The organism is Microlunatus spumicola (genome assembly GCF_039536445.1).
GTDB classification, from domain to species: domain Bacteria; phylum Actinomycetota; class Actinomycetes; order Propionibacteriales; family Propionibacteriaceae; genus Microlunatus; species Microlunatus spumicola.
Window position 1 is genome coordinate 1 of sequence record NZ_BAAAYR010000008.1, and the last position, 56,364, is coordinate 56,364.

The window sequence follows — 56,364 nt, forward strand, 5'->3', positions numbered from 1 at the left end:
ACGGACCAGCGGCCACCTCACCGCGTTCCTGCTCCCCGAACGCCACACCGCAGACGCCACCCTCGCCGGACTCCTGACCGCGGTCACCCAGACCGGCTGGCCGATGCGGACCCTGACCTGGGACCGCGGCCACGAGATGGCGCGGCACGCCCAGTTCACCATCGCCACCGGGATCCAGGTCTACTTCGCCGACCCCCACGCACCCTGGCAACGCGGCAGCAACGAGAACACCAACGGCCTGCTCCGCGAATACTTCCCTCGAGGACGGGACCTCGCCACCGCCACCGCCGGCGAGCTTCAAGCCGCCGTCGACCAGCTCAACAACCGACCCCGCCAACGACACGGCTTCCTCAACCCCAACGAGGTCCTCACCGCGATACTCGACCAGGACCAACAAACCGCAGGCGTTGCAACCACAGACTGAATCTGGGCACGTTTACGTGAAAGTCCTGGGACTCGAGGCGCGGAGGGGCGAAGGGGCGGACCCCGAGAGGGTCAGCGGGCGGCGAGGTACGTGCGGACGTAGTGCAGGTAGTTCTGCCCGACGGTCCGGAGGAAGGTGGGCTCGTCGCCGTCCTCGAGGTACTGCTCGAGGGGTTCCTTCCAGATCGAGCGGCCGATGGCGAAGCCGACGAACCCATCGACGCCGGCCGCGACCTGCAGCCAGTGGTCGAGCGTGGCCTGCGGGGCGTCGCGTCCGAGCACGATGCAGTCCGCGTCACGACCGCCGGCGTGGGCGGCGGCGACGATCTGCTGCGCGGCCTCCGTGGTCTCGAGGCCCTCGATCTTCCACAGCGTGGGCTCGACGCCGGCGGCCTGGACGGCCTCGATCACCTGCACGACCAGGCCGGGGCGGACGTCCCGGTCGTACGCGGTGCTGTCCCCGCCGACCGAGGCGAGCTGCGCGTCCGAGGCCGGGACGAGGAGCTCGAAGAGGAACGGCAAAGACTGCTCGTGCAGCAGCGCCGAGAGGGCCTTCAGCCTGTCGAGCTGGTCCTGCGTGCCGGCGGGGTCGTCCTCCGGGTTCATCCGGACGAGCACCTTGACGTAGTCGGGGCCCCACCGCGCGACGTGCTCCGGGGTCTGGTCGCCGTACTCGAGGTCGAAGAGCTTCTGCCCGCTCTTCTCCACCGGGTACGCGAGCACCCGCCCGTCCGCCTTCGCCTGGGTGAGCACGTCCGGGCCGTACTCCTCGTCGGTCAGCACCCCGATCTGGGCACCCTCGACCTGGTCGGCCACCGCCGCCACCCCGCGGTAGACCAGCGACTTGGCCGTCCGCATCTGCTGGACCTGCGCGGTCGTGGCGTCGGCCTCCTCGGTCCCGAAGAGCTTCGCGAACGAGTCCCGCTGGTCCATCGCGAGGATCAGCAGCGGGTTGGCCGAGGTGGGGCGCTCCATGCGCCCCATCGTGCTCCTCGGACCGGCGTGCCCGGCGGGCGGTGCCGCGCCCGCCGGGTCGGCGTCAGCGCACCTGCTCCAAGTAGGCGTCGTGCTCGGCGTGGGCCTGCTCGAGGAGGCGCATCAGCTTGTCCTCCTCGCGGATCCGGGCGCGGTACTTCTCGGGCAGGCCGCGCATCGTCTCCTCCTCGCCGACGAGCTTGTCCCAGATCTTCGAGCGCAGCTGCGGGTCGGCCTCGAAGTTCGTGTCGATGTACTGCGAGGCGTGCCGGCGGGCGTTCGAGACGGCGTTCTGGGCGCGGCCCTTCGGGCTGACCAGCGACGCGACGACGGTGATCGCGAGGACGCCGAGGATGACCGAGAGCGAGAGCCCGGTGCTGATCTCGAAGACGTTCACGTGCTCGCCGTCGTTGATGAACGGCACGGTGTTCTCGTGCAGCGCGTGCAGGATCAGCTTCACGCCGATGAACGCCAGGATCGCGGCGAGGCCGAACGTGAGGTAGATCAGGCGGTCGAGCAGGCCGTCGATGAGGAAGTAGAGCTGGCGCAGGCCCAGCAGCGAGAAGGCCGTCGCGGTGAAGACGATGAAGACGTTCTGCGTGAGGCCGAAGATCGCCGGGATCGAGTCGAGCGCGAAGAGGATGTCCGTCCCGCCGATGGCGGTCATCACGAGCAGCATCGGCGTCATCACGCGCTTGCCGCCCTCCACCGTGAACAGCTTGTCGCCGTCGTAGTGCTCGGACGTGCTGAACAGCCGGCGGGCGATCCTGATCATGATGTTGTCGGCGCCGTGGCTGTCCTCGCCCTCGGGCTTGAGCAGGTTGCCGGCGGTGACCAGCAGGATCAGGCCGAAGAGGTAGAAGACCCAGGCGAAGCTGTTGATCAGCGCCGCGCCCAGGAAGATGAAGCCGGTCCGGGCGATCAGCGAGAACACGATGCCGAAGAGCAGCACCTTCTGCTGGTCGGCGCGGGGCACCTTGAAGCTCGTCATGATGATCAGGAAGACGAACAGGTTGTCGACCGACAACGCCTTCTCGGTGATGTAGCCCGCGAAGTACTCGCCGCCGGCCTCCGCGCCGCCGAGGACGAGCACGCCGACCCCGAAGAGCAGGGCGATGCCGACGTACACCGCCGACCAGCGGGCGGCCTCGGAGAGGGAGGGGGTGTGCGCCTTGCGCACGTGGAACACGAAGTCGAAGACCAGGAGGCCGACCACGAAGACGATGGTCAGGATCCAGGCGAGGGGTGTGACGTCCATTCGGGGCGCTTTCGTCGTCGGGAACGGGCGAGAACCTCCAGTTTAGGTGGCCCTGCTCCTGCCCTGCCCGTCGTCACGGGCGCCCCGACCGCGTATCGTCCGCTGCACATCCCAACCCAGACACAGCATCCCCATCCAGACGACGACGTCGAGGAGAGCACGCGTGGGCCTGAGCCGCCGGAGATTCCTGGCGGGGGCGTTGAGCACGACGGCCCTCGCGGCGACCGGCTGCGCCGGTACGGTCGCCAAGCCCGGCGACCTCTCGCGGCTGCGGGTGATGGCGCCCGCCAGCCCGGGCGGCGGCTGGGACACCACCGCCCGGCTGCTGCAGCGGGTCATCCGGTCCACGGCCATCGCGCGCAACGTGCAGGTGTTCAACGTCGAGGGCGCCGGCGGGACGATCGGGCTCGGCCAGCTGTCCCGCGAGACCGACGACGCGCTGCTGATGATGATGGGCCTCGTCATGGTCGGGGCCATCGAGACCAACAAGTCCTCGGTCGGGCTGACCGACGTCACGCCCGTCGCCCGGCTGCTCGGCGAGCCGGAGATCATCGTCGCGCCGGCCGCCTCCCCGTACGACTCGCTCGGCGACTTCGTACGGGCGTGGAAGGACGACCCCCGGGGGCTGCCGATCGCCGGAGGTTCCGCGGGGGGCACCGACCAGGTCCTCGCCGGGCTGCTCGGCACGGCCGGCGGGGTCGACCCCAAGCAGATCAACTACATCGCCTACTCCGGCGGCGGGCAGTCGCTCGCCGCGCTGCTCGGCAACCAGGTCGCCGCCGGCATCTCGGGCATCGGCGAGTACGGGCCCCAGGTGCTCTCGGGCGACCTCAAGGGCTGGGCGGTGTCCAGCGAGGAGCGGTCGGCCCAGGTGCCCGACGTCCCGACCATCAAGGAGGCCGGGTTCGACGTCGTCGTGTCGAACTGGCGCGGCCTGATGACGCACCCGGGCATCGGCGAGCAGCCGCTGGCCGACCTCATCGAGCTGGTCCAGCGGGCGCACGACACCCCCGAGTGGCGCGACGTGCTCGCGAAGCAGGGCTGGGACGACGAGTTCCTGGCCGGGGCCGACTACGGCCGGTTCCTGGCCGACGAGGAGCAGCGCGTGTCCACGATCCTGCGACAGATCGGTCTCGTGTGAGCACCGCCGAACCCGCGCCGGCGGCACCCCGGACCCGGACGCCCGAGCCCTGGGAGGTCGAGGAGGCCGGCGTCCCGCGCCGCCCCCGGAACTGGGGCGAGCTCGCGCTCAGCACGCTGCTCCTGCTGCTCGGCGTCTACCTGGTGATCGGCGCGGGCGGCATCGCGGTCCCGGGCTCGTCGAACACCGTCGGCCCGCGCTTCTTCCCCTACCTCGTCGGCGGCGCGACCATCGTCGTCGGCGGCGTGCTCGCGCTCCGCGTGCTCCGCGGCGACCAGGGTCCGGAGGAGGCCGGCGAGGACGTCGACCCCGACGCGAAGACCTCCTGGCGCGCGGTCGGCATCATCGCGCTGGCCTTCGTCGCGCACGCGCTGCTGATCAACGTGATCGGGTGGCCGCTGTCGGTGACGCTGATGTTCGGCGTCGTGGCCTGGGCGCTCGGCTCGCGCGGGATCATCCGTCCGCTGCTGGCCGGCGGCATCGTCTCGGTCGTGGTCTGGCTGGTCTTCGTCAAGGCGCTCGGGGTGCTGCTCCCCGGCGGGATCCTGCTCGAGCTCGCCACCGGGTGGATCTGATGGACGCCTTCGTCCAGCTGGCGCAGGGCTTCGCCGACGCGGTGACGCCGATCAACCTGCTGTTCGCGCTGATCGGCACGCTGCTGGGGACCGCCGTCGGCGTGCTGCCCGGCATCGGCCCGGCCATGACCGTCGCGCTCCTGCTGCCCATCACCTACGTCCTCGAGCCGACCGGGGCGTTCATCATGTTCGCCGGCATCTACTACGGCGGCATGTACGGCGGCTCGACCACGTCGATCCTGCTCAACACCCCGGGTGAGTCCAGCTCGATCATGACCGCGCTCGAGGGCAACCTCATGGCCAAGGCCGGCCGGGGTGCTGCCGCTCTCGGCACGGCGGCGATCGGCTCGTTCGTCGCCGGCACCATCGGGACGCTGCTGCTGGCGCTCGTCGCGCCGGCCGTCGTCACGCTCGCCGTCGCCATCGGCCCCGCCGACTACTTCGCGCTCGCGCTGCTGGCCTTCGTCGCCGTCTCGACCGTGCTGGGCGCGTCCCCGCTGCGCGGCCTGGCGTCGCTCTGCATCGGGCTGTTCCTCGGGCTGGTCGGGACCGACCTGCTGACCGGGCAGCAGCGCTTCACCTTCGCGATCCCGCAGCTGGCCGACGGCATCGACGTGGTCGTCGTGGCCGTCGCGCTGTTCGCGGTCGGCGAGGCCCTGCACGTCGCCTCGCGGCTGCGGCACGGGCCCGTCGAGGTGATGAGCAGCAGCGGCAGCTTCATGACCCGCGAGGACCTCAAGCGTTCGTGGAAGCCGTGGCTGCGCGGCACCGCGTTCGGCTTCCCCTTCGGCGCGCTGCCCGCCGGCGGGGCGGAGATACCGACCTTTCTCTCGTACGCGACCGAGCGCCGCCTGTCCAAGCACGACGAGTTCGGCAGGGGCGCGATCGAGGGCGTCGCCGGTCCGGAGGCGGCGAACAACGCGGCCGCCGCCGGCGTGCTGGTGCCGCTGCTGACCCTCGGGCTGCCGACCTCGGCGACCGCGGCGATCCTGCTCGCGGCCTTCCAGGGCTACGGCATCCAGCCCGGGCCGACGCTGCTCACCACCGAGTCGTCGCTGGTGTGGACGCTCATCGCGTCGCTGTTCATCGGCAACACGATGCTGCTCGTGCTGAACCTGCCGCTCGTCGGCGTGTGGGTGAAGCTGCTGAAGATCCCGCGGCCCTACCTCTACGCCGGCATCCTCATGTTCGCCTCGCTCGGCTCGTACGCGGTCAACGCCGACCCGCTGGACCTCGTGCTGCTGCTCGTCATCGGGCTGCTCGGCTTCGCCATGCGGCGCTTCGGCTGGCCCGTCGCCCCGGCGGTCATCGGGCTCATCCTCGGACCGGTCGCGGAGACGAATCTGCGCCGCGCCCTCGCCATCAGCGACGGGGACGTGTCGGTGCTCGTCTCCTCGCCCTTCAGCGTCGTGGTGCTGGTCGTCGCGCTCCTCGCGGTGATCGGTCCGCCCCTGCTGCGCCGGTTCCGTCGTCGAGAGGCAGTGCCCGCATGAGCGCGGTGGTGGTCGGATACGTCCCGAGCCCGGAGGGCCGGGCGGCCCTCACGACGGGCATCGCCGAGGCGCGGCTGCGCGGCGCCCGGCTGGTCGTGGTGAACACGACCCGCGGCGACGCCCTGGTCGACGACCGCTACCTCGCCGGGAGCGGCCTCGCCGAGCTGCGGGCCGAGCTCGACGCCCTCGACGTCGAGGCCGAGCTGCGGCAGCCCGAGACCTACGACGACGTCGCCGACGACCTCGACGCGATCGCCGACGAGGTCGGGGCGGACCTGATCGTCATCGGCCTGCGCCGGCGGTCCCCGGTCGGCAAGCTCATCCTCGGCAGCGCCGCCAGCCGGATCCTGCTGACCGCCCACCACGCCGTCCTCGCCGTCAAGGCCTGACCGGGCAGGCCCGTGGACGACGAGGGCCGGAGCGGCGGGGGAGCGGCCGACGAGGTCGGCGCCTTCCTCGACCTGGCCTGCCTGACCTACGCCGACGACGGTCCCGAGCGCTGGGCGGAGGCGGCCGCCCTCCTGGTCGCGCACCCCGACCTGCCGACCCGGGACGTGCACGTCGCGGCGGCCGTCGGGGACCTCACCAGCCTGAGGGCGCTGCTGAGGGCCGACCCGGGCCTCGCGGACGCGCGTCGGCCGGACGGGCGTACGCCGCTGATGTGCCTGGCCTATGCCCGCGTCCCGCAGGACGACCCGTACGGCTCCGCACGGCTGCTGCTCGACGCGGGCGCCGACCCGGACGCGGGTGTCCTGCTCGGTGGCCAGGCGCCGCCCTTCACCGTCCTCACCGGGTGCTTCGGCGAGGGCGAGCAGGGCCCGGGGAGGCAGCCGCGGCACCCGCAGGGCGAGGCGCTCGCCGCGCTCCTCCTCGAGCGTGGGGCGGAGCCCGCCGACGGCCAGACGCTCTACGACCGGATGTTCTCCCGCGACGACAGCCACCTCCGGCTGCTGCTGGCGCACGGGCTCGGCCGCGGTGACGGCGGGGTGTGGCGCCGTCGACTCGGCGAGCGGCAGGACACCCCCGCCCGGATGGTCGCGCTCCAGGTCGACTGGGCCCGCGACCACGGCCTGACCGACCGGGCGGCGCTGCTGGCCGCGCACGGCTTCACCGAGGGCGCCCCGGACGAGCGGCCGTCGCCCTGGCGGCTGCGCGGCGACGTGCCGGCGGTCGCGCGGGTGGGCACGCCGGTCGGCGTCCGCGCCTTCGCGGCCGCGGGTGGCGACCTCGACGCGAAGGTGCACGGCCGGACCCTGCTGCACCACGCGGCCTGGCTCGGCGACGTCGAGCTCGTCGCCGCGCTGCTCGAGGTCGGCGCCGACCCGCAGGTCCTGGACGACGACCACGCCGCGACGCCCCTCGGGTGGGCGGAGTGGGGCTGCGCACCCGTGACCGCCGACCTGCTGCGGCCGATCACGCCCTGACCTCCACGGGTGGGTGCCGCGTTGCTGCTCGGGCTGGTGCCGGTCCTCGCGGCCGCGCTCTCCGGTGCCGTCGCCTTCATGTACCTCGCGAGGGAGGAGCTGCTCGTCGAGGCCCACGCGAAGGGCGGGACGAGCATCGGCAGCGTCGGCTTCTTCGTCGGCTTCCTGATCTACCCCGTGCTCTCCGAGCTCATCACCTGAGCCGGGTCCCGACCGAATCCGGACGCGGTCGGAGGGCCTGACGGGGCGAGACCTCGACACGCGCGAAGGGCCCCGATGTGGTAGACCACTGCCCCTGGTGGTCTAGGTTTTCTGGACCAGAACAACCGAACGAAGGAGCAGTCATGAACAGAGGTCTCATCGGCACGATCATCGGCATCCTCGTGATCATCATCCTGGTGATCGTGATCCTGCAGCTGACCTAGGCCGCTTCCTCCCCGTCCTCGGCGGGCTGCCCGACGACGTGCAGCCACCGGAGGCCGACGCGCGGCACCGCACCTGCGGTGCCGGGCGCCTGCGTCGCCCGTCGACGCGAGGACCCGTCCGTCCCGGGCCGGGGACGGGGAGGCGAGCCGCTCAGCGGCCCTGCTGGTCCAGCACGATCTGGACGACCCGGGTGAGCTCCGGCGTGAGGTCCTGCTCCGGGACCGTCAGCTCCCACGACCGGCACGCGACCGTGTAGGTGAAGCGGTCCGGCTGCGGGTCCGAAGGGGCCAGGCCGGAGACGCTGATCTGGTTGAGCAGACGGCGCAGCTCCCCGCCGGAGGGGTCGTTGCCGAGGTTGAGCTCCGCCGATCGGGTGACCCCGGTGAAACCGCCCGTACGCCGCACCGCGACGATCTCGTCGCCGTCCTCGTCCGGTGCTCCCGCCCCTCCCGCCGCGCCACCCGCACCGCTGCGCGCGGTGCCGGACGCGACGGCTGCGTCGGCGGAAGCCGCCGCCCCGGTCCCCGTCAGGAGGCCGACCTGCTGCCACGCCCCGGTCACGTGCGTCGCGACCGACGGGTCGTCCGGGAAGAGCCGGGTCGCCGCGTCCACGGTGGCCTGCGCGAACCCGGCGAAGTCGGTCGACGCCGTCACCGAACCGTCGGTCAGCGCCGCGTACCAGACCTGCCCGGGCCGCTCCCAGCTGTTGCCGCCGATCGCGCGGGCCGCGAGCGCGAACGCCCGGTTCGGGATCCCCGAGTTGATGTGCACGCCGCCGCTGTCCTCGTCGGTCTCCACGTACGCGTCCATGCTGCCGACCTGCGGGTCCTTGCCGAGGCGCGGGTCGTCGTAGGCCGTGCCGGGCTCGAGCATCGACCGCAGGGCGGTCGCCTTCACGTCGGGCAGGAAGAGCCCGACACCGATCAGCCAGTCGGCCGCAGCGGCGTCCTGGCCGAGCGTGCGCTGCTTGGCGATCGAGGCGAAGACGTCGCTCACGCTCTCGTTCAGCGCGCCGGACTGGCCCTGGTAGGTCAGCCCCGCCGTGAACTGCGTGACCCCGTGGGTGAACTCGTGCGCCATCACGTCGAGCGGCTTGGTGAAGCGGTCGAAGACCTCGCCGTCGCCGTCGCCGAAGACCAGCTGGGTGCCGTCCCAGAAGGCGTTGTCGTAGTCCCGCCCGTAGTGCACCGTGACGGTGAGCGGCGTGCCGGCCCCGTCGACGGACCGGCGGTCGTAGACCTCCGCGAAGAGGTCCCACGCGACCCCGGAGTACTCGTGCGCCTCGTCGACGGCCACGTCGCCGGTGGCGGGGTCGTCCGCGTCCCGGGCCCGCGTGCCGGGGAGATCCTCGGAGCCGCCCGCGTCGTAGACGACCCGGTTGCCGCCCGTGTCGGCCGCCAGCGGCGGGGTGGTGGCGGTGGCCGTCTCCCGGCGGGCCCGCATCCGCTCGTCGACGGCGAGCGTGTCCCGGCCGTCGGCCAGGAGCCGCCGCCCCTTCGCGGTCTCGGTGACCCGCTGCAGGAGGTAGGGCGGGACGAAACTGCAGCGCTGCAGGTCGTGGACCTCGGACGTCTCGGTGGTGGTGCGCGTCATGTCTCTACGATGGCACCTGCCGCTGACAGTGCCGGAGGACGGCGCCCGACGGTCCGGAGGCGGACCGGGGGCGGGTCCGGGCGGGACAGCGACGAACGCCGTGCGGGTCGTGCCGCCGTGGTGCGCTTGACCTCGGAGATCAACGGGTGAAGTGTGTCACACGACAACGGGGGACGTGTCAGGACGTCCCTCTGGTGCCGCACGGCTGCGCCATCGTCGAGCTCGCCCGAGCCCAGGGCACCCGGTTCGGCAGAGTTGTCCAGCGGGAGAAGAGGGGCCGCACCCAGGATCGTCGCGTCGTACGCGCAGCATCCGCTGCACACGCGTTGAGGTGTCTAGCGCACCTAACGCGATTTTGTCGTGTCCGGGACCGGAAATGTCCTGAACCTGACATCGCCTCAGCGTGACGCGCCTGCTGCACTCGCTTAATGTTCCGAACGACCCCCCAACGCGGCTCTCGGTGCAAAAACTTCTCGTACCGAGGGTCGAAATCGAAAGGAACATTCATGTTCTCCTCGCTCAACCTCCGCAAGGTCGTCCGCGTCTCCGCCACCTCCGTCGTCGCCGGCGGCACCCTGGCCCTCGTCTTCCTCGGCGGGCCCGCCGACGCCGCCACCGTGGCCGGCTACGTCGTCAAGGCGGGTCGCGGCTACTGAGCCACGTAGGGCCGCGACGCGGCCGACCCCCGCAGCACCAGCTCGCGTGAAGGGTGCCTCCTCCCGGAGGCACCCTTCTTCGCGTTCCCGGGTCCTTCCTGGGGCCGGGGCGGTGAGGTCCTCGCCGGTGGTGCCCGGGTGGTGGTCCCTGGCGACGACCCGGCTCAGCCGCCCGACTTCATGGAGTCGGCCCGCACCAGCGCCGCCCCGAGCTGCAGGCGGGTGGTGACGCCCAGCTCGTCCATCAGCTCCGCGATCCAGCGCCGGACCGAGCGAACGTTGATCCCCAGCTGGTTGGCGATGGCGTCGTCGGTGGAGCCGCTCATCATCAGCGAGATCAGCATCTGCCGGCGCGGGTCACCGTTGAGGTAGGTGCCGGCGGTGATCGGGATGGCCGTGTCCCAGACCGCGTTGAACAGCCACACCAGGGACTCGACGATCAGCGGGTGCCGCACGAAGCTCGCGCGGCGCTCGTGGCCCGGCATGTAGGACGGCATCGACGGGATCCAGGCGATCTTGGCGTCGAAGAGCACCAGCTTCATGGGCACCGGTGCCGTCCGCGACTTCTCGCCCATGTCGGCGAAGAGGGCCATCTCCTCGAGCCGTTCGGGGTCGAAGCCGGGGTGGTAGACGCTGCGCTGCGAGACCCCGCGCTCCAGGGCACGCCACTCGCCGGACGCCTCGCGCAGCTCGTCGGGGGAGAGCATCGCCGGGCCGCCCACGTACGGAGGCTTGTCGAAGAGGCAGATCTCGGTCGTCGTCTCGTCGCAGAGGCGCTCGTACTCGGCCCAGGACGTCTGGCCGACGAAGACCTGGACGTCGTCCTCGGAGCTGTGGGACGCGGCGAGGAGCTGGTTCTGGAGGGTGTCCGCGGCGATCGCGGCCGCCTCGATCTCGGCCATCCGTCGCGCCTTGAGGCCCTTGACCACGTCCGCGAGCGGCAGCGCGCGCCACTCGCCCTCGCCCATGGCGACCGCCAGGCCGAGGTCGGCAAGGGTGTCCAGGTGCGGGCCGACCTGCGTCGACGGTGTCCGTGCGCGCTGCGCCAGCTCGTCGACGGTCGCGCCGTCCAGCGACGCGAGGACGACGTAGAGCGCCTCGGCGTCAGCCGGTATGCCCAGCGGCTCCAGCAACCCTCTGCCCTCCGGTGTCGTTGATCAGACCCCCGGGGGAGGAGCCTGGCCGACCAACCCGAACCGATACGCTCGCCGAGGCGCCAGCGACGTACCCGCTCCCGCCCGATGATGTCATAAAGAGGACAAGGAGCAGGGCATGAGCCAGCAAGCGGAGATCGGTGTCACGGGGCTGGCCGTCATGGGACGGAACCTGGCCCGCAACTTCGCCCGGCACGGCCACGTCGTGGCCATCCACAACCGCACCTTCGCCAAGACCCAGGCGCTGATCGACGAGGCGGGCTCGGAGGGCACGTTCGTCGCCTCGGAGAGCCTCGAGGACTTCGTCGCGTCGCTGGCCCGCCCGCGCAAGATCATCATCATGGTCAAGGCCGGGCCGGGCACCGACGCCGTGATCGACGAGCTCGTGCCGCTGCTCGAGGAGGGCGACATCGTCGTCGACGCGGGCAACGCGCACTTCCCCGACACCATCCGCCGCGAGCAGCAGCTGGCCGAGCACGGGCTGCACTTCGTGGGCAGCGGCGTCTCCGGCGGCGAGGAGGGCGCGCTCAACGGGCCGTCGATCATGCCGGGCGGTTCACGGAAGTCGTACGAGTCCCTCGGCCCGCTGCTCGAGGACATCTCGGCCAAGGTCGACGGCACCCCGTGCTGCACCTACATCGGCCCCGACGGCGCCGGCCACTTCGTCAAGATGGTGCACAACGGCATCGAGTACGCCGACATGCAGCTGATCGCCGAGGCGTACGACCTCATCCGCCGCGGCACCGGCAAGAGCCCGGCCGAGATCGCCGACATCTTCACCGAGTGGAACTCCGGCGAGCTCGAGTCGTTCCTCATCGAGATCACCGCCGAGGTCCTGCGTCAGGTCGACGCGGAGAGCGGCGAGGCCCTCGTCGACGTCATCCTCGACCAGGCCGAGCAGAAGGGCACCGGCCGCTGGACGGTGCAGAACGCGCTCGACCTCGGCGTGCCCATCACCGGGATCGCCGAGGCGACGTTCGCCCGCGCGCTGTCCGGCTCCGTGCCGCAGCGCGAGGCCGCCCGCGACATCCTGCCGGCCGGGACGGTCGAGTGGCACGTCGAGGACCCCGACGCCTTCGTCGAGGACGTCCGGCGCGCGCTCTACGCCTCGAAGGTCGTCGCCTACTCGCAGGGCTTCGACCAGATCGCCGCGGCCAGCGACGAGTACGGCTGGGACATCGACCGCGGCGCGATGGCCCGGATCTGGCGCGGCGGCTGCATCATCCGCGCCCGCTTCCTGAACCGCATCACCGAGGCCTACGAGCGCGACGAGAAGCTGCCGCTGCTCATCGCCGACGACTTCTTCGCCGGTGTGATCACCGAGTGCCTCGAGGCGTGGCGCCGCGTGGTCGCGGGGGCCGCCCAGAACGGCATCCCGACGCCCGCGTTCTCGTCCTCGCTGGCCTACTACGACGGCGTCCGCGCCGACCGGCTGCCGGCCGCCCTGATCCAGGGGCTGCGCGACCTCTTCGGCGCGCACACCTACCGCCGGGTCGACAAGGACGGCACGTTCCACACCGAGTGGGGCGGCGACCGCTCCGAGACCGCGGTGGGCGGGGGCTTCAAGGAGGACAAGAGCGCCCACACCGACGAGAAGAAGGTCGACCAGCCGATCTCGTGAGGCTCCCGAACCTGCCCGTGCCCGGCGTCGGTGGCCTGCGGCGCGCGGCCGGCCTCGGCGCCGAGGCCGTTCGCCGTGCCCGCAACGTCGCCGACGCGGGCCGGTTCGCGGAGCGGGCCGAGCGGAACGGGCTCGTCCCGAACGCCGCCGTCGCGGTCTTCTTCTGCACCGGCCCCGAGAACCTGTTCCAGCTCGAGCAGTGGCGCCGTCCTCTGGAGCACCTCGCCGCGACCCGGCCGGTCTTCGTCGTCGTCGACCAGCCCGACACCGGCCAGGCCGTGCTCGACGCCGGCACGCTCCCGGTCGCCTTCGCCCCGGGCAGCGGGGCCCTGGAGCGCCTCGTCGCGGAGCGGGACGTGCGGGTGGTGCTCTACGTCAACCAGGTCGAGCGGAACTTCCGCATGCTGCGGTTCGCGGGACCGGTGCACGTCCAGCTGGGGCACGGCGAGAGCGACAAGGCCTACAGCGTCTCCAACCAGCACAAGGCGTACGACCTGACCTTCGTGGGCGGACCGGCCGGGCGGGACCGGCTGGGCGCGGCGCTGCGGGGCTTCGACGCCGACGTGCGGACCGTGCAGGTGGGGCGTCCCCAGCTCGACCACGCCTACCCGGGTGCGCCGGACTGGTCCCGCGCGAGCGGGCTCCGCGTCCTCTACGCGCCGACCTGGGAGGGTGACCGGCCGAGCGTCGCCTACGGGTCGCTGGTCAGCCACGGGGTCGCGGTCGTCGAGGCGCTGGTCGCGGAGCCGGAGGTCCGCGTGATCTACCGGCCGCACCCGCGTACGGGGCTCAGCTCGGCCCGGCACGCGGAGGCTGACCGGGCGGTGCGCGCGGTGCTGGCCCGTGACGGGGACCGGCACCTGGTCGACACCGGGCCCTACGGGTGGCAGTGGGCCTTCGCGGACGCCTGCGTCACCGACCTGTCGTCGGTCGCCTACGACTGGCTGGCCACGGGCAAGCCGCTCGTCGTCACCGAACCGGTGGCGGCGGAGGCCTACCGGCCCGCGTCACGGCTGCTCGACGAGCTGCCGCTGCTCCCGGCCCCGGCGGCCGGGTCGGCGCTGGAGGTGCTGCGGGCCCGCGGCCTGGGCGGCGCCGGCGTGGAGACGGACCCGTTGCTGGCCGACCTGTCGCGCCACTACTTCGGCGAGACGGCCGACGGCGCGAGCACCCGTCGCTTCGAGGCCGCCGTGGAGGCGGCCTGGACGCTCGCCTCGGCGGGCTGAACCGGGCTCAGAGCCCGCGCAGGAAGTCCACGTCGTCGTCGGGGGCCTTGGGCCGGCCGGCGGTGCGGCCGGGCTCCCCGCGGGACTCGGCCGTCGGGCGGCCGAAGAACAGCCAGCCCAGCGAGCCGGCGAGCGGGAGGCAGATCACGGCGACCGCCCAGAGCCAGCGCGGAGCGCGGCGGACGGCGTACGGCCGGGCCTGGGCGACCTCCACCACGCAGTAGATCGTGAGCAGAGCCACGATCACCAGCGGGAGGAAGCGCCCCATGCACCCAGAGTATGCGGGCGCCCGAGAGGCCGGGCAAGAGTCGTCGGACTCCTCCTCGCTCCACCTGCGCGAGGTGTCCCGCACCCCGACGGCCTCGCCTGCCCGGGCCCGCCCCGAGGTCGGCCTAGGCTGACCCGATGCTCACCGAGCGCCCCGCGCACCCGACGATCGCGCAGCTGCGCGAGGTGACGCAGCCGCCGAGCGTGCGCACCCGTGCCGGCGCGGAGCACTGGGTGGCGCACCTCTACCTGCGCGACCTGTCGCCCTACCTCACCCGCGTGCTGCTCCGGCTCGGCTTCTCCGCCGACGCCGTGACGTGGCTGATGATCCTGTGCGCGGCGCTGGCCGCGGTGTCGACCGGCTGGCCGACGCTGGCGGGAGCGATCGGCGTGGCCGTGCTGGCCCAGCTGCAGCAGCTCGTCGACTGCTGCGACGGCGAGGTCGCGCGCTGGCGGCAGACCTCCTCGCCGCGCGGGGTCTACCTCGACCGGATCGGGCACTACACCGCCGAGTGCGGCATCGCGGTCGCCCTCGGGTTCCGGGCCAACGGCGGGCTCGGCGTCAGCAGCGTGTGGATCAGCGCGGGGCTGGCCCTGGGCCTGCTCGTCTGCCTGAACAAGGTGGAGAACGACCTCGTCCACGTCGCGCGCCACTACGCAGGCATGAGCCAGATGACCGACTCCGAGGGCGTCCGGGTGCCGAAGGCCGGCATGCTGCGCGCCGCCCGCCGGGCCGCCCGGCTGGTGCCGTTCCACCGGGTCTTCCACTCGATCGAGATGTCGCTGCTGATCCTGCTCGCGGCCGTCGTGGACCTCTTCGTGCACGGCACCGCGACCAAGGTGCTGCTGCTGGCCATGCTCGCCTCGGCCGTCGTCACGGTCGTCGGCCACCTGGCCGCCGTCCTCGGCTCCTCGCGGCTCCGGTGAGCGCCGTGGAGCCGGTCCGCCCGGACACCGTCGCGCCGGGCGGCCCGACCCCGTTCGCGGTCGTCGTGCTGACCATGGGCAACCGGCCGGCCGACCTGCGGATCGCGCTCGACTCGCTCCTGGCCCAGCGTGACGTCGTCCTCGACGTGGTCGTCGTGGGCAACGGCTGGCAGCCGACGGGGCTGCCCGAGGGCGTACGCGCGCTGGGGCTGCCGGTGAACCGCGGGATCCCCGCCGGTCGGAACGCCGGCGTGAGCGAGGTCGAGGGCGACCTGCTGTTCTTCCTCGACGACGACGCCCTGCTCCCGAGCGACGACGTGCTGTCCCGGATGGCCGCGCAGTTCGCCGCCGACCCGACGCTCGGGCTGATCCAGCCGAGGGTGGTCGACCCCGAGGGGCGCGAGGCGCCGCGCCGCTGGACGCCGCGCGTCCGGGTCGGCGACCCCGGCCGCAGCAGCGCCGCGATGAACGTCTGGGAGGGTGCGGTCGCCATGCGCCGCACGGCCTTCGACTACGCCGGCGGCTGGCCGGAACCCTTCTGGTACGCCCACGAGGGGGTCGAGCTGGCCTGGCGGGTCTGGGACGCGGGCTTCCACGTCCGCTACGACGGCGGGATCGTCGTCCACCACCCGGCGATCCAGCCCACGAGGCACGCGGAGTTCTACCGCTACCAGGCCCGCAACCGGGTCTGGCTCGCGCGCCGGAACCTGCCGCTCCCGGTGGGGGCCGCGTACGTCGCCGCGTGGGCCGCGGTCGGCGGGATCCGGCTCCGCACCGGCGAGGCGGTACGCGAGACGCTCCGCGGCTACCGCATCGGGCTGCTCGAGGACGGCGGCGAGCGTCGCCCCATGAGCTGGCGGACCGTGTGGCGGATGGCCAGGGCCGGCCACCCGCCGCTGCTCTAGCCCGCGGCTCCCGCTACGGGCCGCCGCGCCAGTGGTCGATGCGTCGGTGGTCGGGGGTGAAGCCGTTCTCGACGCCCCACAGCACGGCCTTCGTCCGGCTCTCCACGTCGATCTTGCGGTAGACGGAGCGCACGTACGACTTGACCGTGTTGATGCTCAGGTAGCAGAGCGCGGCGATCTCGGCGTTGCTCTTGCCCTGGGTGATCAGGGCGAGGACCTCCGACTCGCGGTCGCTCAGCCCCTTGCCGCGCCCGGGCCAGTCCGACCCGCTGGCCGGGCGGGCGCGCGGCGGCGGCTCGCTCACCACGACCTCGCCCGCGTGCACCGCCTCGAGGGCGGCGACCAGGTCGGAGCCGGGCAGCGACTTGGAGATGTAGCCGTGGACGCCCTGCTTGCGGGCCTCCTCGACCAGGTCGGGGTGGAAGTTCCAGGTGTAGACGACCACGCGCCGCGCGCGCGGGTTCTCCACCAGCACCTTGATCTCGTCGTGGTCGGACTCCGGCTGCGCGAAGGAGTCGTAGAGCACGACGTCGACCTCGTCGGACAGCGGCTGGTTGGTGTCGATCTCGGCGATGACGACGCGCTCCGGGTACTGCCCGAGGATGTTCGCCACCCCGATCACGACCACGTCGTAGTCGTCGACGAGAGCGACGGTGATGGGGCGGGACTCCGGCGTGGCCACGGCCTCACCCTAGCCGCCCGGAGGCCGGTTCGTACATCCTTTCGGATGTACCAGGGCCTGCTCGTGGGTGATGGAATGAATCTCGAAGGGTCCGGAAGTTCTCCGGCCCTGGCCGCTCAGAAACGGCAAGTCTCACGTTCGTAGGAGGAAGTCGTGGAGATCATCGGCGTCATCGTGGCCGGCATCATCATCGGTCTGCTGGGGAAGTTCGTCGCCCCGTCCAACCGGGACAACATCCCGCTGTGGCTCACGATCCTGTGCGGGATCGGTGGGGTCGTCATCGGCTGGTACGTCTACACCGCCTTCGGCGGCAACGGCAGCCCCGGCATCGACTGGGTCCGCTGGATCGTCGCGATCGTGGTCGCCGCCGTCCTGGTCGTGATCGCCTCCGCGGTCACCAGCCGGTCGCGCACCCGCACCGCTCTCTGACCCGTCCGCCCGTCCCACCAGCAGGAAGAAGAAGCACATGAACCGTGGCCTGATCGGAACCATCATCGGCATCCTGGTGATCATCGTCCTGGTGATCGTCATCCTCCAGCTCACCTGACCGTAGGGGACCAGGACAGGTGAGCCGCGGGAGGCGGCCTTCGTACCCGGGGGGGTGCGGGGGTCGCCTCTTCGTCTGTCCGGACCCGGGCCGCGGCGCCCAGGCGGGCGGGCGCGGTCGTCGGGGACGGCGGGTCACGAGAGACTGGGCCCCGTGACGATCGTGGCGGCCGCAGACGGCTCGGCTCTCGGCAACCCCGGTCCGGCCGGGTGGGCCTGGTACGTCGACGAGGGCTGCTGGGCCAGCGGCGGGTGGCCCCGCGGCACCAACAACATGGGCGAGCTGATGGCCGTCCTCGACCTGCTGCGCCAGACCGCGCACGTCGACGACGACCTGCTCGTCTACTGCGACAGCACGTACGTGATCAACGTCGTGACGAAGTGGATGGCGGGCTGGAAGCGCAAGGGCTGGCGCAAGGGGGACGGCAAGCCGGTCATGAACGTCGACATCATCCAGGCCATCGACGTCGCCATCAAGGGCCGCCGGGTGCAGTTCGAGTGGGTCAAGGGCCACGCCGGCCACCCGCTCAACGAGGAGGCCGACAAGCGTGCGGTCGCCGCGTCGACCGCGTTCCAGGCCCGCCGGCCGCACGACCCCGGGCCCGGCTACCCCGGCGCTGCCCCGACCGTGCCCGTGGAGCCGGTCGAGCCGGACGAGGACCTGCTGTCCTTCACCGACCCCGCGCCCGCCGTCAGCGCGGCCCCTGTCAGCGCAGCCGCCGGCACTGCTCCTGCGGCCGCCGTCGCCGCGCCCCGGTCCGCCGGCGAGGGGGTGCTCCACGAGGTCGTCGACCTCGAACGCGCGCTCCTCAGCGACGCCGTGCGCGCGGACCCGGAGCTGGTGGGGGCCCTGCTCGACCCGGCGTGGACCGAGTTCGGCGCCTCCGGCCGGCGCTGGAGCCGGGCGGAGATGCTGGCCGTGATCGCGCCCGTCGGCGACCCGGACCTCGAGGTGCTGTCGGTCGAGGAGCTCGCCCCGGACGTGGTGCTGCTGCTGTGGCGCAGCCTGACCGACGCCGGCTCGTCGCTGCGCAGCTCGGTCTGGGTCCGCTCCGGCGGGCGCTGGCGCCAGCGCTTCCACCAGGGGACCCCGGAGGCGGCCCGCCGTGCGCGGTGAGCAGGGGCGGGCCCACGACCGCTCCTGGCTGGAGTGGGCGCTCGGGCAGGTGGAGGCCGACGCCAACCGGAGCGCCGACACCCACCTGCACGTCTTCCCGCTGCCGCCGGAGTGGGGCGTCTCGCTCTACGTCAAGGACGAGTCGGTCCACCCGACCGGCAGCCTCAAGCACCGGCTGGCGCGCTCGCTCGTGCTCTACGGGCTGTGCAGCGGCTGGATCGAGAAGGGCACCACGCTCGTGGAGGCCTCGTCCGGCTCGACCGCGGTCAGCGAGGCCTACTTCGCCCGTCTCCTCGGGCTGCCGTTCGTCGCGGTGATGCCGGCGACGACCGTGCGCGAGAAGTGCGAGCTGATCGAGTTCTACGGGGGCCGCTGCCACCTCGTGGACTCGCCCGGGGCGATCTACGCCGAGGCCGAGCGGCTGGCCGCGGAGTGCGACGGGCACTACCTCGACCAGTTCACGTACGCCGAGCGCGCGACCGACTGGCGCGGGAACAACAACATCGCGGAGTCGATGTTCGCCCAGCTGGGGCGCGAGCCGCACCCGGTGCCCGACTGGGTCGTGGTCGGCGCCGGCACCGGCGGCACGAGCGCCACGATCGGGCGCTACCTGCGCTACAACCAGCTGCCGACCTCGCTGTGCGTGGTCGACCCGGAGGGCTCGGCCTTCGCCCGGTCCTGGACCAGCGGCGACGCGGGGGTGACCGCGGCGGGTTCGCGGATCGAGGGGATCGGCCGGCCGCGGGTCGAGCCGAGCTTCGTGCCCGAGGTCGTGGACCGGATGATCGAGGTGCCCGACGCGGCCTCGGTCGCCGCGATGCGCTGGGGCAGCGCCCGGATGGGGCGCGTGGCCGGCGGTTCGACGGGCACGAACCTCTGGGGCGCCTGCCAGCTCGTCGCCGAGCTCGTCGCGCAGGGCCGGCACGGCAGCGTCGTGACCCTGCTCTGCGACGACGGCCGGCGCTACGCGCACAGCTACTACGACGACGACTGGGTCGCCGCCCGGGGCTGGGACCTCGGCGGCCCGACCCGGGTCCTCGACCACTTCCTCGCCACCGGCACGTGGGACGAGGCCCAGGGCTCCTGAGCGGGGCTACGGGCTCGTACGAGGTCGTCGGCCCGCACCCGGCGTCGCCGCCGGTCCCCGGGCAGGAACGCCGACCTCTTCGAGGCCCTTCGACAGGCTCAGGGGGCGTTCTGCGTTCTGCGTCCGGGGCGCGGGCGTCAGGTTCAGGGGGTCGTGGCGGGCGCGGGCGTGGGCGCCGCGGTCGGGGTGGCGGCTGGCGTCTTCGCGGTCGTCGGGAGCCCGCTGCTGATGGCGACCGTGACCGTGTCCGTGGTGACCTGCTTGGAGTAGGTCTTCGACTTCGGCTTCGACGGCGCCAGGAGCTGGTAGGTGAAGGTCAGCGTGACCGACTGCGCGCCCTCCGGCACGGCCGGGACGGTGAAGACGTTGCCGTACGAGTTGGGCTTCTTGACCAGGTAGCCCGGGGAGACGGTGGCCTGGTCGACGATCGGGGCCGGGGACTCGAGGGGCCCGTCCGGGCCGGTGACGTCGATCCGCACGTCGACCTCGGCGAGGTAGATGTCCTGCTTGTAGCCCTCGGGGAAGTCGGCCGTGAGCGACAGCGTCAGGGGCTTGTTCGCCTCGGGCGTCCACTGCGCCATCGGCATGGTCGAGTAGTAGACGGTCTTGAGCTCGATCGCGCCCGCGTCGAGCGTGTGCTTCGCGACGCCGCGGCTCAGGTCGTTCTTGACCTTCGCGCGCACCGGGGCCGGGGCGGGGGTGACGACCTCGACGGGCGTCGGCGCGGCGACCGGGGTGGCGGTGGTGCTCGCGGCCTCCCAGGGCGGGGTGCTGCAGCCGGCGGCGACGAGGAGGGCGGCGGCAGCGGCGGCGGCCGAGAGCGGGCGGCGGATCTTCATCAGGAAGCTCGTTTCGGGGGTTCGGGGGAGTTCGCGGGAGGTGGTGGCCGACGGTGGTCCCGACGTGCCGGAGTCTGACACCGCCCGCATCTCGACGCAGGAGATTGCGGAGATGCGGGCGGCTCTTCTCTGAGCCCAGGGAGGGGGGGCTCAGACCTTGTATCCGCGCTCGCGGCGGAACAGCTTGCCGAGCATGACCACCGTCTGGGCGATCGTGACGACGTAGAGGAGGGGCCAGCCGAGCCAGAGGATCGAGGTCTGGATCAGGACGGGCAGCTGGAACCAGGTGTAGCCGAGGACCAGGAAGGAGACGGCGAGGACGATCAGCGGCATCAGGTGCGAGTTGCCGGAGCCGCGCTCGGCCTTGGCCTGCTCGGCCCAGTTGTCGACCTTCACGCGGGAGAGGAACTTGGCCCAGGCGCGGACGAAGTGGCCGGCGCGCAGCCACATGTAGATCTCGGCGGGGATGCCGGTCGCGGCGAACAGGACGTCGCGGGCGTTCCGGTTCTTCATCGAGAAGGCGATGCGGACGTTCAGCAGGATCGCGACCACCGGCGGGATCAGCCAGACCGGCGAGAAGACGAAGGCGTGGATGCTGAGCGAGAAGACGAGCAGGACGAGGAAGGCGATGCGGGTGAAGATGTTCGTCGCCATGCCGAAGTTCTCGGCCCAGCGCAGCCGCAGGTTCGGGTGGAAGGGCTGGCCCTTCGTGTCGCCCCGCTGGCCCGGCCACATCAGGTCGATGGCGCCGTAGTTCCACTTGACCTGCTGGCCGTCGAGCGAGCGGACCGTGGTCATCCCGCCGACGTCGGCGCGGGCCTGCGCGGAGATCTTGGTGAGGTAGCCGGCCGACTTGATCTGCAGGCTGAGCAGCGAGTCCTCGACCTCCGAGTCGTTCACCCACGGGGTCTGCTGGTGGTTCTCGGCCATGACGGCGCGGAGGGCCTTCATCGAGAAGATCGAGCACTGGCCGCCGAGGACCGCCATGTTCCGGCCGCGGAGCATGTTCTGCATGTTGAAGGCCGCGAACTGGGTGCGCTGGCCGGCGATGAGCAGCTTGGCGACGACGCCCTTGATCTTGGTGTCGTCGATCGAGTAGATCGCGGAGATCCCGCCGATGCGGGTGTCGGAGACGATCTCGAGCTCGAGCTTCTCGACCGCGTTCGGCGCGAGCACCGTGTCGCCGTCGACGCCGAGCAGGTAGTCCGCGTCCTGGATGAGGGTGAAGCCGTAGTTGAGCGCGCCGACCTTCTTGTCCGGGTTCTGGCCGATGTCGTGCACGAAGACCTCGGTGCGCTGGCGCTTCTGGCCCTTGGCGACCTTCGGGCCCTTGTGCAGGCCGGCGAAGGGCGCGGCCAGCGCGAAGGTGTCGTCCTTGGTGTTGTTGACGATCAGGTGGATCTCGTCGGGGAGCCGGGTCTGGGCCAGCAGGCCGCGCAGCACGTCCTCGATCGACTCGGCCTCGTTGTACGCCGGGATGATGACGCCGATCCGCGGGCGGTAGGTCGGGAGGGCCTCGATGTCGGCCAGGTGCTGGTGGAGGTAGCGGGAGAGCGAGGCGTCCGTGGCGGTGTCCTGCTCGGTCTGCTCGGCCTGCGGGGCCGCGACCTCGGCGGTCTCGTCGTCCTGGTCGGCGGCCGGCGGAAGCTCGAAGAAGGTGCTCATCGGGGGTTCTCCTCGTGTCTGCCAGCGGTGTGCTGACATCCACAAGGTTGAGAGGTCAACCTTCAGGAAGCGCTCAGAGAATCGCGGCTCCCTCCCAGCCTTCCCTCAACTTCGGGTGCCGTCAGAAGGAGGGTCCCTGAGGTTGCGCCGCCGTCCCTGAGGTTCCGCAGGAACGTCTCAGGATCGTCTTGACACCGGTATCACGGGCCTTCCCAGGCGTACAGGCGGCTCAGGCGAGCAGCAGGGCGACCGCGCTGACGACGGACGCGAGGAGCCCGGCGAGGCCGGTGGCCTTGAGGACGGCGATGAGGTCGCGGCCGACGGAACCTGAGAGGACGGCCCGGCAGGGCCTCACGAGCAGCAGCAGCGGGAGCAGCCCGAGCAGCGCCCAGACCGTCGTCAGGGCGGCCACCGCCGCGAGCCCGAGGGCCGCGACCGCGACCAGGGCGACGTAGAAGGACCGCGTACGACGGTCGCCGAGCCGGGTCGCCAGCGTCAGCTTCCCGGACGCCGCGTCGCCCCGGAGGTCGCGCAGGTTGTTGGCGACCAGGACCGCCGTGGTGAGCGCCCCGACCCACACGCCGGTGAGCACGAGGGCGAGGGTGACGCGGCCGGTCTGCACGTAGCCGGTGCCGCACACGGCGACGAGGCCGAAGAAGACGAAGACGAACGCCTCGCCGAGCCCGCGGTAGCCGTACGGGCGACGTCCGCCCGTGTAGTACCAGGCGGCCAGCACCGACGCGGCGCCGACGGCCAGCAGCCACCAGTGGCCGGTGAGCAGGACCAGCACGACCCCGGCCACGGCGGCGACGCCGAAGGACGCGAAGGCCGCCGCCCGGACCGCGGCGGGCCGCGCGAGGCCGGACCCGACGAGACGCAGCGGCCCGACCCGGTCGGCGTCGGTGCCGCGGATGCCGTCGGAGTAGTCGTTGGCGAAGTTCACGCCGACCTGCAGCGCGAGGCTGACGAGCAGGGCGAGGAGCGCGGCGACGGGGGCGACCCGCCCCTCGAACCCCACGAGGCCGGTCGCGGCGACGACGGGCGTGATCGCGGCGGGCAGCGTCCGGGGCCGCGCGCCCTCCAGCCACTGCGCCGCGGTGGCGCGGGCGGCCGGGGCCTGGTCTGCGTGCGCGGTCATCGTTCGTCCTCCGGGTCGGTCAGGTCGGTCTGGAGCCGGCGGCGGTCGACCTTGCCGCTGCTCGTACGGGGCAGGCGGTCGAGGACGACCAGCCGGCGCGGGGCGGCGTACGGGGGCAGCTCGGCACGGACCCACGCCTGCAGGGCCGCGAGCGCCAGGTCCTCGTGCGGTGCCGCGTCGGTGACGGCCACCACCTCGACGCCCCAGTGGCGGTGGGGCACGCCCACGACCGCGACGTCGGCGGTCGTGCACGGCGCCCAGGAGCGGGCCCGGGCCTCGACGGCCGCGAGGTCGACGTTGAGGCCGCCGCTCACCACGACGTCGTCGGTCCGGCCGAGGACCTGCAGCCGCGGGACCGGACCGGAGGTGTCCCAGCGCGCCCGGTCGGCCGTCCGCAGCCGGCCGTCGACCAGGGTCTCGGCGGTGAGGTCGGGGCGACCGCGGTAGCCGGAGAAGAGCACCGGGCCGGCGACGCTGACGCGGCCGTCCTCCGGCGCCACCCGCACGTCCACGCCGTCCAGCGGCACGCCGTCGTAGACGCAGCCGCCGCAGGTCTCGCTCATGCCGTAGGTCGTCACGCAGGGGACGCCGGCCGCCCGCGCGAGGGCCAGCAGCGCCGGGTCGGTCGCGCCGCCGCCGACGAGGACCGCGTCCAGGCAGGCGAGCGCGTCGACCAGGTCGGGGCGCTCGAGCGCCCGGACGAGCTGGGTCGGGACGACGGAGAGGTAGCGGCGCCCGGCGGGTAGGGACAGGCCCGGCAGGTCGGCGAGGTCCCGGGCCAGCGGGACCACGGACGTCCCGGCCAGGTGCGCACGGGCCAGGACCATGAGTCCCGCGACGTAGTGGCGGGGCAGGGGCAGCAGCCAGTGGCCGGGCCCCCCGAGCCGCGCGTGCGTGGCCTCGGCGCCCGCACGGATCGCGGCGGCCGAGAGCACCACGGCCTTGGGCTCGCCCGTCGAACCCGAGCTGAGCACGACCACCGCGGCGTCGGGGTCGGCCGGTTCCTCCAGGCGGAGGGCGCGCAGGGCGCGGGTGCGCTCGACGGGTGCGGTGGGCAACGGGGCGACGGGGGCGCCGCCGTCGAGCGCGGCCGCCAGCGCCGCCGGCAGGTCCGCCTCCTCGACGGGGCGGAGCAGCGTCGTCGTGCTGCCCGCGGTCACCGAACCAGCCTAGGCGCGGAGCCATGGGGGAGACTCCACGTCATGACGAGCGAGCCGGCGTACGCGGTGCGCGGCTACTCCGTGGCGGTGCCCGTGCGGTTCCGGGGGCTGACGGCGCGCCAGGGCCTGCTCTGGCGGGGTCCGGCCGGCTGGGCCGAGTGGAGCCCGTTCCTCGACTACTCGGGCGCCGAGCTCGTGCCCTGGCTGCGCGCCGCGGACGAGGCCGCCGAGGTGGGCTGGCCGGCGCCGGTGCGCACCCACGTCCCGGTCAACTGCACCGTGCCGGCCGTCGGGCCCGAGCAGGCTCACGCGATCGTGACGGCCTCCGGCTGCCGCACGGCGAAGGTCAAGGTCGCCGACCCGGGCCAGACGCTCGCCGACGACCTGGCCCGCTGCGAGGCGGTGCGCGACGCCCTCGGCCCCGACGGCCGGCTGCGGGTCGACGCGAACGGGGCCTGGGACCTCGACGCCGCCGAGCGCGCCGTCCGCGCCCTCGACCGCTTCGACCTCGAGTACGTCGAGCAGCCCTGCGCGGCCGTCGAGGACCTGGCCGCGCTGCGGGTGCGCCTGGCGCACGCCGGCCGGCCGGTCCCGGTCGCCGCGGACGAGTCGATCCGTCGGGCCGAGGACCCCTACCGCGTCGTCGCCCTCGACGCCGCCGACGTCGCCGTGCTGAAGGTGGCGCCGCTCGGCGGGGTGCGCGCGGCCCTGGAGGTGGCCGAGCGCATCGGGCTGCCGGTGGTCGTGTCGAGCGCCCTGGAGACCTCGGTCGGCCTCGCGGCCGGCGTGGCGCTGGCCGCCGCGCTGCCCGAGCTGCCGTACGCCTGCGGCCTCGCGACCCTCGGGCTGCTCGCCGACGACGTCGCGACCGAGCCCCTGCGGGCGGTCGACGGGATGCTGCCGGTCCGCCCGGTCGCCGTCGACGAGGAGCGCCTCGCCCGGCACCGCATGAGCGACGCCGACGAGGGCCGCTGGCGCGAGCGGCTGGCCGTCACCCGGTCCCTGGACGCCGGACGGGGCGCCCGTGGCTGACGCGGCGGAGCTCGCCCGGACGTTGGTGGCGTCCCTGCTGGCCGGCGGGGTGCGCGAGGTCGTGCTGGCCCCCGGCTCGCGCAGCGCGCCCCTCGCCCTCGTGCTGTGGGCGGCCGACCGCGACGGCCGGCTGCGGCTGCACGTCCGGGTGGACGAGCGCGGCGCCGGGTTCCTCGCGCTGGGCCTGGCCAAGGCGTCCGGCCGGCCCGTCCCGGTCGTCACCACGTCGGGGACGGCCGTCGCCAACCTGCACCCGGCGGTCCTCGAGGCGTGGCACAGCCACGTCCCCCTGGTCGTGGTCAGCGCGGACCGGCCCGCCGCGCTGCGCTGGACCGGCGCCAACCAGACCACGCACCAGGAGGGCCTCTTCGCGACGCACGTCCGGGCGTCGGCGACGGTGACCGCCGCCGGGGGCGTGCCGTACGAGGTCGGCCGGCTGCTCGCCGCGGCGACCGGGGTGCGGTCCCGGCTCCCGGGACCGGTGCACCTCGACGTCGAGCTGGCCGACCCGCTCGTGCCCACCGCGGGGGAGCCGGACCAGGACCTGCCCGCGGTCGCGCTCACCACCTTCGCGTCCGCGCCCCCGGCCGACCCCCTGGTGCTCGAGCCGGGCGTACGGACCGTCGTCGTCGCCGGCGACGCGCCGCCGGCGCTCGGGCGGGCGTGGGCGGAGCGTGCGGCCGCGGCGTCCGTGCCGCTGCTGGCCGAGGCGTCGAGCAACGCCCGCTCCGGGCCGGCCGCCCTGAGCACCTACCGCCTGCTGCTGACCGGGCTGGCGGCCGAGGTCGAACGCGTGGTGGTCGTCGGGCACCCGACCCTCACGCGCCCGGTCAGCCGGCTGCTGGCGCGCACCGACGTCGAGCTGGTCGTGACCACCCCGTACGCCGACTGGCCCGACCCGGGACGTGCCGCGACGCGCGTCGTCGACGACGTCGTGCTGGCCGCGCCGGGGGAGGCCGAGCACGCCTGGTTCCGTGGGTGGCGCGCCGCCGAGGACGAGCTGCGCGGACGGGTCGACGCGCTGCTCGAGGGCTGGCCCGGCCTGACCGGCCCGGAGGTCGCCCGGACCGTGCTCGAGGCCCAGCGGCCCACCGACGTGCTGCTCGTCGGCTCGTCGAACCCGGTGCGCGACCTGGACCTCGCCCCGGTCGGCGACCGGCCGCCCGCCGTCTACGCGAACCGCGGCCTCGCCGGCATCGACGGCCTGGTGTCGACGGCGGTGGGCGTCGCGTGGGGGACCGGGTCGCCGGTGACCGCGCTCCTCGGCGACCTCACGCTGCTCCACGACGCGTCGGGGCTCGTCGTCGGTCCGCTCGAGCCGCGGCCCGACGTGCGGTTCGTGGTCGTCAACGACGACGGCGGCAGCATCTTCACCACCCTCGAGCAGGGCGCGTCCGACCACGCCCGCTCGTTCGAGCGCGTCTTCGGCACCCCGCAGGGCGTGCGCGTCGAGGGCCTGGCCCACGCCGCAGGCCTCGCGTACGCGCAGGTGGACGACGTCGCCGGTCTGCGGGCAGCGCTGAGACGTCCGCCGAGCGGGCTCGAGCTGGTCGAGGTGCGCCTCGACCGGACCCGCCGCCGTGCCCTCGACGAGGCGCTGCGGGAGCTGGCCGGCTGACCCTGGCGCAGGCGCTGCAACGGTGTAATCATGACGAGATGTCCGAGGATCCGGCGCTCGTCGACTGGGCCGGGGGCCCGACGGCGCTGCGTGCCCTGATCGACGCCTTCTACGACCGGGTCGAGACCGACGACCTGCTCGCGCCCTTCTTCCCCGGCGGGGTCGGCACCGAGCACCGTGAGCACGTGGCCGACTGGTGGACCGAGGTCTTCGGCGGCCCCGCGACCTACACCGAGCGGCACGGCGGCTACGAGGTGATGCTCGCCCACCACCGCGGCCTCGGCATCACCCCGGACCAGCGGCACCGCTTCGTCTCGCTGATGAGCCGGGCGGCGGACGACGCCCGTCTGCCGGCGGACCCCGAGTTCCGCTCGGCGCTGCTCGCCTACGTCGAGTGGGGCACGCGGCTCGCGATGGCCAACTCCCAGCCCGGGGCGGACGTCGCCGAGCACGCGCCCGTGCCGCGCTGGGGCTGGGGCGTCGCCCCGCCCTGGACGGGCTGAGCGGCCGGCGGAGGCCGACCTCCGCCGCAGTGCGTCAGGTCTGCTCGCGCAGCCAGGCGCGCACGTGCCGGGTGGCGAGCACGTCGTCCTCGTTGTAGGCGAGCACCCGCGCCTCGGCGCTCGCGCGCGCCTCCGGGCTGGGGCCGTGCACGGCGTCCGCGAACCAGCCCTGGGAGTTGAGGCCGCCCGGGTCGTCGTCGCGCCAGGCGAAGCCGGCGTGCGCCGCGACCAGCTTGAGCCCGAGGCCGCTGACCCCGAACCAGTGCTCCTTGACGACCTCGAAGAGGTCCACGAACCCCTCCCGCGCGTACGCCGACGCCCACGCGAGCACGGGGTGCCCGGACCGGCGGGCGAGGGCGTCGATCTGGTTGGGCTCGTACGAGCTGTAGTGGTAGACCGCCACCGAGGCGCCCTCCTCGACCAGCCCGCGCAGCCAGGTGAAGGCCTCCACGGCGAGCGCCGTCTCCGCGTCGTCGTCCAGGTCGCGGAACCCGGCGAAGGCGACGTACGTGCCCGGACCCTCGCCCCGGTCGGGGCGCTCGACCCAGAAGCCCCACAGGTAGACGCGGCCCTCGGCCGAGCTCTCGATGTCCAGGTCGACCTCGACCTCGGCGCCGCGCACGGCGATCGGGCCGCTGGTCTCGCGGACGAAGGGCACGCCGCCCTCGAGGAGCCGGGCCCGCCGGGCCGCCGTGCGGAGCCGGGACTCGGCGTGGCTGCGCCGGGGCACGCGCTCCAGGTAGCGGGGGAGCAGGACGTCGAGGTCGGCGGCGGCGAGCGCGTGGACGGTGCCCGCGCCGAGGTCGCGGAGCGCCTCCACCTCGGTGCGGTCGAGCGCGCCGCGGTCGATGCGCAGGCTCACGTCGTCGTCGTCGAGCCGCGACCGGCAGCCCTCCCACCACGGGCAGGAGGCGCACTCGCGCACGACGACCGGTTCCAGCAGCGGCTCGCCCCGACGGGCGGCCTCGGCGACGGCGACGCGGCGGGCGAAGGCGCCGTCGTAGCGCTCGAGCGCGGTCTCCAGCCGGTAGCCGCCCTCGACCGCGGGGTCGAACGTGCGCAGCAGGGGCTCGCCGAGGTCGCACCAGGTCAGCCCGACCTCGTCGCCGTCGGCCACGGGGTCGGTGCCCACCAGCCCGCCCCACGGGGTCGCCGCGCCGAAGCCGGCGGCCTGCAGGAGCCGGTGGTGGTGGGCGAGCTGGCGCAGGTCGCGCTCCTCGGACCGGAGCCGCAGCACCAGGCCCGGGCGCCGTCGCAGGTGGACCGGTGAGGGCTGGCCGAAGGTGGTCCAGGGCAGGGTGGGCCCGCCCTCGCTCGCGGTGTCGGCGCGGTCCTGCGCCTCGGCGGCTGCAGCCCTGCCCGTCGGCGCGGGGGCCAGCACCTTGTGCCAGACGACGAGCACGGGGTGGTAGGTCGGTCGGCCGTCCGCCGTGTCCGCGCCGCGGACGAGCAGGTCGGGTGCGCCGCTGCGGTGGCCGTCCACGTCGAGCGGCAGGACGCCGCCGACGACCGCGTCCACGCCGTCGAGCAGCGCGCGCCGCGTCGCCGCGGCCTGCACGTCTGCCCCGTCGGCGGCGAGCAGCCGCAGGTCGACGACGCGTCCGCGGCACCGGTCGATGAGCTGCTCGAGCACGACGGCCTCGTGCCGGCGGGCGGCCTCGGCCCGCAGGGCCAGCGGGTCGTCGGCCGCGGCGGGACGGACGGGCCGGGGCGTGTCGCGGGGGTCGAAGCGGTGCTGGGTCTTGACCGGGCAGCTGCGGGCGGCCCACGCGTCGAGCAGGACCGGACGGTCGGCGGTGCGGACGGGAGCGGGCGGCAGCGCCGCGTCCACGGTCACCGCGACGCCCGGTGCAGCGCGACCACGCCGCCGGAGAGGTTGCGCCACTCGACCCCGCGCCAGCCGGCGTCCGTGAGCCGGGCGGCCAGGCCGGCCTGGTCGGGCCAGGCCCGGATGGACTCGGCCAGGTACTGGTAGGCCGCCGGGTTGGACGACACCAGCTGCGCGATGCGGGGCAGCGCGCCCACGAGGTACTCGCTGTAGACCCGGCGGAACGGCGCCCAGGTCGGCGAGGAGAACTCGCAGACCACGAGCCGGCCGCCCGGGCGGGTCACCCGGCGCATCTCGGTCAGCGCGGCGGCCGTGTCCTCGACGTTGCGCAGCCCGAAGGAGATGGTGACCGCGTCGAAGGCGCCGTCGGCGTACGGCAGCTGGAGCGCGTCGGCCGCCACGAAGGAGAGCGCCGGGCGCCGCTGCTTGCCGACGCGCAGCATGCCGAGGGAGAGGTCGGTGGGGACGACGGTGGCGCCGGCGAGGGCGAAGGGCTCGCTCGAGGTGCCGGTGCCGGCAGCGAGGTCGAGCACCCGCTCGCCCGGCCGGGCGTCGACCGCCTCGAGCACCGCCCGGCGCCAGGCGCGGTCCTGCCCGAGGGACAGCACGTCGTTGGCGAGGTCGTAGCGCGCGGCCACCCCGTCGAACATCGACGCGACGTCGGAGCGGCGCTTGGCCAGGGTGGCCCGGGCACCCGCCCGACCAGGGGTTCCGGCTACGTCGTCGACCATGGGAGGAACTCTGGCACGGACCACCGACAGGAACGGTCCCGCGCCGGAGCGGTGGGCGGGACCGGCGTCAGATCTTGACGGCGCCGAGGACCGGCGTGGTCGGCGCGGCCGGGTCGGACCCGGCCGGCTCGATGTTCACGGCGAGCGCGGTCGAGTCGGCGACCGGCCCCGTGAACAGCTGTGTCTGGTTCGCCCCGCCCGGCAGGGTGCTGTCGGGCCGGACCACCGTGTCGCCCTTGAGCGTCCACAGGTGGTACTCGTTCCCGGCGCCGGGCAGCGGCAGGTCGGTGCTGACGAAGGCCGCACGGTTCTGGCTCTTGGAGACGACGAAGGAGACCTGGGCGCCGTTCGACAGGGTCGTCGGCAGGATCTCGGCGTCCGGCGCCGCGAGCAGGGACGGGTCCACCTCGGGTGCCTGCGTGGCCGGGGGCCCGGCGACCGGCGCCTCCGGCTGGCGGGCGAGGGAGTAGACGACGCCACCCAGTGCGAGGGCGAGGACCGACACGGCCGCGACGAGGACCGACAGCACGCGTGCCCGGCGGTTGGCGCGTCGCACCGCCAGCTCGTCGACGGGGTCGGCGGTGGCGCGTGCGGGGGAGAGGGCCGGGACCGGCACGGCGTCCGGCCCGTCCTCGGACTCCTCCTGCGCGCTCGCGGGCATCGCCCGTCGGGGCCGGCCGGGGGCCGGGGGCAGCTGCTCGACGCCGACGACGGCGGCGAGGATCGCCGCGCGCAGCTCGGGCGGGGGCGGCGGCGCCGACGCGGTCAGGACGAGGTCGGAGGCGACCTCGCCGAACTCGGCGACCTCAGCGCGGCAGTCCGCGCAGCCGGCGAGGTGCAGCTCGAACTCCTGCTGCTCCGTCGGGTCCAGGGCGTCGAGGGCGTACGCGGCGGCGAGGTCGTGGATCTCGTTCACGACTCCACCCCCAACGTGTTGCGCAGACTGATCAGACCGTCGCGGATGCGGGTCTTGACGGTCCCCAGCGGGACCTTGAGCCGTTCGGCCACCTGGCTCTGCGTGTAGCCGCCGAAGTAGGCCAGCGTCAGCGCCTCGCGCTGGATCGGCGTCAGCGACTCCAGGCCCTTGCGGACGCGGTCCGCGTCGAGCCGCTCGGAGACGCCCTCCCACACGTGGTCGATCTCGCGACCGGGCTCGGCCCGTGCGTAGTGCTCGTCCCGCGCGACCTCGCTCGTCACCGAACGTACGCGGTCGATCGCCCGGCGATGGGCCATCGTCGTGATCCACGCGGTCACGGAACCCTTCGACTCCTCGAAGCGTGCCGCCTGCCGCCAGACCTCCGTGTAGACCTCCTGGGTCACCTCGGCGGCGTGGTCGGCGGAGCGGAGCACGCGCCAGACGACCCCGTACGTGCGGGTCGAGGTGGCGTCGTAGAGGAGCGCGAAGGCGTCGGCGTCGCCGCGGGCCACGCGCCGGAGGAGGTCGGCCAGCTCGGCCGCCTCCTGCACTCGGTCGGCCCTGGCGCTCGCGGCGGCAGCGTCGTCGGACGGGCCGGAGGGCTCCGGTCCGTCGGCGACGACGCGCAGGTTCACGCGGCGACCGTACCCCGGACCGGTGGTCGGGAGGCGGAACGGCGCCTCCAGCAGCTGTGCGGACACCGTGACCCTCCCCCCTGGAGCTCGAACGGCAGGACGGTCGTCCGTGCGCGTCGGGGATGGTTCGGTGACCGCGTCGTCAGGGATTGGTCGACCACGGCTGAGGCACACTTCTCCGGTGGCCAAACGCGCGACCGTGCTCAAGGTGACCGGCCTGCGCCGTGCCTTCGGACCCAACACGATCTTCGACAAGTTCAACCTCGAGGTGCGGGCGGGCGAGGCGATCGCGCTCACCGGACGCAACGGCGCCGGCAAGTCGACGCTGCTCCGCTGCCTCGTCGGGGCCGACCGCCCCGACGAGGGGACGATCGAGGTCTGCGGCAACCCGATGTCGGAGACGGACCCGCAGGTGCGCCGCGACGTGGCCACCGTGATCGACGACCTCGACTTCTTCCCCGACCTCTCCGTCGTGGAGCACCTCGACCTGCTGGCCCGCGCGCACGGCATCACCGACCCGGACGCCCAGGTCGACGAGGTCCTCGAGGAGGTGCAGCTGGTGCCGCAGTCCGGCCAGCTCCCCGGCACCCTGTCCTCCGGCCAGCGCCGCCGCCTCGCGCTCGCCACCGCCTTCGTCCGGCCGCGCCGGCTGCTGATCCTCGACGAGCCCGAGCAGCGCCTGGACGTCGAGGGCATCGGCTGGCTGTCGCGCCGGCTGCAGGCCGAGCGTCAGCAGGGCCTGGCCATCGTCTTCGCGAGCCACGAGCCGACCCTCGTCGAGAGCGTCGCGACCCGCACCGTGACGCTCGGGGCGCCGCGCGGATGAGTGCCACCGACGTCGACGAGGTCGACGGGCCCGAGCCGCCCGCGCCGCCCGTCCTGACGCCCGCCTCGACCCGCGAGCTGCGCGGGCTGATGAAGGACTGGCGCCGCGGCCGTGCCACCCGCAACCTGGGTCAGGCGCTGAGCGACGCGTACGTCGCCGTGATCGCCGCCCTGATGATCGGCGCGATGACGGTGAACGTCATCCTCAAGGCGCAGCGCGTGGTGGCGGGCTGCGACACCGCCTCCTGCCTCTCCGCACGCGCCCTGCTGCCCTGGGCCGCGGTGCTCGCGGCCGTCGCGACCGCGCTGGCCGTCGCCCGGTTGTTCGGTCCGGTGCTCGCCTCGGCCGCCGAGGGCTTCTGGCTGCTCGACGCCCCGATCTCGCGCTCCAAGCTGCTGCGCTCGCGCCTCGTCGCCGCCCTGCTGGTCGCGTTCGTGGGCGGGGGTCTCATCGGGGGGCTCGTCTCCCTGCTCACCGGCTCCGGCGGGCTCGAGGCCGCGGTGTGGGCGGTCGCCACCGGCGTCGCCGCGTCCGCCTCCGTCGCCGCGGCCGCCGCGCAGCAGGGCCGTGAACGGCACAAGCTGAGCCGCGCGGCGTCGTTCGTCTTCGGGCTCCTCGCCGTGGTCGTGCTCCTCGGGGTGGTCGGCGTGGCGGCCGACCGGCTCACCCTCGCGCTGGACTCGACGCTGGGCACGGAGATCGGCGGCGCCGTCGCCGCGCTCGCGGTGGTGGTCCTGCTCGTGGCCGGTGTGCTCGCCGTACGCCGGCTCGCCTCCATCCGGCGGACGCGGCTGGTCAGCGGCGGGTCGCTCGTGCGCGGCATCTCCGGTGCGTTCTTCGCCCTCGACATCGGGCTGGCGCGCGACATCGTCGTGCAGCGCCGGACGATGGAGATCGGCCACGTCACGCCCCGGCGCGGCCACGGCGAGGGCCTGCAGGCGCTCACCTGGCGCGAGTGGCAGCGCCTCCGCCGCTTCCCGCAGCCGCTCGTCGGCTGGGCCGGGACGCTCGTCGTCCCCTACGCCTCCGAGGCGCTCGGGCTGAGCGCCGTCACCGCCGTGTTCGGCGCGCTGGCGCTGTTCGGCGCGACCGTGCCGATGCTCAACGGGCTCCGCGTCCTGACCCGCTCCGGCGGGCTCGCGCGCTGCCTGCCCTTCTCCATGGCCCAGATCAAGATGTCGATGGTCACGGTCCCGGCGATCCTCGCGGCCGTCTGGGCCGTGCTCGTGGCGCCCGCGTTCGTCGGCGTCGCGGGAGGGGTGGACCGGCCCTTCGGGACCGCCTCGCTGATGGCCGTGGCGACCGCGGGTGCCGGGCTGCTCGCGGCCATCCGCTGGACCCAGGCCAAGGGCGTCGACTTCAGCAAGCCGATGGTGTCGACGCAGGCCGGCGCGCTGCCCCCGGGCCTCGTCACGAACCTCTTCCGCGGCTTCGACGTCTGCCTGCTGGCGACCGCGCCGATGCTGCTCGGCTTCTCGCCCCTGTGGTCGCTGGCCATCGAGGCGATCACCGCGCTCGTGCTGTTCAACTCGTTCGACGCCGACTCGATGCGCGCCCGCCAGCAGGACGCGCAGCGCCAGGTCGAGCTGCAGAAGCGCGAGCGCGAGGCCCAGAACACGATCGCCAAGCAGCGCAAGCGCTGACGGGTCCCACGGCGACCCTGCTCGACCCCTCGTCGTCGGCGAAGTGAACCTAAGAAGAAGGACGAGCATCGAGCAGTGCACCGCTGTGCACTTCTTCGTCCTGATAGGACTCCAGGCTTTGGGAGCGACAGTTCCGCTCGCCTGAGAGACCTCTCAGGACTGAGTTCTCGTCAGCAGCGGCACCTTCCGGACGACCCGCTTCCTACGCTTCGTCCGCGCCCGCCACGTCCAGCCGGCAGCGCAGTGAAGTGTGAACCAGCAGTCGCGGGGGCGGCTCGTCCTCGGAGGCCCCCCGCATGCGTCCCACCCCCGCCCTGCCGTCCAGACCCGTGCGCGCGAAGCGCTTCGCCGGTACGGGTGCGGTGACCGCGCTCGCCGTGATCGGCGCCGTGCTCGTCCCCGCCGCCCCGGCGCAGGCGGCGGGCGTCGTCGGCCCGGGGACGTGGGAGAACTCCTCCTCCAAGATCTCCTACAAGGGCACCTGGAAGACCTCGAAGTCGAGCACGTACTCGGGCGGCTCGATCCGGACGCTGAGCTCCTCCGGCTACGCCAAGCTGTCGTTCACGACCTCCGGCGTCCGCTGGGTCTCGCGGACCAGCAGCGCCTCGGGGATCGCCGACGTCTACGTCGACGACGTCAAGAAGGCCACCGTCGACCTCTACTCGCCGACGACGAAGACCCAGCAGGTCGTCTACGAGGTGGCCGGCCTGCCCGAGAAGACCCACACGATCAAGGTCGTCCGGACCGGCAGGAAGAACGCGAGGTCCAGCGGCAAGAACATCCAGCTCGACGCCTTCGTCGCCCCCGACGTCCAGGCGCCGGCCGCCCCGACCGGCCTCGCGACGAAGGTCTCGGGCGACGACGTGACGCTCACCTGGGCGGCGAACGCCGAGAGCGACGTCAGCGCCTACCGCGTCTACCGGCGGGTGGGGGCGGGCGGTGACCGCACGCTCCTCGCTACCACCACGGCGAAGACCCGGAGCGCGACGGACCCCGGCCGGCAGCCGGGCGAGACCGACGTCTACGACGTCGTGGCGGTGGACACCTCCGGCAACGTCTCCGCCCCCTCGGCGAGCACCTCGGTGACCCTGCCGCTCTCCCCGCGCGACGCGGGCACGTACGACGACACGAACGCGGCCGTCGGGCTCCGCGGCGCCTGGACGAAGGTCACCTCGAGCGCGGACCTGGGCGGCTCGTACGCGTCGCTCCCGTCGGCCGGCTACGCCCAGCTCTCCTTCCGGACCTCCGGGGTCCGCTGGGTCACCCGCACCGACGCCGCCTCGGGCATCGCCGACGTCTACCTCGACGGGGTCAAGCAGGCCAGCGTCGACCTCTACTCGGCCACCACGAAGCCGCAGCAGGTCGTCTGGGAGGCCAAGGGCCTGCCCGAGGCGCCGCACACGGTGCGGGTGGTCTGGACCGGGAACAGGAACGCGGCCGCGCGCACCGCGGCGATCACCCTCGACGCCTTCGTCGTCCCCGACGTCACCGCACCCGCGGCGCCGGCCGGCGTCAAGGCCGTGGCCTCGGGCACCGACGCCGTGGTCACGTGGTCCGCCAGCGGCGAGGCCGACCTCCAGGGCTACCGGGTCTACGAGCGCGTCGGCGCGAACGGTGCCCGCACGCTGGTGGGCAGCCCGGCCGCCGGAACCACCACGCTCACCGTGCCGGCCCGCACGCAGGGTGACACGCTCGTCTACGACGTCGTCGCGGTCGACACCTCCGGCAACGCGTCCGCCTCCTCGCGCACGGCGTCCGTGACGATCCCCGTCCAGCCGAAGGGCGCCGGGCGCTACGAGAACGACGACCCCGCCGTCACCCTCGTCGGCGACTGGTCCGTCATCCCCTCCACCCTCGAGTCCGGCGGGTCGTACGGCGCCCTCACCACCGACGGCTACGCGCAGGTGTCGTTCGACACGAGCGGGGTCCGCTGGATCAGCCGCCTGAACAACTACTCCGGCACCGCCGACGTCTACCTCGACGGCGTGAAGACGGCCACGGTCGACCTCTACTCGTCGACCACGAGGTTCCAGCAGGTCGTCTACGAGGCCAAGGGCCTGCCCGAGACGCCGCACACGCTCCGGATCGTCCGGACGGGCGCGAAGAACGCCGCCTCGCGCGGTTCCGGGATCATGCTCGACGCCTTCGTCGCCACCGACGTCTACCCGCCGTCCGCCCCGCGCGACCTGGCCGTGGCGCCGAAGCCCGGCGGCATGGACCTGCGCTGGACCCCCAGCCCCGAGACCGACGTCAGCGCCTACCGCGTCTACCGGGGCACGGCGTCCGGGACGCTGACCCTGCTCTCGACCCAGACCGCGGACGACAGCGACGCGGTGGACGAGGGGCTGCAGCCGGGGGCCACCTTCCGCTACCAGGTCACCGCCGTGGACAGCAGCGGCAACGAGTCGGCGCGCTCGGCCGTCGTCAGCGGGACGGTCCCGATGGCCGCGCTGCCGGCCGGGACCTACCAGGACGACGACGCCAGCGTGACCAAGACGGGCGCCTGGGAGCGGGTGGAGTCGAGCAACGACAGCGGCGGCTCGTCCTCGTTCCTGAACAGCGCGGGCTACACCGAGCTGTCCTTCGCGACCAGCGGCATCCGCTGGATCGCGCGGACCAACAGCTACTCGGGGACGGCGGACGTCTACCTCGACGGGAAGAAGACGACCACGGTCGACCTCTACTCCGCGGCCACGAGGACCGGGCAGAACGTCTACGAGGTCAAGGGCCTGCCCGAGACCGGGCACACCCTGCGGATCGTGTGGACCGGCAAGCGGAACGCGGCGTCCACGGGCAGCCGGATCACCCTCGACTCCCTGGTCGCGCCCGACATCTACGCCCCGGCGTCGCCCGCGACCCTGACGGCCACGCCGACGCGGACCGGCGCGACGCTGGCCTGGACGAAGAGCCCGGACCGCGACGTCGCGACCTACCGCCTGCTGCGCCGGGCCGCCGGCTCGACCGCCGACGTCCTCGTCGGCACGACCGACCCGGCGACGACGACCTTCACCGACGTCGGTCTGGCGGACGCCGCCAGCTACTCCTGGACGGTCGTGGCCCGCGACACCACCGGGAACGACTCGCGCGCCTCGGTCGCCGCCGTGCTGACCACGGGGGCAGACCCGTACCTCGCCTACCCCCTCCGCTACAGCACCTGCCCGGCGGCGACGAAGAAGGTGACCAACAGCAAGGAGCTCACAGCGGCCGTCGCGGCCGGCACGTCGGGCACGGTGATCCAGCTCGCGCCCGGGACGTACGCGGCGAACGTCGTGATCAGCACCAAGGCCACGGCCGACAAGCCGATGTGGATCTGCGGGCCCCGCACCGCCGTGATCGACAACGGCGACTTCACGAAGGGCTACGGGATCCGGGTGAACGGGGCGAACAACCTCGTCCTCGCCGGCATGACCGTGCGGAACGTGCAGAAGGGCGTGTCCGTCCAGTACGCCAAGAACGTCACGATCGCCGACCTCCGGGTGGAGCAGATCGGCGACGAGGCGATCCACCTCAAGAACCAGACCCGGGACAGCACGGTGATCGGCAACTCGATCGACACCACCGGGCTGAACGCCAAGAACTACGGCGAGGGCGTCTACATCGGCACCGCACAGGGCAACTGGTGCCTCTACAACGACTGCCAGCCCGACACGAGCGACCGCAACGTCGTCGCGTTCAACGACATCCGCAACAACACGGCGGAGTCGATCGAGGCCAAGGCCGGCACCAACGACGGCACCATGTGGAAGAACACCCTCGACGGCGGCGCCATCACCGCCGACGACGCGGACTCGCTGATCCAGGTGATGGGCAGCGGGTGGGTGATCTCCGGCAACACGGCTCCCCGCAGCCCCGAGGACGCCATCCAGATCTGGAACACCGACGACGGCAGCTACGGCGTGGGCAACATCGTCTACGACAACTCCGTCGTCGAGCCGCCCCCCGGCTACGTGGTGCACCTGCCGTTCGTGAACGACGGGAACGTCGTCGGCTGCAACAACAGCAAGGGCGCCAAGGGCATGGCCAACCAGCCCTGCCAGAACTGAGGCCGGAGCCGGGGCCACCCGGACCGGTCGGACGAGCCGTCCGGCCCGGGACCACGAGGCCCCGGGCCGACGGCCCACCGGTCAGGGGACGAGCGCGACCTTGCCGGCGCGGCCCTCGGCGGCGAGCTTGTACGCCGCGTCGGCCTCGTCGATGCCGAAGGTGTCGGTGACGATCACCTCGGGGTGCAGGTCCCACACGGGCAGGCGCTCGACCAGCTCGCGCATGTGCTCGAGGCTCGTGACCCAGGACCCGATGATCGTGATCGACGGGTGGATCAGGGTCGGGCTGACCTCGTCGACCGTGAGCCCGTTGCCCTCGCCGACCAGCACCATGCGGCCGCGGGCGCGGAGCAGGCTGATCGCCGTCGCGCGTCCCGGGGCGCTGCCGGAGCAGTCGATGGCGACGTGCGCGCCGGCCCCGAGGACGTCGAGGGCGTCGGCGGCCCGATCGGGCGCGTAGGCGGCGTCGACGGCCCCCAGCTCCAGGGCCAGCGCGCGGCGCTCCGGGCTCGGGTCGACCCCGATCCGTGGGACGGCCCCGAGCTTGCCGCCGAGCAGGCCGGCGGCGAGGCCGACCGGGCCGAGGCCCACGACGGCGAGGCTGTCGCGGCCGCTGACGTTGGCCCGCAGCAGACCCTCGTACGCGGTGCCGAAGCCGCAGGCGACGCAGGCCCCGTCCAGGAACGTCACGAAGTCGGGCAGCACGACGCAGTCGCGCTCCTCGGTCAGGATGAGGTCGGCGTGGCCGCCGTCGCGCTGCCACCCGTACGCCGCGCGGCGCGGCGACGAGCAGCTGATCTGGTAGCCGCGGACGCAGTCGTCGCACTGGCCGCAACCGCTGATGTGGTAGACGCAGACGCGGTCGCCGACCTTGAGCCGGACCGCGTCCGGGCCGACGGCGACGACCTCGCCCGCGGGCTCGTGCCCGGCGACGACGTCCTGGTACATCTCCGCGGGGTCGCCCTGCAGGTGCTCGCGGTAGATGGCGCGGATGTCGGAACCGCAGATGGTCGACGCCTTCATCGCGAGCAGCACCTGGCCGGGTCCGGGGACCGGGTCGGGCACGTCCTTGATGTCGACGTCGGAGTGGCCGGGCAGGTAGACACCGCGCACGGGACGAGCCTCTTCTCTGTAGGTGTGGTCCGGGTTCTGCTGAGGGTGGTGCTGGTCAGGAGGAGCGGGTGCCCGCGAGGGCGACCGTCGAGACGAGCTCGGCGACCACCCCGCTGACGGCCTTGCGGGCCGGCGTCAGGTACTGCCGGGGGTCGGTCACCTTCGGCACGTCCGCCAGGTGCTGCCGGATGGCCTGCGTGAAGGCGACCGTCGTGATCGTGCCGATGTTGACCTTGGTCATCCCCGCGACGACGGCGGCGGCGATGGTGGGCTGGGGCACCCCAGACGACCCGTGCAGGACCAGCGGCACGTCGACGGCGGCACGGAGCCGGGCGACGAGGTCGAGGTCCAGCTCGGCGTCGGCGGTGGTCATGGCGTGCCGGCTGCCGACGGCGACCGCGAGCGCGTCGACCCCGGTGGCGGCCACGTACGCGGCGGCCTGCTCCGGGTCGGTGCGGACGCCGGTCCCGTGGGCGCTCTCGACCTGGCTGGCCTTGCCGCCGACGTAGCCGAGCTCGGCCTCGATGAGCAGGCCGTGCTCGTGCGCCCACCGCGTGGCGTCGAGCGTGGCCGCGACGTTCTCCTCGTACGGCAGCGGCCCGGCGTCGAACATCACGGAGCTGAAGCCGCACTCGGCCGTGCGGTGGAGGAGGTCCACCTGCGTGACGTGGTCGAGGTGCAGCGCGACGTCGACCTGGCTGGTCCGGGCCAGCGCGAGGAGCGCGGCCGTGAGCGGGGCCGGGTCGTCGAGGTGGAACTTCGCCGCGTTCTGGCTGACCTGCAGCACGATCGGCAGGCCCGCCTGCTCGGCGCCGAGCACGGTGCCCTCGGCCTGCTCGAGGGTGATCACGTTGAGGGCGGCGAGACCGGTGCCGCGCGCGTACGCGTCGGCCAGCAGGTCGGCCGTCGTGGCGAGCGTCACCGCCCGGACCCTGCGGTGCGTCGGACGTCACGGAAGGCCGGGTTGCTCGTCATGATCCACCACCCTAGGAGCGCACTACCCTGGAGACGTGAGCAGTCCGGCAGGGGCGACCCCGGTCCCCCCGCGGCTGCGGGTCCGCACCGTCGCGGTGCCCGACCCCGGACCGCTCGTCGCGCTACTCCCCGAGACCGACGCGGTGGCCTGGCTCCGTGGCGGCGACGGGATGGTCGCCTTCGGCGAGGTCGTGCGGCACAAGGCCGCCGGGCCGGGCGACGCCGAGGAGTGGTGGACCGGGCTGGTCGCCGAGAGCGACGTCGAGTCCGACCTGGACGTGACCCTGCCGGGCAGCGGACTCGTCGCCTTCGGCAGCTTCGTCTTCGACCCCGACAACACCGCCGCGTCGTCGGGCATGGTCGTGCCCCGCACCGTCCTCGGACGCCGGGGCGGACGGGCCTGGCTCACCCAGATCGGCCTCGAGGCCGACGAGGAACGTCCCGCGCCCGTCGCGTCCACCCCGCCCGTCGGGCCGGAGGGCGTGCGGTTCGAGGGCGGTTCGCTGACGCCCGAGCAGTGGCGCACGGCCGTGTCGCGCGCGGTCCACGGCATCGCGGGCGGTCTGCTCGACAAGGTGGTGCTGGCCCGCGACCTGGTCGCCGTCGCGCAGGAGGACCTCGACCCGCGCTGGCTCGTCGGACGGCTCAGCGAGACCTATCCGCGGTGCTGGACCTACCTCGTCGACGGCCTGGTCGGCTCGACCCCGGAGATGCTGATCCGGCTCGAGGCCGGCCTCGCCACCTCCCGGGTGCTCGCGGGCACCATCCAGCGGACGGGCGACGGGCGCACGGACCTGGCACGCGCCGACGCCCTGTCCCGGTCGAGCAAGGACCTCGAGGAGCACGAGTACGCCGTGGCGTCCGTGGCGGCCGCCCTCGAACCCTTCTGCACGGCGCTCAACGTCCCCGAGCACCCGTACGTCCTCGAGCTGCCCAACGTGCTGCACCTGGCCAGCGACGTGACCGCCGCCGTCGCGCCGGGCGTCACCGCGCTCGGCCTGGCCGCCGCGCTGCACCCGAGCGCCGCGGTCTGCGGCACGCCGACCGACTCGGCGCGCGAGCTCATCGCGGGCCTCGAGCACCTCGACCGCGAGCGCTACGCCGGTCCGGTGGGCTGGACGGACGCCAGCGGTGCGGGGGAGTGGGCCATCGCCCTGCGCTGCGGGATCCTCGACGAGACCGACCCGCGCCGCATCCGGCTGTTCGCGGGCTGCGGGATCGTGGCGGGCTCCGACCCCGAGGCCGAGTGGGCCGAGGCCCAGTCCAAGCTGGCGCCGATGATCAGTGCTCTGGTCAAGCCCGCCCTCGCCAAGCCCGACCTCGGCCGGTCGGCCTCGCCGACCGCCTCGCCCGACCCCGTCTGAGCGTGCCCGGGACCTGGGTCGTCGTGCTGGCCGGCGGCGCGTCCCGACGGTTCGGCAGCGACAAGCTCGAGGCCGACCTCGACGGACGACCGCTCCTCGACGCCACCCTCGGCTCGGTCCCCGAGGCCCTGCCGGTCCTGGTCGTCGGTCCTGAGCGGGCGGTGCGTCGGCCCGTCCGCTTCGTGCGCGAGGACCCGCCCGGCGGCGGTCCGGCCGCCGCCCTGGTCGCGGGCCTGACCGCAGCGCTCGACGGCGGGGCCGAGGCGATCAGCACGCTCCCGGGCGACGCCCCGGCCGCCGGGACCGCGGTGCCGCTGCTGCTGGCGGCGCTCGACGACGCTGACCTCGTCATGGCCGTCGGTGACGACGGGCAGGTCTTCCCGCTCCAGGTGGCCTGCACGGCGGCCGGTGCCCGACGCGTCCTCGACGGCGCTGGCCCGAGCCGCGGGGCGGGTGCGTCCGTCCGTCGCCTGCTCGAGGCGCTGGACCCGCCGCCGCGCAGGGTCGTCCTGCCCACCGCGGCGCTGCACGACGTCGACACCCCGGCCGACCTGAACCGGATCGGGGCGGGCCCGACCGCGTAGTCGCGGCCGGACCCGCCCCGGGGTCCGCAGTCAGGCGTCCGTCAGGCGGTCGGCGTCGCCAGCTCCTCCGTCGCCCGCCGGGGCGCGGCGGGCGCGTGCCCGCCGGTGCGCTTCGGCAGGGCGAAGACCAGCAGCAGCGCGGCCACGCTGAAGGCGGCGCTGACGGCCATGGCGTTCGAGGCCGCGTGCGTGAAGCCCGAGGCGACCGTGTCCGGCCCGGTGATCAGCAGCGACCCGAAGAGGACGCTGCCGATGATCGCGATACCCACGGCGCTGCCGACCCGCTGCACGGTGGAGACCACGCCGCTGGCCGCTCCGGCCTCGGCGCGGTCGACCGTGGCGATGATGAACTGCGCGTTCGGCGCGATGAACGCCCCGTTCCCGAGCCCGGCGATCAGCAGCGGCGGGAGCAGGTCCCAGTGCGTCAGGCCGGCGCCGTCGCTGCTGCGCAGCAGCAGCCACAGCCAGACCAGCCCGACGCTCAGCAGGCCGGCGCCGATGACGAGCACCGTCCGGCCGAGCTTCTGGGCCAGCTTGTTGCTCTGCGACGAGGCGATGATGCTGCCGATCGCGAACGGGATGGAGACGACGCCGGACGCCAGCGCGCTGTTCCCGAGGCCGGTCTGCCACAGGATCGACAGCGTGAAGAAGATGCTGGTGAACGCGGCGAAGTAGACGAGCGCCAGCACGACGCCGCCGGTGAACGAGGCGTGGCTGAAGAGGTGCGGCGGCACGAGCGGGCTCGCCCCGCGCTTCGTGTAGGCGACCTCCCAGAGCGCGAACACGACCAGCAGCGCGACGCCGGCGACCAGCGTGACGTACGTCCAGGTCGGCCAGCCCTTGTCCTGGCCCTCGATGAGGGGGACGAGCAGGGCGACGAGGCCGACGGTGAGCAGCAGCAGGCCGACCCAGTCGATGCCCGCCTTCGCGGTGGCGTCGGTCGCGTGCTTCGTCGGCAGCAGCAGGGCCGCCGCGACCAGGGTGGCGACGCCGATCGGCAGGTTCACGCCGAAGACGAGCCGCCAGCCGCTCGTCTCGCCGAAGGCCTGGATGATCAGGCCGCCGGCGATGGGGCCGAGCGCAGAGGAGACGCCGATGACGGCGCCCATGATCGCGAACGCCTTACCGCGGACCCGGCCCGGGAAGAGCAGCTGGATGAAGGCGGTGACGGCGGGCACGAAGATGCCGCCGGCCAGGCCCTGGACCACGCGGAACACGACGAGCTGGGTGTCGGACTGCGCGAGACCGCAGGCCGCGCTCGCGAGGGTGAAGAGCGCGATGCCGGTGAAGAAGACCCACTTGTGCCCGATCCGGTCGCCGACGCGACCGGCGGGGATCAGGGCGAGGCCGAAGGCGAGCGCGTAGCCGGAGATGATCCAGCTCAGCGTGGCCTCGGACGCGTCCAGGCTGGTGCGGATCGTGGGCAGGGCCACGTTGACGATCGTCGTGTCCAGCAGGGCGATGAACATGCCGGCCAGCAGCACGACGAGGGCCTGCCAGGAACGCTTGGGGACCTCGGTGGCGGGTGGGCCCCCGTACGCGGGCGGCGCGGCCGGGGTGGTGGTCTGTTCGGTCATCGGTCGGTGTCCTTCGTGGTGCTCGGGTGTGCGGGTGCTGCGGTGGGGAGCGGCTCGGGCGTCTGCGCCCGGAGCCGCTCGTCGGCGACGACGGCGGGAAGTGCGGCGACCAGGTCGGTGTGCCACGCGATCTCGGCGCGGAGCCGGTGCTCGCGGTGCAGCAGGGCGTGGGTCTCGCTGAGGGAGAGGTAGGGGCGGGCGCGCTCGTTCTGCCGCTCGGTGTCCTCGAGCAGGGCCCGCAGCGCGGCCAGGCGGACCTCGAGCGCCCCGGGCAGGTCGTCGAGCCGGGTGGGGTCGGGACGGCTCAGCGCCAGGTCGAAGGGGTCCGGCCGGAAGGCGACCTGCTCCAGGTGCTGGCGGTGCAGCCCGTCGAGGACCTCGCGGCCGGCCGGGGTGATGCCGTAGACCTGCCGCTCGGGGTAGCTGCCCTCGCGCTCGGTCCGGACCTCCGCGAGCAGCCCCTCGGCCGCCAGCCGCTTCAGCGCGCCGTAGAGGGCCCCGACGCTGAAGTCGGTCCAGAGGTGCACGTGCTCCTGCTCGGCCAGCAGCCGGAGCTGGTGGCCGTGCATCTCCCCACGGCGCGCGAGCGCGTCGAGGATGTAGAGGCGGATGGACGACACGGGACTAGTCTCGCACGAGTAGTCGGCCGTCGTGCAACCGTCGGAAGATCGGGGACGCCCTCAGGCGAAGGGCGGGCGGCTCTCCACGGCGACGCTCGCACGGCCGGCGAGGCGCCAGGCGCGGGCGACCACGTCGCGGTCCTCCTCGGTGACGAGGTTGCCCATGACGCGCAGGGCGACGGTCATCAGCACCCGCGAGCGCATGCCGACCGGTCCGAGCCGAGCCAGCAGCCCGGGGACCGTGATCAGCCCGGCCAGCCGCCGCGCGATGCTGAACGACGTGCCGTAGTGCTCGCGCAGCAGCGCCGGCCAGGCCTGCGTCGGGTCCGCGCCGCTCGCGATCAGGTCGGCCGCGAACCGCCCGGTCTCGAGCCCGTAGTCGATGCCCTCGCCGTTCAGCGGGTTCACGCAAGCGGCGGCGTCGCCGACCAGGACCCAGTTGGCCCCGGCGACGCCGCTGACCGCACCGCCCATGGGCAGCAGGGCGGAGGAGGGGTCGCGGACCTCGGGGCCGAGGGCGAAACGGTCGCGCTGCCCGTCGGCGTAGTAGCGCATCAGCGGCTTCAGCGACACGTTCGCGGGGCGCTTCGCGGTCGCGAGCGTCCCGACGCCCACGTTCACGCGGCCTCCGCCGAGCGGGAAGATCCAGCCGTAGCCGGACAGCAGCTCGCCCTGCTCGCCGCGCAGCTCGAGGTGGCTGGAGATCCACTCGTCGTCGTGCCCGGTCTCGGCGTAACCACGGGCCGCGACGCCGTACGCGGTCTCGCGGTGCCAGGTCCGGCCGAGCAGCCGGCCGAGCGGGGACCGCACGCCGTCGGCCACGACCAGGTGGCGGCAGGTGACCTCGACGCGCCCCTCTGCGGTGTCGAGGAGGACGGACCGGACGCGGTCCCCGTCACGCACCACGTCGACGGCGCGGGCGCCGAGGAGCATCCGCGCGCCCGACTCCTCCGCGACCCGGCGGATCCGGTCGTCGAGCTCGGTGCGGGGCACGGCGGAACCGTGGTCCGGCAGGTGGCCGCCGGGCCAGGGCAGCTCGAGGACCTGCCCGAAGCCGTGCGCGCGGAGGCCGCGGTTCGTCACCCGGCCGCGCGCCCACGCCGCGAGCCCGAGCCGGTCCAGCTCGGCCATGGCGCGCGGGGTGAGGCCGTCGCCGCAGGCCTTGTCGCGGGGGAAGTGCGCGGCGTCGGCCAGCAGCACGTCGAGGCCGGCACGGGCGGCCCACGCCGCCGCGGCGGACCCGGCCGGACCGGCGCCCACGACGAGCACCTCGGCGTGCTCGAGACGGTTGCTCACGGTCGGACCACGCCCCGATTCTGCCAGCCGCTCCCAGGCGCCCGCCCGACCTCGCTGATTTTTCGCAGCGCGGACGTTGCGTAATTCTCTGCGTTTCTCCTTGTCGTGGCGCTGTTCGCCTCCCGCGCGGGGAGTCGTACAGTGAGCCGCGGTACTTCGTGAAGGAATTCACGAGCGCCTCCGGAACCGCGTCGGGGGTGTGGGAGGCGTCGCCGTCCCAGGACCGCAGCAGGCTCCAGCGCAGGAGGAGAACGATGACCGTTCTGTCCGCCGTCACCGGCGTGGCCGCGCCGTGCCCGGGTTCCGGGGTGCCCCGATGAGCGGCTACCTGGGAATCGTCATCCTGCTGATCATCGCCACGGGCTTCGTGGCCGTCACCGTCGTGACGAGCCTGCTGGTCGGCCCCAGCCGCTACAACCGGGCCAAGTACGACTCGTACGAGTGCGGCATCGAGCCCACGCCCCAGCCCGTCGGCGGCGGCCGCTTCCCGGTGAAGTACTACATCACCGCGATGCTCTTCATCGTCTTCGACATCGAGATCGTCTTCCTCTACCCGTGGGCCGTCAGCTTCGACCTCATGGGCACCTTCGCGCTCGTCGAGATGGTGCTGTTCATCGTCACCGTCTTCGTCGCGTACTTCTACGTGCTGAGGCGCGGGGGCCTGGAATGGGACTGACGCTCTGTCATGTGGGGGGACGACCCCCCACACCCCCCGGTGGGTATCGCTCGCTGGCGCTCGCGAAACCCGGGCTGCGTCATGTGGGGGGACGACCCCCCACACCCCCCGATGGGAATTCCTCGCTAGCGCTCGGAAAACCCCCCGCTCGTTCGAGAGAGGCCTGACATGGGCGTAGAAGAGCAGCTGCCGACCGGGGTCCTGCTGACCAGCGTCGAGAACATCTTCGGCTACATGCGGAGCGCCTCGTTCTGGCCGGCGACGTTCGGCCTCGCCTGCTGCGCGATCGAGATGATGACCTACGGCGCGCCCCGCTACGACTCGGGCCGCTGGGGGCAGGAGGTCTTCCGCGCCTCGCCGCGCCAGGCCGACCTGATGATCGTCGCCGGGCGCGTGAGCCAGAAGATGGCGCCGGTCCTGCGCCAGATCTACGACCAGATGCCGAACCCGAAGTGGGTGCTCGCCATGGGCGTCTGCGCCAGCACCGGCGGCATGTTCAACAACTACGCGATCGTCCAGGGCGTCGACCACGTCGTGCCCGTCGACATGTACCTGCCCGGCTGCCCGCCGCGGCCCGAGATGCTCATCGACGCGATGTTCAAGCTGCGCGACAAGGTGCGGAACACCCCGATCGGCTACCACGCCACGCTCGCCGCGCAGGAGGCCGAGCAGCTGGCGCTGGAGACCCCGGCGAACAGCGAGCGCAAGGGCCTGCTGCGGTGACGACGGGTCAGAACGCCGACAACGCCAAGGCCGAGGCGGACGCCGCCCAGGCCGAGCGCATGACGGGCGAGTCCGACGCGAACGCGCCGGTCAAGGGCGCCGTCGCCGAGGGCGAGTCCCGCCCCGACGCGGGCACGGAGGCCGGCTCGAAGACCGGCGCGGGCGCCGCCGTGAGCACCGCCTCCACCGACGCGGCGGAGGACGTCGCCGAGACCGAGCAGGCCGTCGCGGCCGTCGAGCCCGAGTCCGAGGTGCTGCGCGTGCAGCACGGCATGTTCGGGGTCAAGGGCACCGGCGACACCTCCGGCTACGGCGGGCTCTCGCGGGCCATCGACTTCCCCTCCGCCGGGCAGCAGCCCTTCGGCGGCTGGTGGGACGAGGTCTACGACCGGATGGGCGCCCTGGCCCCCAACAGCTCCGACGTCATCGAGAAGGTCGTCGTCCACCGCGGCGAGATCACCTTCCACGTCGTCCGCGGCCAGCTCGCGACGCTGGCCCGGCACCTGCGCGACGACCCGCACCTGCGCTTCGAGCTCTGCAGCAGCGTGTCCGGCGTGCACTACCCGGCCGACTCCGGGCGCGAGCTGCACGCGGTCTACCACCTGCAGTCGATGACCTACAACCGGCGGATCCGGCTCGAGGTCAGCGCCCCGGACGCGGACCCGCACATCCCCTCGGTCGTCCCGACCTACCCGGCCGCGGACTGGCACGAGCGGGAGACGTACGACATGTTCGGGATCGTCTTCGACGGCCATCCCGCTCTGACGCGCATCCTGATGCCCGACGACTGGCCGGGCCACCCGCAGCGCAAGGACTACCCGCTCGGTGGCATCGAGGTGGAGTACCACGGTGCGACCGTCCCGCCGCCGGACCAGCGCAGGAGCTACACCTGATGAGCACCACGACCACCGGCCCGTTCGCGCAGGGCAAGGCGACCGTCGATCCCGACGCGGCCCGCGAGGACCCCTTCGCCACCGGGCCCGCCGAGGAGCCCGGAACGGCCGAGGGCCACGTCTACACCGTGACCGGCCAGGACTGGGACACGATCGCCGACGACCAGGCCGAGCGCGGCGACGAGCGGATCGTCGTCAACATGGGCCCGCAGCACCCGTCGACGCACGGCGTGCTCCGCCTGATCCTCGAGATGGAGGGTGAGTCGGTCACCGAGGCCCGCTGCGGCATCGGCTACCTGCACACCGGCATCGAGAAGAACATGGAGTTCCGCTCCTGGACGCAGGGCGTCACCTTCTGCACGCGGATGGACTACCTCTCCCCGTTCAGCCAGGAGACGAGCTACTGCCTGGGCGTCGAGCGGCTGCTCGACATCGAGGACCAGATCCCCGAGCGGGCGAGCATCATCCGCGTGATGATGCTGGAGCTCAACCGCATCTCCTCGCACCTGGTCTGCCTCGCCACCGGCGGGATGGAGATCGGTGCCCTGACGGTCATGACGATCGGCTTCCGCGAGCGCGAGATGGTCCTCGACGTCTTCGAGGCGATCACCGGCCTGCGCATGAACCACGCGTACATCCGTCCCGGCGGCGTCGCGCAGGACCTGCCGAAGGGCGGGCTCGACAAGGTCCGCGACCTCGTCGCCTGGATGCGCAAGCACCTGCCCGAGTACGCGGCCTTCTGCAACGAGAACCCGATCTTCAAGGGGCGCCTCTCCGGCGTCGGCGAGCTCGACCTCGCCGGCTGCCTCGCCCTCGGCGTCACCGGCCCGCCGCTGCGCGCCACCGGCTACGACTGGGACCTGCGCAAGAAGCAGCCCTACTGCGGCTACGAGACCTACGACTTCGACGTGCAGACCTGGGACACCAAGGACGCGTACGGACGGTTCCGGATCCGCGTCAACGAGATGTGGGAGAGCCTCAAGATCGTCGAGCAGTGCGTCGAGCGCCTCGAGCGCACCGAGGGCCAGCCCGTGATGGTGGCCGACGCCAAGATCGCGTGGCCCGCGCAGCTCGCCGTCGGCAGCGACGGCATGGGCAACTCGAACGAGCACATCCGCCACATCATGGGGCAGTCCATGGAGGCCCTGATCCACCACTTCAAGCTGGTGACCGAGGGGTTCCGGGTGCCGCCGGGGCAGGCGTACGTCCCGGTCGAGTCGCCCCGCGGCGAGCTCGGCGCGCACGTCGTGAGCGACGGCAGCACGAAGCCGTTCCGGGCGCACTTCCGCGACCCGAGCTTCTCCAACCTGCAGGCCATGCCCGCCCTCTGCGAGGGCGCGATGGTGTCCGACGTCGTGGTGGCTGTCGCCAGCCTCGACCCCGTCATGGGAGGGGTGGACCGATAGTGGCCGAGCTCCTGGAACCGCGGCCGGGCGCCGCCGGTCGGCACGTCGGTGGGAACACCGAGGAGCCGATGGGCCACGGCGAGATGAAGAGCTACTTCGACGAGCCGAGCCTCGACTACGAGGTCACGCAGACCCTCATCGACGACGGCGTGCGCGCGGAGCTCGCGCAGATCGCCGCGCGCTACCCGCAGGCGCGGTCGGCGCTGCTGCCGATGCTGCACCTCGTGCAGAGCGTCGAGGGGCGGGTGACCCCGGCCGGGATCGAGGCGTGCGCCGAGATCCTCGGGCTGTCGACCGCGGACGTGTCCGGCGTCGCGACCTTCTACACGATGTACAAGCGCAAGCCGGTCGGGAAGTACCACGTCGGGGTCTGCACGACCGCCCTGTGCGCGGTGCTCGGCGGCGACGAGGTCTACTCCCGGCTGCAGAGCCACCTCGGGATCGGCAACGACGAGACCACCGAGGACGGGATGGTCACGCTCGAGCACCTCGAGTGCAACGCGGCCTGCGACATGGCCCCGGTGATGATGGTCAACTGGGAGTTCTTCGACGGCACCACCCCGCAGCGCGCCTGCGAGGTCGTCGACGCCCTGCGCGCCGGCGAGGAGGTCACCCCGACCCGCGGGGCGCGCGTCGTGACCTGGCAGCAGGCCGAGCGGGTGCTCGCCGGCTTCCCCGACGGCCGTGCCGACGAGGGACCCACCTCCGGCCCGACGTCGCGGCTGGGCCTGCGCATCGCCGCCGAACGCGGCTGGAGCGCACCCGACCCCGCGAACCTCCCGACCAGCGACGAGACCGAGGAGACCCGGTGACCGACGTGCTGACCCCCGTCCTGACGGCGAACTGGGGCGACGACCGCGCCTGGAAGATCGGCAACTACGAGCGCCGCGGAGGCTACGAGGCGCTGCGCACCGCGCTCACCATGGAACCCGCCGATGTCGTCTCGGTGGTCAAGGACTCGGGCCTGCGCGGCCGCGGCGGCGCGGGCTTCCCGACCGGCATGAAGTGGTCCTTCATCCCGCAGGACAACCCCAAGCCCAAGTACCTCGTGGTCAACGCCGACGAGTCCGAGCCGGGCACCTGCAAGGACATCCCGCTGATGATGGCCTCGCCCCACACCCTGGTCGAGGGCGTGATCATCTCCGCGTACGCGATCCGCGCGAACACCGCCTTCATCTACGTCCGCGGCGAGGTCCTGCACGTCGTCCGCCGCCTGCAGCAGGCGGTGCGCGAGGCGTACTCGGCGGGCTACTGCGGCACCAACGTGCTGGGCACCGGCTACGACCTCGAGATCATCGTGCACGCCGGGGCCGGTGCCTACATCTGCGGCGAGGAGACGGCGCTGCTCGACTCGCTCGAGGGCCGCCGGGGCCAGCCGCGGCTGCGCCCGCCCTTCCCCGCGGTCGCCGGCCTGTACGCGAGCCCGACCGTGATCAACAACGTCGAGTCGATCGCGTCGGTGCCGAGCATCATCCGCAACGGCGCGGCCTGGTTCTCCTCGATGGGCACCGAGAAGTCCAAGGGCATGACGATCTACTCGCTCTCGGGCCACGTCACCAACGCCGGGCAGTTCGAGGCGCCGCTCGGCATCACGCTGCGCGAGCTGCTCGACCTCGCCGGGGGGATCCGCGCGGGCCACGAGCTGAAGTTCTGGACGCCCGGCGGGTCCTCGACGCCGATGCTGACGCCCGAGCACCTCGACGTGCCCCTCGACTACGAGGGCGTGGCGGCGCAGAAGTCGATGCTCGGCACCAAGGCGCTGCAGTGCTTCGACGAGACGACCTCGGTCGTCCGCGTGGTGCTGCGCTGGACCGAGTTCTACAAGCACGAGTCCTGCGGCAAGTGCACGCCGTGCCGCGAGGGCACCTGGTGGCTCGTCCAGATCCTGCACCGCCTCGAGGCGGGCCACGGCGAGGAGGGCGACATCGAGAAGCTGCTCGACCTCTGCGAGAACATCCTCGGCCGCTCCTTCTGCGCCCTCGGCGACGGCGCGACCTCGCCGATCAGCTCGGCGATCAAGTTCTTCCGTCCCGAGTTCGAGGCCGGCATGCACACCCCGGCCTGGGAGCTCTTCCCGTACGAGGCCAGCACCACCTTCGTCCGCGAGCCGGCAGGAGCGCAGGCGTGACCGTCACCGCCAAGCCCACGACCGGTTCCGGGGGCGGGGGAGAGCTCGCCCAGCGCGAGGACCTCGTCACGCTGACCATCGACGACGTCGAGGTGTCGGTGCCCAAGGGCACGCTCGTGATCCGCGCCGCCGAGCTCATCGGCGTGGCCATCCCGCGCTTCTGCGACCACCCGCTGCTCGACCCGGTCGGCGCCTGCCGCCAGTGCCTCGTCGAGGTGCCGGACGCCGGGAACGGCCGCGGGATCCCCAAGCCGCAGGCCTCCTGCACCCTCGAGGTCGCGGCGGGCATGGTCGTCAAGACCCAGGTGACGTCGCCGGTGGCCGACAAGGCGCAGCACGGGAACATGGAGTTCCTGCTCGTCAACCACCCGCTCGACTGCCCGATCTGCGACAAGGGCGGCGAGTGCCCGCTGCAGAACCAGTCGATGTCGAACGGCTACGGCGAGAGCCGCTTCACCGACGTGAAGCGGACCTACCCCAAGCCCGTCGCGATCTCGCCGAACGTGCTGCTCGACCGCGAGCGCTGCGTCCTCTGCGCGCGCTGCACCCGCTTCTCCGAGCAGGTGGCGGGCGACCCGTTCATCTCGCTGATCGAGCGCGGCGCGCTGCAGCAGGTCGGCATCTACGAGCGCGAGCCGTTCCAGTCCTACTTCTCCGGCAACACCATCCAGATCTGCCCGGTCGGCGCCCTCACCAGCGCCGAGTACCGGTTCCGCTCGCGCCCGTTCGACCTCGTCTCCACGCCGTCCGTCGGCGAGCACGACGCGTGCGGCTCCGCGATCCGCGTCGACCACCGCCGCGGCCGCGTCATGCGCCGCCTGGCCGGGGACGACCCCGAGGTCAACGAGGAGTGGATCACCGACAAGGACCGCTTCGCCTTCGCGTACGGGCGGGGCGACGACCGGCTCACGAGGCCGCTGGTCCGTGAGGACGGCGTGCTGCGGCCCGCCTCGTGGCCCGAGGCGCTCGACGCCGCGGTCGACGGGCTCCTCGCCGCCGGTGCCGGGTCACACGGGCACCGGATCGGCGTGCTGACCGGCGGCCGGCTGACGCTCGAGGACGCGTACGCCTACAGCAAGTTCGCGCGCGGCGTCCTCGGCACGAACACGATCGACTTCCGGTCCCGCCCGCACAGCGCGGAGGAGGCCGACTTCCTGGCCGCCGTCGTCGCCGGCTCGGGCCGCGGCGTCACGTACGGCGACCTCGAGACCGCCTCGTCGGTGCTGCTGGTCAGCCTCGAGCCCGAGGAGGAGGCCGGCGCGATCTTCCTGCGCCTGCGCAAGGCGTGGCGCAGGCGCGGCCTCGTCTCGGCGACCCTCGCGCCCTACCTCACCCGCGGTGCGGCGAAGGCGGGCTCGACGCTCGTGCCGACCGTGCCCGGTGCCGAGGCGGCGTGGCTGGACGGCTGGTCCTCCGCGACGGGCGTGCCGCTGGACTCGGGTTCGGTGATCCTCGTCGGCGAGCGCGCCGCCGCCCTCTCGGGCACCCTGAGCGCCGTCCTGCGGCTCGCGGAGCGCACCGGCGCCAGGCTCGCCTGGGTGCCGCGCCGCGCGGGTGACCGGGGCGCGGTCGAGGCGGGCTGCCTGCCCACCCTGCTGCCCGGCGGCCGTCCGGTCGCCGACCCCTCGGCCCGCGTCGACGTCGCCTCCACCTGGGGGATCGGGTCCCTGCCGCGCGCCGAGGGCGGCGACGGGGACGAGATGCTCGTCGGCGCCGCGCAGGGCGCGCTCGCCGCGCTCGTCGTCGGCGGGGTCGACCCGAACGACCTGGCCGACCCGGCCGCCGCGGTCGACGGGCTCGAGCGCGTCGGCTTCGTCGTCAGCCTGGAGACGCGGGCCTCGCTCGTCACCGAGCGGGCCGACGTGGTGCTGCCCGTCTCGCTGATGGCCGAGCGGTCCGGGACCTTCGTGGACTGGGAGGGCCGTCGACGGCCGTTCCCGGTCGTGCTCGACGCCCCCAACGCGATGTCCGACCTGCGCGTGCTCGCCGCCCTCGCCGACGCGATGGGCAGGCCGCTGGGGTTCCGGAGCCCGGCCGCCGCGCTCGCGGAGCTCGACGAGCTCGGACCGTGGGACGGCAGCCCGGCCCCGGTGCCCGCCTTCGGCGCCGGCGCGGCCGCCACGGGTCACGGCGACCAGCTCGTCCTGGCCACCTGGCGCCTGCACCTCGACGACAGCCGCGCGCTGGCCGGCGAGCCCTACCTGGCCGCCACCGCGCGCCCGCCGGTGGCTCGGGTCAGCCCGCGCACGGCGACGTCGCTCGGTGTGCGCCCCGGGCCCGACGGGACGACCGGGATCGACGCCGTCCTGACGAACGACCGCGGCGACCTCACGCTGCCGCTGGTCGTGGAGCCCGGGATGGTCGACGGGGTCGTCTGGGTGCCGGCCCGGTCCGCCGGGCTCGCGGTCTCGGAGAACCTCGCTCTCCTGCCCGGTGACCTCGTGCAGGTCGGGGTCGAGAGCAGGCCCCGACGGCAGGCCCCGGACACGCCGACGCAGGAAGCAGAGGCCACCGCATGACCCCGCTCGACCTCACGCCCTTCTTCAACGACCTCTGGTGGGTCGTGCTGATCAAGGCGCTCTTCGCCTTCGTCCTGCTGATGGTGCTGACGCTCTTCACGATCGTGTACGAGCGCAAGGTCGTCGGCCTGATGCAGCACCGCAAGGGCCCGACGATGAACGGCCCCTTCGGCTCGCTGCAGTCTCTGGCCGACGGCATGAAGCTGATGTTCAAGGAGGACTTCACCCCGAAGGCCGCCGAGAAGGTCGTCTTCACGCTGGCGCCGTTCGTCTCGGCCATCCCCGCCGTCGTGGCGATCTCGGTGATCCCGATCGCCGGCGAGGTCCGCGTCCCCTTCACCGACATCCGGACGCCGCTGCAGGTCACGGACCTCCCGGTCTCGGTGCTCTTCATCGTGGCGCTGGCCTCGATCGGCGTCTACGGGATCGTGCTGGCGGGCTGGTCCTCCGGCTCCACGTACGCGCTGCTCGGCTCGCTGCGCTCGAGCGCCCAGGTGATCAGCTACGAGGTCGCGATGGGCCTCGCGCTGGTCGGGGTGTTCCTCTACGCCGGCTCGCTGTCGACCTCGGAGATCGTCGCCGCGCAGGCGGTGCCGCGGGTGTCGCTCTTCGGCCACGAGTACCCGATCTGGTTCTGCCTGCAGCTGCTGCCGTCCTTCGCGATCTACCTGATCTCGATGGTCGGCGAGACGAACCGCGCCCCCTTCGACCTCCCCGAGGCCGAGGGCGAGCTGGTCGGCGGCTTCCACACCGAGTACTCCTCGATGCGCTTCGCCATGTTCTTCATGGCCGAGTACATGAACATGATCACGGTCTCGGCCCTGGCCACGACGCTGTTCCTCGGCGGCTGGCACGCGATCTTCCCGTTCAACCTGATCCCGGGCGCGGACGCCGGCTACCTCGGCATCGTGTGGTTCCTGATCAAGATGCTCGTGCTGCTGTTCGTCTTCGTCTGGCTGCGCGGCACCCTGCCGCGGCTGCGCTACGACCAGTTCATGCGGTTCGGGTGGAAGTGGCTCATCCCGGTCTCGCTGGTCTGGATCGTCCTGATCGCGGCGCTGCGCGTGAACCGCACCTTCCTGCTCGGCGGCCTCGGGGTCGTCGTCGCGGTGCTGCTGGTGGCGACGTTCTTCAGCAAGGGCGAGGAGAAGGAGGCCCCGGAGGCGCCGGAGGAGTTCGACGCGTTCGCCGGCGGCTTCCCCGTCCCGCCGCAGGGTGACGAGGTGCTGCCCGAGCTGGCGCAGCTCGTCCCGTCCGGGCCGACCGGTGCGGGTGCGCCCCCGGCGGACGAGCCGCAAGGCTCCCGAGCAGAAGAGGAAGGGCGGTCCTGATGGGCCTCTTCGACCCCGTGGCGGGGTTCGGCGTCACGTTCAAGACCATGTTCCGCAAGACGTTCACCGAGGAGTACCCGAACAAGCCCAAGGTGACCGCCCCACGGTTCCACGGGCGTCACCAGCTGAACCGCTGGCCCGACGGGCTCGAGAAGTGCGTCGGCTGCGAGCTGTGCGCGTGGGCCTGCCCCGCGGACGCGATCTACGTCGAGGGCGCGCAGAACACCGAGGAGGAGCGCTTCTCCCCGGGCGAGCGCTACGGCCGCGTCTACCAGATCAACTACCTGCGCTGCATCCTCTGCGGGCTGTGCATCGAGGCGTGCCCCACCCGGGCCCTGACGATGACCAACGAGTTCGAGCTGGCCGACGACAGTCGCTCCGCGCTGATCTACGACAAGGACGACCTCCTCGGCCCGCTGCTGCCGGGCATGGAGCAGCCGCCGCACCCGCGGCGCCTCGGCGACGACGAGCAGGTCTACTTCCTCGGCCTGCCCGCCATGGGCACGCCGGACGACCGCGCGGGCGACATCAGCGGCTTCGTCCCGGAACCGGTCAACGCCGGCTACGAGAACCGGCGCAAGCACCAGGGCGGTCGTCCGAACCCGCAGGACCGGACCAGCTCCGTCCAGCCGAACACCAGCAACGGGGGCATCTTCTGATGGGCGCGCAGATCGCCTTCTGGCTGCTGGCGCCGGTGATGATCCTGGGCGCGCTCGGGATGATCCTGGCCCGCAAGCCGGTCCACTCCGCGCTGTGCCTGGCGGCGGTGATGATCTCGCTCGCGGTGCAGTACGCCGCGCTGGACGCCCCGTTCCTCTTCGCCGTGCAGATCATCGTCTACACCGGCGCGATCCTCATGCTGTTCCTCTTCGTGCTGATGCTCGTCGGCGTCGACGCGGCCGACTCGCTGGTGGAGACCATCCGCGGGCAGCGGCCGCTGGCCATCCTGGCCGGCGTGGGCTTCGGCCTCCTGCTCGTGCTCGCGGTGGGCCGGGCGGTCGTCGGTCCCGACATCGGCCTCGTCGCCGACAACCAGGCGTACGGCGGCAACGTCCAGGGCCTCGCGAACCTGATCTTCACCAAGTA

Annotated in this window: 52 protein-coding genes (1 of these 52 only partly in view); 33 read left to right on the forward strand and 19 right to left on the reverse strand. The window is 73.1% G+C overall.

What is annotated here, in order from left to right:
• A partial coding sequence (locus ABD665_RS21330) for an IS30 family transposase (RefSeq protein ID WP_344743072.1) occupies positions 1–424 on the forward strand: 424 nt, incomplete at its 5' end.
• Between the two features lie 71 nt (positions 425–495).
• On the opposite strand, the gene ABD665_RS21335 is transcribed toward ABD665_RS21330, so the two are convergent.
• Together ABD665_RS21335 and ABD665_RS21340 are read right to left on the reverse strand one after the other, a co-directional pair.
• Complete coding sequence (locus tag ABD665_RS21335) at positions 496–1,398, reverse strand: 2-deoxy-5-keto-D-gluconate 6-phosphate aldolase domain-containing protein (RefSeq protein WP_204910962.1); 903 nt, start codon at positions 1,396–1,398, stop codon at positions 496–498.
• A 64-nt stretch (positions 1,399–1,462) separates the two neighbouring features.
• On the reverse strand, positions 1,463–2,656 hold the full coding sequence (locus ABD665_RS21340; RefSeq protein ID WP_204910963.1) for a TerC/Alx family metal homeostasis membrane protein: 1,194 nt from the start codon (positions 2,654–2,656) through the stop codon (positions 1,463–1,465).
• 163 nt (positions 2,657–2,819) lie between these two features.
• On the opposite strand from ABD665_RS21340, the gene ABD665_RS21345 reads away from it, so the two are divergent.
• The 6 genes from ABD665_RS21345 to ABD665_RS21370 are packed head-to-tail and all read left to right on the forward strand — an operon-like array spanning position 2,820 to position 7,490.
• A complete protein-coding gene (locus ABD665_RS21345) occupies positions 2,820–3,797 on the forward strand; it encodes a tripartite tricarboxylate transporter substrate-binding protein (RefSeq protein ID WP_204910964.1) in 978 nt (325 codons plus the stop codon).
• On the forward strand, positions 3,794–4,372 hold the full coding sequence (locus ABD665_RS21350; protein WP_204910965.1) for a tripartite tricarboxylate transporter TctB family protein: 579 nt from the start codon (positions 3,794–3,796) through the stop codon (positions 4,370–4,372). Before ABD665_RS21345 ends, ABD665_RS21350 begins: the two co-directional genes overlap by 4 nt.
• On the forward strand, positions 4,372–5,865 hold the full coding sequence (locus tag ABD665_RS21355) for a tripartite tricarboxylate transporter permease (RefSeq protein WP_204910966.1): 1,494 nt from the start codon (positions 4,372–4,374) through the stop codon (positions 5,863–5,865). Before ABD665_RS21350 ends, ABD665_RS21355 begins: the two co-directional genes overlap by 1 nt.
• On the forward strand, positions 5,862–6,254 hold the full coding sequence (locus tag ABD665_RS21360; RefSeq protein WP_204910967.1) for a universal stress protein: 393 nt from the start codon (positions 5,862–5,864) through the stop codon (positions 6,252–6,254). The genes ABD665_RS21355 and ABD665_RS21360 overlap by 4 nt, the downstream gene beginning before the upstream one ends.
• A gap of 12 nt (positions 6,255–6,266) precedes the next feature.
• Positions 6,267–7,289, forward strand: a complete 1,023-nt coding sequence (locus tag ABD665_RS21365; protein WP_204910968.1) for an ankyrin repeat domain-containing protein — start codon at positions 6,267–6,269, stop codon at positions 7,287–7,289.
• A 9-nt stretch (positions 7,290–7,298) separates the two neighbouring features.
• On the forward strand, positions 7,299–7,490 hold the full coding sequence (locus tag ABD665_RS21370; protein ID WP_204910969.1) for a hypothetical protein: 192 nt from the start codon (positions 7,299–7,301) through the stop codon (positions 7,488–7,490).
• Between the two features lie 375 nt (positions 7,491–7,865).
• On the opposite strand, the gene ABD665_RS21375 is transcribed toward ABD665_RS21370, so the two are convergent.
• Entirely contained in the window at positions 7,866–9,308 is a 1,443-nt protein-coding gene (locus ABD665_RS21375; protein WP_204910970.1) for a protealysin inhibitor emfourin, read from the reverse strand.
• A gap of 506 nt (positions 9,309–9,814) precedes the next feature.
• On the opposite strand from ABD665_RS21375, the gene ABD665_RS21380 reads away from it, so the two are divergent.
• Positions 9,815–9,964: a hypothetical protein gene (locus ABD665_RS21380; protein ID WP_204910971.1), complete on the forward strand. Its 150-nt coding sequence runs from the start codon at positions 9,815–9,817 to the stop codon at positions 9,962–9,964.
• Between the two features lie 164 nt (positions 9,965–10,128).
• On the opposite strand, the gene ABD665_RS21385 is transcribed toward ABD665_RS21380, so the two are convergent.
• Entirely contained in the window at positions 10,129–11,097 is a 969-nt protein-coding gene (locus ABD665_RS21385; protein ID WP_204910972.1) for a hypothetical protein, read from the reverse strand.
• A 139-nt stretch (positions 11,098–11,236) separates the two neighbouring features.
• Here ABD665_RS21385 and gndA point away from each other — a divergent pair, with 139 nt between their 5' ends.
• Complete coding sequence (gene gndA / locus ABD665_RS21390; RefSeq protein ID WP_204910973.1) at positions 11,237–12,739, forward strand: NADP-dependent phosphogluconate dehydrogenase; 1,503 nt, start codon at positions 11,237–11,239, stop codon at positions 12,737–12,739.
• Positions 12,736–13,965: a CDP-glycerol glycerophosphotransferase family protein gene (locus ABD665_RS21395; protein WP_204910974.1), complete on the forward strand. Its 1,230-nt coding sequence runs from the start codon at positions 12,736–12,738 to the stop codon at positions 13,963–13,965. Before gndA ends, ABD665_RS21395 begins: the two co-directional genes overlap by 4 nt.
• Positions 13,966–13,972: 7 nt before the next feature.
• On the opposite strand, the gene ABD665_RS21400 is transcribed toward ABD665_RS21395, so the two are convergent.
• Positions 13,973–14,233, reverse strand: coding sequence for a PLDc N-terminal domain-containing protein (locus ABD665_RS21400; protein WP_204910975.1), 261 nt, complete (start codon positions 14,231–14,233; stop codon positions 13,973–13,975).
• A gap of 137 nt (positions 14,234–14,370) precedes the next feature.
• Here ABD665_RS21400 and ABD665_RS21405 point away from each other — a divergent pair, with 137 nt between their 5' ends.
• Positions 14,371–15,159: a CDP-alcohol phosphatidyltransferase family protein gene (locus ABD665_RS21405; RefSeq protein ID WP_204910976.1), complete on the forward strand. Its 789-nt coding sequence runs from the start codon at positions 14,371–14,373 to the stop codon at positions 15,157–15,159.
• On the forward strand, positions 15,156–16,064 hold the full coding sequence (locus ABD665_RS21410; protein WP_344743081.1) for a glycosyltransferase family 2 protein: 909 nt from the start codon (positions 15,156–15,158) through the stop codon (positions 16,062–16,064). The genes ABD665_RS21405 and ABD665_RS21410 overlap by 4 nt, the downstream gene beginning before the upstream one ends.
• Before the next feature lie 13 nt (positions 16,065–16,077).
• Here ABD665_RS21410 and ABD665_RS21415 read toward each other — a convergent pair whose 3' ends face one another.
• Positions 16,078–16,746, reverse strand: a complete 669-nt coding sequence (locus ABD665_RS21415) for a LuxR C-terminal-related transcriptional regulator (protein ID WP_204910977.1) — start codon at positions 16,744–16,746, stop codon at positions 16,078–16,080.
• A gap of 153 nt (positions 16,747–16,899) precedes the next feature.
• Between ABD665_RS21415 and ABD665_RS21420 the strand changes: the two genes are divergently transcribed.
• The 3 genes from ABD665_RS21420 (at position 16,900) to cds1 (ending at position 19,496) form a co-directional block, all read left to right on the forward strand.
• The gene (locus ABD665_RS21420) at positions 16,900–17,175 is read left to right on the forward strand and encodes a GlsB/YeaQ/YmgE family stress response membrane protein (RefSeq protein WP_204910978.1); all 276 of its coding nucleotides are present in this window, start codon (positions 16,900–16,902) and stop codon (positions 17,173–17,175) included.
• Between the two features lie 271 nt (positions 17,176–17,446).
• Positions 17,447–18,409: an RNase H family protein gene (locus ABD665_RS21425; protein ID WP_204910979.1), complete on the forward strand. Its 963-nt coding sequence runs from the start codon at positions 17,447–17,449 to the stop codon at positions 18,407–18,409.
• On the forward strand, positions 18,399–19,496 hold the full coding sequence (gene cds1 / locus ABD665_RS21430) for an L-cysteine desulfhydrase Cds1 (protein ID WP_344743084.1): 1,098 nt from the start codon (positions 18,399–18,401) through the stop codon (positions 19,494–19,496). Before ABD665_RS21425 ends, cds1 begins: the two co-directional genes overlap by 11 nt.
• A 143-nt stretch (positions 19,497–19,639) precedes the next feature.
• On the opposite strand, the gene ABD665_RS21435 is transcribed toward cds1, so the two are convergent.
• The 4 genes from ABD665_RS21435 to ABD665_RS21450 form a co-directional block, all read right to left on the reverse strand.
• A complete protein-coding gene (locus ABD665_RS21435; protein WP_204910980.1) occupies positions 19,640–20,335 on the reverse strand; it encodes a hypothetical protein in 696 nt (231 codons plus the stop codon).
• 150 nt (positions 20,336–20,485) lie between these two features.
• Positions 20,486–22,000 carry a glycosyltransferase gene (locus ABD665_RS21440; protein ID WP_204910981.1) on the reverse strand — a complete coding sequence of 505 codons (1,515 nt, stop codon included), beginning with the start codon at positions 21,998–22,000 and terminating at the stop codon, positions 20,486–20,488.
• Positions 22,001–22,229: 229 nt separating this feature from the next.
• A complete protein-coding gene (locus ABD665_RS21445; RefSeq protein ID WP_204910982.1) occupies positions 22,230–23,138 on the reverse strand; it encodes a 1,4-dihydroxy-2-naphthoate polyprenyltransferase in 909 nt (302 codons plus the stop codon).
• Positions 23,135–24,298 carry an AMP-binding protein gene (locus ABD665_RS21450; protein WP_344743087.1) on the reverse strand — a complete coding sequence of 388 codons (1,164 nt, stop codon included), beginning with the start codon at positions 24,296–24,298 and terminating at the stop codon, positions 23,135–23,137. Before ABD665_RS21450 ends, ABD665_RS21445 begins: the two co-directional genes overlap by 4 nt.
• 42 nt (positions 24,299–24,340) lie before the next feature.
• On the opposite strand from ABD665_RS21450, the gene ABD665_RS21455 reads away from it, so the two are divergent.
• The 3 genes from ABD665_RS21455 to ABD665_RS21465 are packed head-to-tail and all read left to right on the forward strand — an operon-like array spanning position 24,341 to position 27,451.
• Entirely contained in the window at positions 24,341–25,330 is a 990-nt protein-coding gene (locus tag ABD665_RS21455; RefSeq protein ID WP_204910983.1) for an o-succinylbenzoate synthase, read from the forward strand.
• Positions 25,323–26,948, forward strand: a complete 1,626-nt coding sequence (gene menD / locus ABD665_RS21460) for a 2-succinyl-5-enolpyruvyl-6-hydroxy-3-cyclohexene-1-carboxylic-acid synthase (protein ID WP_204910984.1) — start codon at positions 25,323–25,325, stop codon at positions 26,946–26,948. The genes ABD665_RS21455 and menD overlap by 8 nt, the downstream gene beginning before the upstream one ends.
• Positions 26,949–26,986: 38 nt before the next feature.
• A complete protein-coding gene (locus ABD665_RS21465; RefSeq protein ID WP_204910985.1) occupies positions 26,987–27,451 on the forward strand; it encodes a globin domain-containing protein in 465 nt (154 codons plus the stop codon).
• 34 nt (positions 27,452–27,485) lie between these two features.
• Here ABD665_RS21465 and ABD665_RS21470 read toward each other — a convergent pair whose 3' ends face one another.
• From ABD665_RS21470 to sigK, 4 genes are all read right to left on the reverse strand, one after another.
• On the reverse strand, positions 27,486–29,288 hold the full coding sequence (locus ABD665_RS21470) for a TM0106 family RecB-like putative nuclease (RefSeq protein ID WP_204910986.1): 1,803 nt from the start codon (positions 29,286–29,288) through the stop codon (positions 27,486–27,488).
• Entirely contained in the window at positions 29,285–30,010 is a 726-nt protein-coding gene (locus ABD665_RS21475; RefSeq protein ID WP_204910987.1) for a demethylmenaquinone methyltransferase, read from the reverse strand. The genes ABD665_RS21470 and ABD665_RS21475 overlap by 4 nt, the downstream gene beginning before the upstream one ends.
• A 67-nt stretch (positions 30,011–30,077) precedes the next feature.
• Positions 30,078–30,926: an anti-sigma factor domain-containing protein gene (locus ABD665_RS21480; protein ID WP_204913778.1), complete on the reverse strand. Its 849-nt coding sequence runs from the start codon at positions 30,924–30,926 to the stop codon at positions 30,078–30,080.
• Positions 30,923–31,561, reverse strand: coding sequence for an ECF RNA polymerase sigma factor SigK (gene sigK / locus ABD665_RS21485; protein WP_344743091.1), 639 nt, complete (start codon positions 31,559–31,561; stop codon positions 30,923–30,925). Before sigK ends, ABD665_RS21480 begins: the two co-directional genes overlap by 4 nt.
• A gap of 181 nt (positions 31,562–31,742) precedes the next feature.
• Here sigK and ABD665_RS21490 point away from each other — a divergent pair, with 181 nt between their 5' ends.
• The 3 genes from ABD665_RS21490 (at position 31,743) to ABD665_RS21500 (ending at position 38,073) form a co-directional block, all read left to right on the forward strand.
• Positions 31,743–32,387 carry an ATP-binding cassette domain-containing protein gene (locus ABD665_RS21490; RefSeq protein ID WP_204910988.1) on the forward strand — a complete coding sequence of 215 codons (645 nt, stop codon included), beginning with the start codon at positions 31,743–31,745 and terminating at the stop codon, positions 32,385–32,387.
• Entirely contained in the window at positions 32,384–34,030 is a 1,647-nt protein-coding gene (locus tag ABD665_RS21495) for a DUF6297 family protein (protein ID WP_204910989.1), read from the forward strand. The genes ABD665_RS21490 and ABD665_RS21495 overlap by 4 nt, the downstream gene beginning before the upstream one ends.
• A 296-nt stretch (positions 34,031–34,326) precedes the next feature.
• A complete protein-coding gene (locus ABD665_RS21500; protein WP_204910990.1) occupies positions 34,327–38,073 on the forward strand; it encodes a fibronectin type III domain-containing protein in 3,747 nt (1,248 codons plus the stop codon).
• 81 nt (positions 38,074–38,154) lie between these two features.
• Here the strand turns inward: ABD665_RS21500 and ABD665_RS21505 are convergent, their stop codons facing one another.
• Together ABD665_RS21505 and ABD665_RS21510 are read right to left on the reverse strand one after the other, a co-directional pair.
• Positions 38,155–39,186, reverse strand: a complete 1,032-nt coding sequence (locus ABD665_RS21505) for a zinc-dependent alcohol dehydrogenase family protein (protein ID WP_344743094.1) — start codon at positions 39,184–39,186, stop codon at positions 38,155–38,157.
• Between the two features lie 55 nt (positions 39,187–39,241).
• A complete protein-coding gene (locus tag ABD665_RS21510; protein ID WP_204910991.1) occupies positions 39,242–40,108 on the reverse strand; it encodes a class II fructose-bisphosphate aldolase in 867 nt (288 codons plus the stop codon).
• Between the two features lie 88 nt (positions 40,109–40,196).
• Here ABD665_RS21510 and ABD665_RS21515 point away from each other — a divergent pair, with 88 nt between their 5' ends.
• Both ABD665_RS21515 and mobA read left to right on the forward strand, forming a co-directional pair.
• Positions 40,197–41,525, forward strand: coding sequence for an isochorismate synthase (locus ABD665_RS21515; protein ID WP_204910992.1), 1,329 nt, complete (start codon positions 40,197–40,199; stop codon positions 41,523–41,525).
• A gap of 2 nt (positions 41,526–41,527) precedes the next feature.
• Positions 41,528–42,109: an NTP transferase domain-containing protein gene (gene mobA, locus ABD665_RS21520; protein WP_204910993.1), complete on the forward strand. Its 582-nt coding sequence runs from the start codon at positions 41,528–41,530 to the stop codon at positions 42,107–42,109.
• A 41-nt stretch (positions 42,110–42,150) separates the two neighbouring features.
• On the opposite strand, the gene ABD665_RS21525 is transcribed toward mobA, so the two are convergent.
• From ABD665_RS21525 to ABD665_RS21535, 3 genes are read right to left on the reverse strand one after another with little or no spacing between them, the layout of a single operon-like run.
• Positions 42,151–43,686: a DHA2 family efflux MFS transporter permease subunit gene (locus tag ABD665_RS21525; protein ID WP_204910994.1), complete on the reverse strand. Its 1,536-nt coding sequence runs from the start codon at positions 43,684–43,686 to the stop codon at positions 42,151–42,153.
• Complete coding sequence (locus ABD665_RS21530; protein ID WP_204910995.1) at positions 43,683–44,306, reverse strand: helix-turn-helix transcriptional regulator; 624 nt, start codon at positions 44,304–44,306, stop codon at positions 43,683–43,685. Before ABD665_RS21530 ends, ABD665_RS21525 begins: the two co-directional genes overlap by 4 nt.
• Positions 44,307–44,366: 60 nt before the next feature.
• The gene (locus ABD665_RS21535) at positions 44,367–45,602 is read right to left on the reverse strand and encodes a geranylgeranyl reductase family protein (RefSeq protein WP_204910996.1); all 1,236 of its coding nucleotides are present in this window, start codon (positions 45,600–45,602) and stop codon (positions 44,367–44,369) included.
• Between the two features lie 316 nt (positions 45,603–45,918).
• On the opposite strand from ABD665_RS21535, the gene ABD665_RS21540 reads away from it, so the two are divergent.
• From ABD665_RS21540 to ABD665_RS21585, 10 genes are all read left to right on the forward strand, one after another.
• Positions 45,919–46,278: an NADH-quinone oxidoreductase subunit A gene (locus ABD665_RS21540; RefSeq protein WP_204910997.1), complete on the forward strand. Its 360-nt coding sequence runs from the start codon at positions 45,919–45,921 to the stop codon at positions 46,276–46,278.
• Between the two features lie 168 nt (positions 46,279–46,446).
• Positions 46,447–47,001 carry an NADH-quinone oxidoreductase subunit NuoB gene (locus tag ABD665_RS21545; protein WP_204910998.1) on the forward strand — a complete coding sequence of 185 codons (555 nt, stop codon included), beginning with the start codon at positions 46,447–46,449 and terminating at the stop codon, positions 46,999–47,001.
• 59 nt (positions 47,002–47,060) lie between these two features.
• Positions 47,061–47,894, forward strand: coding sequence for an NADH-quinone oxidoreductase subunit C (locus ABD665_RS21550; RefSeq protein ID WP_204913781.1), 834 nt, complete (start codon positions 47,061–47,063; stop codon positions 47,892–47,894).
• Positions 47,894–49,300: an NADH-quinone oxidoreductase subunit D gene (locus ABD665_RS21555; protein WP_204910999.1), complete on the forward strand. Its 1,407-nt coding sequence runs from the start codon at positions 47,894–47,896 to the stop codon at positions 49,298–49,300. The genes ABD665_RS21550 and ABD665_RS21555 overlap by 1 nt, the downstream gene beginning before the upstream one ends.
• 68 nt (positions 49,301–49,368) lie before the next feature.
• Positions 49,369–50,112, forward strand: a complete 744-nt coding sequence (gene nuoE / locus ABD665_RS21560; protein WP_204913782.1) for an NADH-quinone oxidoreductase subunit NuoE — start codon at positions 49,369–49,371, stop codon at positions 50,110–50,112.
• Complete coding sequence (gene nuoF / locus ABD665_RS21565; RefSeq protein WP_204911000.1) at positions 50,109–51,428, forward strand: NADH-quinone oxidoreductase subunit NuoF; 1,320 nt, start codon at positions 50,109–50,111, stop codon at positions 51,426–51,428. The genes nuoE and nuoF overlap by 4 nt, the downstream gene beginning before the upstream one ends.
• Entirely contained in the window at positions 51,425–53,947 is a 2,523-nt protein-coding gene (locus ABD665_RS21570) for an NADH-quinone oxidoreductase subunit G (RefSeq protein WP_204911001.1), read from the forward strand. The genes nuoF and ABD665_RS21570 overlap by 4 nt, the downstream gene beginning before the upstream one ends.
• On the forward strand, positions 53,944–55,278 hold the full coding sequence (nuoH, locus tag ABD665_RS21575; protein WP_204911002.1) for an NADH-quinone oxidoreductase subunit NuoH: 1,335 nt from the start codon (positions 53,944–53,946) through the stop codon (positions 55,276–55,278). The genes ABD665_RS21570 and nuoH overlap by 4 nt, the downstream gene beginning before the upstream one ends.
• Positions 55,278–55,937, forward strand: coding sequence for an NADH-quinone oxidoreductase subunit NuoI (gene nuoI / locus ABD665_RS21580; RefSeq protein ID WP_204911003.1), 660 nt, complete (start codon positions 55,278–55,280; stop codon positions 55,935–55,937). The genes nuoH and nuoI overlap by 1 nt, the downstream gene beginning before the upstream one ends.
• Positions 55,937–56,364, forward strand: the start of a protein-coding gene (locus ABD665_RS21585) for an NADH-quinone oxidoreductase subunit J (protein ID WP_204911004.1). It continues 469 nt past the right edge of the window; the window shows 428 of its 897 coding nt (coding positions 1–428); its start codon is at positions 55,937–55,939; its stop codon lies beyond the right edge, outside the window. Before nuoI ends, ABD665_RS21585 begins: the two co-directional genes overlap by 1 nt.

Bases quoted from the DNA above. Each gene is read 5' to 3' on its own strand.
- ABD665_RS21495 (WP_204910989.1), top strand. From the start codon at position 32,384: ATGAGTGCCACCGACGTCGACGAGGTCGACGGGCCCGAGCCGCCCGCG.
- ABD665_RS21340 (WP_204910963.1), bottom strand. From the start codon at position 2,656: ATGGACGTCACACCCCTCGCCTGGATCCTGACCATCGTCTTCGTGGTC.
- nuoI (WP_204911003.1), top strand. From the start codon at position 55,278: ATGGGCCTCTTCGACCCCGTGGCGGGGTTCGGCGTCACGTTCAAGACC.
- ABD665_RS21545 (WP_204910998.1), top strand. From the start codon at position 46,447: ATGGGCGTAGAAGAGCAGCTGCCGACCGGGGTCCTGCTGACCAGCGTC.
- ABD665_RS21355 (WP_204910966.1), top strand. From the start codon at position 4,372: ATGGACGCCTTCGTCCAGCTGGCGCAGGGCTTCGCCGACGCGGTGACG.
- ABD665_RS21475 (WP_204910987.1), bottom strand. From the start codon at position 30,010: ATGGTCGACGACGTAGCCGGAACCCCTGGTCGGGCGGGTGCCCGGGCC.
- ABD665_RS21405 (WP_204910976.1), top strand. From the start codon at position 14,371: ATGCTCACCGAGCGCCCCGCGCACCCGACGATCGCGCAGCTGCGCGAG.
- ABD665_RS21380 (WP_204910971.1), top strand. From the start codon at position 9,815: ATGTTCTCCTCGCTCAACCTCCGCAAGGTCGTCCGCGTCTCCGCCACC.
- ABD665_RS21400 (WP_204910975.1), bottom strand. From the start codon at position 14,233: ATGGGGCGCTTCCTCCCGCTGGTGATCGTGGCTCTGCTCACGATCTAC.
- ABD665_RS21360 (WP_204910967.1), top strand. From the start codon at position 5,862: ATGAGCGCGGTGGTGGTCGGATACGTCCCGAGCCCGGAGGGCCGGGCG.
- nuoH (WP_204911002.1), top strand. From the start codon at position 53,944: ATGACCCCGCTCGACCTCACGCCCTTCTTCAACGACCTCTGGTGGGTC.
- ABD665_RS21500 (WP_204910990.1), top strand. From the start codon at position 34,327: ATGCGTCCCACCCCCGCCCTGCCGTCCAGACCCGTGCGCGCGAAGCGC.
- gndA (WP_204910973.1), top strand. From the start codon at position 11,237: ATGAGCCAGCAAGCGGAGATCGGTGTCACGGGGCTGGCCGTCATGGGA.
- ABD665_RS21540 (WP_204910997.1), top strand. From the start codon at position 45,919: ATGAGCGGCTACCTGGGAATCGTCATCCTGCTGATCATCGCCACGGGC.
- ABD665_RS21550 (WP_204913781.1), top strand. From the start codon at position 47,061: ATGACGGGCGAGTCCGACGCGAACGCGCCGGTCAAGGGCGCCGTCGCC.
- nuoE (WP_204913782.1), top strand. From the start codon at position 49,369: ATGGGCCACGGCGAGATGAAGAGCTACTTCGACGAGCCGAGCCTCGAC.
- ABD665_RS21445 (WP_204910982.1), bottom strand. From the start codon at position 23,138: ATGACCGCGCACGCAGACCAGGCCCCGGCCGCCCGCGCCACCGCGGCG.
- ABD665_RS21335 (WP_204910962.1), bottom strand. From the start codon at position 1,398: ATGGAGCGCCCCACCTCGGCCAACCCGCTGCTGATCCTCGCGATGGAC.
- ABD665_RS21525 (WP_204910994.1), bottom strand. From the start codon at position 43,686: ATGACCGAACAGACCACCACCCCGGCCGCGCCGCCCGCGTACGGGGGC.
- ABD665_RS21555 (WP_204910999.1), top strand. From the start codon at position 47,894: ATGAGCACCACGACCACCGGCCCGTTCGCGCAGGGCAAGGCGACCGTC.
- ABD665_RS21465 (WP_204910985.1), top strand. From the start codon at position 26,987: ATGTCCGAGGATCCGGCGCTCGTCGACTGGGCCGGGGGCCCGACGGCG.
- ABD665_RS21440 (WP_204910981.1), bottom strand. From the start codon at position 22,000: ATGAGCACCTTCTTCGAGCTTCCGCCGGCCGCCGACCAGGACGACGAG.
- ABD665_RS21435 (WP_204910980.1), bottom strand. From the start codon at position 20,335: ATGAAGATCCGCCGCCCGCTCTCGGCCGCCGCCGCTGCCGCCGCCCTC.
- ABD665_RS21455 (WP_204910983.1), top strand. From the start codon at position 24,341: ATGACGAGCGAGCCGGCGTACGCGGTGCGCGGCTACTCCGTGGCGGTG.
- ABD665_RS21375 (WP_204910970.1), bottom strand. From the start codon at position 9,308: ATGACGCGCACCACCACCGAGACGTCCGAGGTCCACGACCTGCAGCGC.